The sequence below is a fragment of the Xenorhabdus sp. TS4 genome (assembly GCF_014467265.1).
Taxonomy (GTDB): domain Bacteria; phylum Pseudomonadota; class Gammaproteobacteria; order Enterobacterales; family Enterobacteriaceae; genus Xenorhabdus; species Xenorhabdus ehlersii.
In genome coordinates this window covers 56,443-114,113 of sequence record NZ_NKHQ01000014.1, presented here as the reverse complement: position 1 = coordinate 114,113, position 57,671 = coordinate 56,443, and the positions used below count along the sequence as shown (strand labels likewise).

The following is a 57,671-nucleotide window of genomic DNA, read 5'->3' as shown; positions in this document are numbered from 1 at the left end:
TTGTACTAACGTAGCGAAAAACGGGGGAAATATGAAACTTATTACCATCATCATAAAACCATTTAAGCTGGAGGAAGTGCGGGAAGCGCTTGCTGATATAGGTATACAAGGTATGACTATAACAGAAGTAAAGGGATTTGGACGTCAAAAAGGTCATTCCGAACTTTATCGAGGTGCTGAATACAACGTTAATTTTTTGCCCAAAGTTAAGATTGATATTGCTACCAATGATGAACGAGTTGAAGAAATTATCCATGTTGTTCAGCAGACTGCTTTCACCGGAAAAATGGGGGATGGAAAAATCTTTCTCTTTGAATTGCAGCATGCCGTCCGGATCAGGACGGGTGAAACGAATGATGCAGCACTGTAAATGAGGGGCAAAAATGAAGAATAAATTTTTATCCATAGTGTGTATTGCGGCCAGTTTTCCTTCGCTTGCTATTGCTGCGGAAAGTAATCTCAATAAAGCAGACACGGTATTTATGTTAATAAATACGATACTTGTACTTTTTATGACAATACCTGGCATTGCCCTATTTTATGGGGGATTACTACGCAGCAAAAATGTGTTGTCACTAATGTCACAGGTGATTGTCAGTTTTTCATTGGTTTGTGTGCTTTGGATTATTTATGGATACAGCATGACCTTTGAGATAGGCAACTCTTTTTGGGGTGGTTTTGGTCAGGTTATGTTAAAAAATATATCCATAACTGATCTCACTGGTAATTTTTATCAGTTAATTCATGTCGTTTTTCAAGGTGCATTTGCATGTATTACTGTTGCTTTGGTGGTGGGCGCGTTATGTGAAAGAATTCGTTTTTCTGCATTGCTGATTTTTAGTGTGTTATGGCTGACAGTATCTTATATCCCTATGGCGCATATGGTATGGGGTGGCGGCTGGCTTGCTCAGGATGGAGCTTTGGATTTTGCTGGCGGGACTGTTGTTCATATTAATGCGGCAGCAGCAGGCTTGGTTGGTGCTTACTTACTTGGGAAGCGCTCAGGCTTTGGGCGGGAAGCATTTAAACCTCATAACCTACCAATGACTTTTATTGGAACAGCGATCCTTTATATTGGATGGTTTGGCTTTAATGTGGGATCTGCTGGTGAAGTAAATGCTATTTCGGCGCTGGCTCTAGTGAATACGGTGGCAGCAACGGCGGGAGCAGTGTTGTCATGGGTTTTCTGTGAGTGGCTATTTCGCCAGAAACCTTCGCTTTTAGGAGCATGTTCCGGGTGTATTTCGGGTTTAGTGGTTATTACGCCAGCTGCTGCAACAGTTGGTATCGGTGGTGCATTGGTGATGGGGTTGATTGCAGGTATTGCTGGCTTATGGGGGGTAGTCATACTGAAGAAATGGTTACGTGTTGATGATGTTTGTGATGTATTTGGGGTACATGGAGTATGCGGCATTATTGGTTGTTTGTTGACCAGTATTTTTACTGCATCCGCTTTAGGTGGAACAGGGTTTGCTGAAGGAATGACAATGCTAAGACAGCTCGGTATTCAGGCTATTAGTATATTGGTATGTATAGTTTGGTCATCAATAGCGGCTTATATTTCATTTAAGATCGCTGATAAGTTGGTTGGGCTACGTATTAATCTTGAGTCAGAAAGAGAAGGACTTGATATTACTTCACATGGTGAAAGCGCTTATAACTGAGCACTTTTATTTATTTGCAAATAGGTATGCCGTAGTAACAGAAAAGTTGATTACGGCATACGGTTATTATTGATTTAATTCATCATAGCTTACGAATTACTCCCTCCTGAACCGCAGAAGCGATAAGCACGCCTGCACGGTTATAGATATGCCCCCGGACGAAACCACGCGCTCCTGATGCTGATGGGCTTTCGATTGAATAAAGTAACCAATCATCCATATTGAAAGGACGGTGATACCACATTGAGTGATCAATCGTGGCTATTTGCATATTTTCCGCCATAAATTTTACGCCATGGGGCTGTAGTGCCGTAGGCAGAAAATTGAAATCTGATGCATAACCCAGCAAACAATGATGAATGAATGGATCTTCTGGCATTTTTCCGTTGCTACGGAACCAAACATAACGTACAGGGACTTGGGATGAATGATTAGGTATATTTTGAAGAGGAACGAATTTCATCTCCAAGGGTGGTGTGGCAAAAACTGTTTTTAATTTTGTCGGGAGTGAGTTAGCCATTTTTTTTACAATTTCTTCTTGGGAATCTAACTCTTCGGGAGAAGGGACTAGAGGCATAGTATTTTGATGTTCAAAACTTTCTTCATGTCCTTGAAAGGACGCTGTCATGTAGAAGATAGGATGACCATTTTGTATTGCGCTGACGCGGCGGGCACTGAAACTTTTTCCATCACGCAATACTTCAATATCATAAACAATGGGTTTATGGCTATCACCTGGACGTAGAAAATAGCTATGAAAGGAGTGGATCATTCTATCATCCGCGACGGTTTGTTTTGCTGCATATAGCGCTTGGCCTATTACTTGCCCACCGAAAACTTGAGGAAATCCTAAGTCTTCACTTTGTCCTCGGTAAATTCCTTTTTCTATTTTTTCTAAATGTATCAAGTTAATTAAGTTTTGTAATGCTTGACTCATAACATGCCTTTACTTTTAGAGCATTTGAAAAGCATAAATGAAAGATATGGATAATAAACTTTTATTTATTTGAAAATAAATGGATTAAGTTGTAAATGAAATTATCCTTGAGTTTTTATTTTAGATGTGAATTATCACTGTTAATTTCATCAATGCTTATCAAATAATGCGAATGTATTGTTTTGTAGTTTTATCTTTTGATTTGTATGATTGTTTTTATTTTAAATGCTAAGGGTAGGGAAATTGTTATTTAACTTAGGTTGAAGTTGTGAAATTATGTGGTTTTTATATGACATGGCAATGATTCATTAGTGTTATTAAATATATCTATTGTTGCACCTGTTTACTGTTCGTCTACTGTGAGTTATAGCTTGAAAAAAATGCTAAAGGTATTCTGTTAAGTAAAATTATTAAATTTTTGATGTTTTTTACAACGTTATGAGTAATAAATCAGCATTCAAATGAAGTTGCCTTGCTATTTCATAATGTTTGGAAGATAATGACCACCGCTTCGAAATTTGAAGCTAACATCAATGGGGGCTCTGTTGGTTCTCCCGCAACGCTAACTTGTTAACTTGGTCAGGTCTGGAAAGAAGCAGCCATAGCAAGGGGTGTGTGTGCCGGGATGTAGCTGGTAGAGCCCTCACCAATTCCAAACTTATCATAAGATTATACTGTCAGCCGATAATAGCTACCGGCTCAAGTCACTTTCTATCTGAACATTACAGCTTAGCGGACAAATTTCCAAACAGATGATGGGATTTTATCATAGAGTTTATTCATGGTAAGTTCAGCCAAACGGTGATCAGCCGCGGAGTAGAACAATTCAAGTTCATCTTCCGAAAGCTCGTATTTATTTTTTTCAATTACACGTTCCAGTGTTTCAATAGAAGTGCATTTTCTTAAACGCATCAGATAGTCAGTTTTAGTCATAATCGCCTTATCTTATTTGGTATAAAAAAATAGTTAGGAATATATTTATCAGATTTTACTTAGAGAAGCGTTCAAATCATGTAACAGAACGTTAGTTAAGTGTTCGTTTGTTTTTTGCCATTTTGTAAGTTCAAAAAAGCTTATCTTATCACTTCCAAATAAATTATATGTTTCATCTAGATAGTCATCAATTAAGGTGCTCAGAGTGTGGTTGTCTGAGTATTTAATTTTAAAGCTCCAAACAAAAGCTGCAATGTGTTCAATCAATTCGTTTAGTTTTAAACTTTTCTCGGAGGTTAGGTCGTGAATCCAATGATTATCAGTGCGATTCAGGACGGAAAAAGCCTCATGAATTAAATTCTCGCATAAGTATTTTAATTCAGCAATATCATGTCTTCTTGGTGAATATTCATCCATAATCACCTCCGTAAACGATGTACAGCTTATTTGAACTAAGGCTTATACATGCTAATTATTATAGTCATTCTTTTAGAATAGAGCCTATCAAAACATGATTATTATTTATTAATGTTAATGCTCTATTTTACCTATCTGCCAACTAGTTTTTTTAACAATAGCTCATTTACGTTTAGTTATGACAAAAACACTAAATTCTGGCAAAGCCCCGTTTCTGGCAAGCACTAACAGTCTACTATGAAGGATAGTCATATCCACATATGCTGTGAAATATATTAAATTATACTAATACAGTAGATGCTGTAGCAATAGCACAGCAATCATTATAGGCGATTGTATTGAGACTTTCAAAATCAATATGGCGTCATTATTACATATGTCACCATCGAGATGGAACACTTTTTACCATTAAAGGTGTAATCAAGAGAAAAACAAGGAGAGTTACCAACTTATCTTCTATTTATTATAAAAAACAGAAGATGTTGTCTTTTAAACCTACTTTTTCATTCATAAGTATTTATTTTAATTAGACTATGAATGAATTTTAACGCAGATATTGTCATCCTGTAATTTGCTGTTCGAAGGAGTTTTTGCCCGTTAAAAAGGCCACATAAGTGGCCTTTTTAACATAGCTGAATTTAGTGAGAGGTTGAAATGTGTTCAAGCTCCTCATTTTTTTTCGTAAACCGCCGCTTAATGACAACGAAAAATACAGGGACGAAATAAATTGCTAACGATGTAGCTGCGATCATTCCACCCAATACTCCCGTTCCTACGGCATTTTGTGCACCTGAACCTGCGCCATTGCTCAATACCAGAGGCATAACGCCAAGCATAAAGGCTAAAGAAGTCATTAGGATTGGGCGTAAGCGCATTCTGGCTGCTTCAAGAGTTGCTTCTATTAATCCCTTGCCTTCTTTTTCTATCAAATCCTTGGCGAACTCGACGATAAGGATGGCGTTTTTCGCAGACAACCCGATGGTAGTCAGTAAGCCAACCTTAAAGTAAACGTCGTTATCCAGCCCACGTATTGATGTTGCCAGTAATGCACCGATAACCCCCAGAGGGACGACTAACATGACCGAGAACGGAACAGACCAGCTTTCATATAATGCTGCCAGGCAAAGGAATACGACAATCAATGACAGCGCATACAGAGCAGGAGCCTGATTACCGGATAGACGTTCTTGATAAGACATTCCGGTCCAGTCATAGCCAATTCCTGGCGGTAATTGTGATGCCAGTTGCTCCATAAGAGCCATTGCGTCACCAGTACTTTGGCCAGGCGCTGCTTCTCCCACAATTTCCATGGAAGGAAGACCGTTGTAGCGTTCCAGACGTGGTGAACCATAAATCCAAGGTTCTTTCGATGCATCTATGAACGCAGAAAACGGCACCATTTCTCCATGATAGTTACGAACATACAACTGGCTGATATCGCTTGGTAACATGCGGTAAGGAGCATCAGCTTGAATATAGACTTTTTTGACTCGACCGCGGTCGATAAAATCATTGACGTAAACACCGCCAAACATCGTGCTCAGGGTTGAGTTGATATTTGTCGTGGATACAGCCAAGGCTTCTGCTTTTTCCTTATCGATATAAACGCGATATTGTTGTGTGTCATTTTGCCCATTGGGGCGGACACTCGTCAGAATATCTGGGTGTTGTGCAACCATACCAAGCAATTGGTTACGTGCTTCTGTCAGTGCTGCATGCCCCAGATTTCCTTTATCAATCAACTGGAAGTCAAATCCGCTGGCAGAACCCAACTCTACAATTGAAGGAATATTGAACGCAAAGATAAGTCCTTCCTTGATTTGAGCAAAATTCGCATTTGCTCGAGCAACAATGGCCGGAACCTTATCTTTCGAATCCTTGCGCAGTTCCCAATCTTTTAAGCTAATAAATGCCAGACCTGTATTTTGCCCTTGACCACTAAAACCAAAGCCATTAACTGTAAATACAGATTTAACAACGTCTTTCTCTTTGGTATAGAAGTAGTCATTGATCTCATTCAGTACTTTTTGTGTCTGTTCCTGAGTTGAGCCAGGTGGTAATTGGACCATTGCTAGTAAAACCCCCTGATCTTCTTCTGGCAAGAAGGAGGATGGCAGACTTTTAAATATCCAAGCCATGCCAGCGATCAACATGACATAGATCACCAAATAACGCCCTGTACCACGTAACATCCGGCCGATACTATCAGTATAATGATGTGTGCTCTTTTCAAACAGATGGTTAAACCAACCAAAGAATCCGGTGTGAGTTCCATGGTCACCTTTGGCAACAGGCTTAAGCATCGTTGCACACAATGCCGGAGTCAGGATTAATGCCACCAGCACAGACAATATCATTGCTGAAACGATCGTGATTGAAAATTGGCGGTAAATCGCTCCTGTTGAACCTCCGAAGAATGCCATTGGTACAAATACAGCGGACAGCACCAGCGCGATACCGACCAGAGCGCCTTGAATCTGCCCCATTGATTTTTTGGTGGCTTCTTTCGGTGATAGCCCCTCTTCCTGCATGATTCGTTCGACGTTTTCCACTACCACAATGGCATCATCCACGAGCAGGCCTATGGCAAGTACCATAGCGAACATGGTCAATGTATTGATGGAATAGCCAAACGCAGCAAGAATGGCAAATGTACCAAGTAGTACAACCGGAACCGCAATCGTTGGGATAAAGGTAGCTCGGAAGTTTTGCAGGAACAGGTACATGACGATAAACACTAACAGAATGGCTTCTGCCAATGTTTTCACCACTTCGAAAATAGAAATTTTAACGAATGGCGTGGTGTCATACGGATAGACAATAGTCAACCCATGTGGGAAGAAAGGTTGCATTTCAGCCAGTGCTTCTTTAACGGCTTTGGAAGTATTTAAGGCGTTAGCATCAGTTGCCAGTTTGATACCAATTCCTGCTGCCGGTTTGCCATTGAAGCGACCAATGATACTGTAATTTTCCGCGCCTAATTGAATGGTAGCGACATCATGCAAACGAATTTGTGAACCGTCGGGGTTCATGCGCAGCAAAATATTGCCAAATTCTTCTGCCGAATTCAGGCGAGTTTGTGCGATGATCGAAGCATTCAAACGCTGACCTGGAACCGGTGGTGTCCCTCCTAATTGTCCGGCAGCAACCTGATTATTCTGAGCCCTGATTGCACTAATAACATCCTGAGTGGTGATCTTATAGTTGAGCAGTTTGTCAGGATTGAGCCAAATACGCATGGCATACTGCGTGCCAAAGAGCTGTGTTTCACCCACGCCAGCAACACGGCTCAATGCATCTTTGACACTACTTCCGATATAGTCAGCGATGTCATCTTGAGTCATGGAACCATCTTGAGAGATGAAACCAGCCACCATCAAAAATGAACTGGTGGTTTTATCAACACTAACACCTTGTTGCTGAACTTCTTGAGGTAATAGTGGCATGACAAGTTGCAGTTTATTTTGAACCTGAACTTGCGCGATGTCTGGATCTGTGTCTGCTTCAAAGGTCAGCATGATATTCATGCTTCCCGCAGAATCGCTGTGGGAAGACATATACACTAGGTTATCGATACCATTCATATTCTGTTCAATAACCTGTGTTACAGTATTTTGTACTGTTGTCGCGTCAGCTCCTGGGTAACTTGCTGAAATGGAAATAGTAGGTGGCGCAATAGCAGGATATTGCTCCACGGGTAATTTCATGATTGCCAACAAGCCAGATAGCATAGTGATAATCGCTATTACCCATGCAAAAATTGGCCGTTCGATAAAAAACTTAGGCATGAATCACCGACTCCTTATTGAGGCTTTTTTGCAGACTCAGCTTGATTAGCCGTAGGATTAGCATTCAAATCTGTTTCCGTTGGCTTGACCGTTATTCCCGGCGCTATTTTCTGCAACCCTGTGACGATTACTCTATCTCCAGCTTTCAGACCTTCTGTCACCAACCACTTGTTACCAATTGCCTGAGTAGCGTTGATATTGCGTAATTCTACTTTGTTATCTTTATCTACAATCAGTGTGGTTGCTTGACCGCGAGGTGTTCTGGTAACAGCTTGCTGAGGAACCAAAATCGCATTTTTGCGCACACCTTCTTCTAACTTGGTGCGAACAAACATACCTGGCAGTAATTCTTCATTCGGGTTTGGAAATACAGCACGCATAGTGATAGAGCTTGTTGTTTCGTCAACCGTCACGTCAGAAAATTCAAGGTAACCTTCTTGACTGTATTCTTGCCCAGTGTCAGTTATTAGGCGGATTTTGGTTTTTTTGTTCTCTTTCTGAACGGTTCCTTTTGCAATTTCATTTTTGAGTCGCAGATAGTCGTCACTTGATTGAGTGATATCAACATAGATAGGATCTAATTGCTGAACAATCGTTAGGGCTGTTGGCTGACCCGCAGAAACCAGCGCTCCTTCTGTGACGGTGGATTTACCCGCCCGCCCAGAAATAGGGGAGGTTACCTTGGTGTATGCCAGGTTGATTCTGGCATTTTCCAACGCAGCCTGAGAGGACTGGACATCTGCTTTTGCCTGAGCATATTCTGAATTTGCTTTATCAAATTCCTGCTTACTCACGTATTGTGTGCCTAGCAAGGATTGATAACGTTCAACGGTTAAGTGGGAAACATTCTCATTGGCTTGCGCTCTGGCTAAGCTTGCTTTGGCTTTACTGTATTCTGCTTGATAAGTTGCGGGATCTATTTGGTATAACGACTCACCAGCAACCACATCACTTCCTTCTTTATAGTTACGTTTTAGTATGATGCCGCCGACTTGAGGACGAACCTCGGCAACACGATAAGCCGATGTACGGCCTGGTAATTCTGTGATGACCGTTAGAGGTTCTGCCTTCAGCGTTACGATACCAACTTCAGGAACATGCTGGCCAGCAGCCCCTTGCTGTGTATTTTTATTGTCATTACATCCTGAAAGAATGAAACTGCCTGAAATTACCAGTAATGTGGCCAGAGGCAAAACTCCCCTGTTCTTTCGCATAAGTAAACCTCAATTTTTCAATGTTGATTCGCTAATCTAACAAGTGAAATCATTACTTCGTTGGTTAATGGGTGCTATAGTACAAACATACATGAATGTATGTAAATCAGCCTCCGTCAAAAACAAAGTTTATGGCACTAAAATGGCACGAAAAACTAAACAGCAAGCAAATCAAACTCGTCAGCAAATCATAGATGCTGCGATAAAGACCTTTTCTGAGCGTGGAGTTTCTGCTACCTCGCTATCCGATATCGCAACTGCCGCTGGTGTAACGCGCGGAGCAATTTACTGGCACTTTAAAAATAAAACAGATCTACTTTCTGTTGTTTGTAGAATGCCAGAGCATAAAATAGACGAACTAGAGAAAGAGTATCAATCAAAATATCCTGATAATCCACTTATTGCGTTGAGATATTTATTAATTTCCATGTTAAAAATGATGATTGATGATTCTCAGGTTCGGCAATTAATGGAAATTTTTTTCCATAAATGTGAATTCGTTGGAGAAATGTCTCCATTAGTAGAGGATATTAGGGAAATGTGTATTTCCGATTACAAGAAAATTGAAAAAATGTTATTTGCTTGTATTCAATCTGGAGAGCTACCCTATAATCTTGATTTCAAACGTTCTGCCATCATGTTGAGAGCATTGATGACTGGGATATTTGAGAATTGGTCATTCTCACCGGACAGTTTTAATATTCAAGAGCAATCTGCTTATTTGGTGGATAGTTTCATTGATACACTTAAATACAGCCACCATTTGCGGAACATTGAAGAAAACGAATCTTGAAGGAAGCCCGCAGCGAACTGAAATTGTTCTTGATGTCTAAGCTACAGTTGCTGGTTTGGCCGGGCAAACGTCTAAAGAAGACTATAATTTAAAACAAATGCTGGAAATTTTGACGGCACAAGGTGTCGAAGTTAAATTGTGCAAAACCTGCACTGATGCCAGGAGAATGAGTGAACTGGCATTGGTTGATAGCGTGGCAAATGATGAGTAGATGAGTTCATGGTTTCAGTTAACCGATATTTGGGTGTTTTACCCAATAAGGGGAGTTTGTGTAACAAATTCTCTGCGATACGTTTCTCCACAATACTGTTTTTTCTCCTGTCACCTTTCTTTTTTTCGGTCAATGCGGCTGCCGGCAGCGATGTTCCAACCCGTAATAATATTCAAAATCAGCTTAAGATTCTGACGGAACGTAAGGAGCACACAGTTGAAGAAAAGGTATCGATAGCTGATTTGGAAAAGGCGCTCTCTTTCTTTGACAAAATAGATCAACTGAAACTGGATTTCGATCTACTTAGGAAAAATGTGCAAAATGTGCCACAAAAATCACATCAGGTTACGACTGAACTAGAGAATTTGAAAAATAACGATCAGCAGGATGCATATAAACAAACTCTGGAAACACAGTCTTTAAAGCAGCTCGAATCGAAACTGAATAGTACATGGTATAACTTGCAGCGGGCACAGGAAAATCTTGCCAGCTACAATAGTCAGTTGATTGGGCTGCAAACTCAACCAGAACGCGTGCAGAATGTGCTATTCCGTAACATGCAGAGATTGCAGCAAATTCGCAACCAACTCAATAATGTATTGACTGAGCAGTCAGAATCGAGTTTTACCCAGATAGAGTTATTGCAGGTAGAACAACTTTTTCTGACTCAGCAAAATGAGTATCAAAGAGAATCTCTACAGGCGAATACTCAGTTACAAGCACTTTTACAGCGGCAACGGGATTACACGATTCTCCAAATTGAGCAGTTGGAACGTCATGTTCAGTTTATTCAAAATGTGATGAGTGGAAAGCGCTTGGTTCTTTCTGAAGAAACCGCGAAAGAAGCGCAAACTAAGGATGGTAAAAATTTACATATTCAAGATAACTCATTAGTTCAGGCAGAGATTGAACATAATCGTGAATTGAGTAAACGGTTAATTGCAGCAACACGTGATAATAACCAACTGGCGCAGAAAAGTATTCGCGTTAAGAACTTTCTGGAGCGGACCATCCAATCAGAGCGTAATCTTAAAGAGCAAATTAAGGTGTTACGTGGCAGCTTATTGTTATCACGCATTCTGTTTCAGGAACAGTTGAAAATACCACAGGATGTGTTGACAAAAGATTTACCAACGAAAATAGCAGACTTGCGCCTGGAGCAATTTGAAATTACTCAGGAGCGAGATCGACTCTGTCAAGGGAATGACTATTTCAGTAATTTATTGAGTAATAATCGTAATCAAATTAAAAATGTATCCAATGAAATGGTGGATGAAATCCATAATGCTATCAAGCAGATCCTGGAAGTTCATTGTGAGCTTTTAGAGCAGCTCAATAATCAGTTGGGAAATCAAATTACTTATGCCATTAACTTGCAAATGGATCAGCAGCAGTTGTTGGATGTCTCTGAATCACTGGAACAAACCCTTGTCCAGCAAATCTTTTGGGTTAACAGTAACAAGCCAATGAACGTGGCGTGGTTGAAATCCTTGCCTGAACTAATTCAAGAAGAACTGAGTCATTTGGATATTAGTTTAACGTTTAATGGACTGATTACGGGGCTGAAAAACTCTATCCATTTCGTTATTCCTCTTGTGTTAGTCGGCCTGTTTTTACGCTGGCAAACCAAAGGCATTAACGAACAGTTGAAAAAAATAGCGGGCGAAGTGGGGCAGTTTCGCCGTGACAGTCAACTACATACCCCATTGGCACTGATACTGACATTAATAAAAACATTGCCACTCGCTTTTATCGTGTTGGCGATAGGTTATTGGTATTCGAAATCAGGTGATGATTTTGGGGATTTGATTTGGGGATTCTCCCGTCAGTTGGCGCTTTTTTGGATTATGTATAGTTGCAGTTACCAGATCCTGGTGAAAGGTGGGATTGGAGAACAGCATTTTTCTCTGGACAGTGCTGTTTGTCACTTATTCCGTAAAAATCTTGTTCGCCTGTCGATGACACTATTACCCATTTTGTTCTGGATAACATTGGGGGCTAAATATCCTTTACGGCTGTCTGATGATGTTATTGGACAATGTACAGTATTGATCTGCCTGTTCTTTGTTTTTCTATTTGTTTTTCCATTCTGCCGTTATGTATGGCGTGAAAAAAGCTCACATATGATCCGTACCATCGTAGTGACGGTATTAACTTTTGCTCCGTTGGTTCTGATGGTGTTGATGATATCGGGTTATTTCTATACAACTTTACGTCTGGCAGAACGTTGGCTCTATAGTTTGTATTTACTGTTTCTCTGGCATATCAGTTATCAAGTCTGTTTGCGGGGATTGGGAATTGCGGCGCGCAGCATTGCCTATCGACGTGCTGTCGCTCGTCGTCAGTCCCTCACGAAAGAAGGGGCAGAAGGCGAAGTGACGGAAGAACCGCCAATGGCTTTAGATCGCATTAATCAGCAATCATTGCGTTTAACTACTATGGTGCTGTTTTTGATCTTTTTAGGTGCATTTTATTGGATTTGGTCTGATCTGGTGACGGTATTTTCTTATCTTGATGGGATCAACTTGTGGCAATACAGCACTACAACAGAACTGGGCAATGTCCTGAATCACGTGACTTTGAAAGATTTGGTACTTTCAGTAGCAATGTTGGTTATTTCTTGGGTCATGATGAGAAACTTGCCAGGTTTGCTGGAAGTGTTGGTGTTATCCCGCTTGCAGTTGCAACAAGGTTCGTCGTATGCCATTAAAACGACACTGACTTACCTAATCATTGGCATTGGCGGAATTACAGCATTAGGAACATTGGGTGTTTCGTGGAATAAATTACAATGGTTAGCGGCGGCACTTTCGGTCGGTTTAGGTTTTGGTTTACAGGAAATTTTCGCTAACTTTGTTTCGGGTTTGATTATTTTGTTCGAACGTCCCGTCCGGATTGGCGATACAGTAACGATAGGAACTTATTCCGGTTCTGTCAGTAAAATCCGTATTCGTGCGACGACAATTACAGATTTTGACCGCAAAGAAGTGATTATCCCTAACCGGGCATTTGTGACGGAGCGTCTGATAAACTGGACACTTTCCGATACCATTACGCGGATTATTATTAAGGTTGGCGTCGCATACGGCTCTGATCTTGATAAGGTCAAAGAGGTTTTGTTAAAAGCGGCAAGCGAAAACGCCCGTGTAATGAGTGAGCCAGGGCCGCAAGTCTACTTTATGAATTTTGGCGCCAGTACACTGGATCATGAATTGCGGCTTTATGTCCGAGAATTGGGGGATCGTAGCCGTACTGTAGACGAAGTTAACCGCAGTATTGATAAATTATGTCGGGAAAACGACATCAATATTGCATTTAATCAGCTGGAAGTTTACTTACACAATGGGCAGGGTGATAGTTTGCAAGAAGTACAGAAGCCATTGAATGATGGGAGCCAATAACCAGATAAATGAGGAGTAAGCATTCGTTGGGTTTATTCCTCAGATTGCCGGGGCTGCTTTTTCAATTTCCCCTGAAAATCGTGTTTAACGATTTCTAGTGCTGCCAGCGCGATAGCAGGAGAAATTTCGTTACATTCAAGCAGATAAATAAGATCTACTGCGAGTTGTACTTCAGGTGGTGCTTGTTCCAGAGCCATAGCTACTTCTTCCTTTGTGATTAATCTGAATGCTCTTGCTTTTCTATCGATTTCTCGATTCGCATTAATGCTTGACGGCAGCGGGTGAGTCTGCCAGCCAAGGCTGCAATTTCTTTTTGCAGTTTGTGCTTATTGGCAAGTGTAGTTTGCTTATTTAACTGTAATTCCCTGTCATCAATCATTGCCATTAAACGACGTTCATAATCTTGATGTTCTGCCAGACGTTGATAAAGATCCTGTTTTTGTGATCGACGCTCAAATTTATCTTCCTGTTTTCGTAGATCTTTGGTCAATATCTCGCGTTTAAGTGCCTCGATTTGTGTTACCAAACGCTCGGCAAGGAACTTCACTTGTTCAATCCGATAATCGCTTACACAGGCTTTCAATTGTTCCAGATTTTGTCTGATCTCTTGCAGGTATCCACCGAGTTTATTGCTGCGGTGGTGAAATAACACTTGATCAAAACGGGCAGTGGAAAAAGGGGGATCAGGCAGTAAAGCGAGCTCTTTTTCCAGAGTACTGACTTGTTTTTCAAGTGCACTTAATAAATTTTGTATGCCCATTAGCATCTCATTATCATTAATAATCTGTCTGTTAAAGCCCTTTCATTGGCTTGGCAGTTGCTTTTTTTCGGTAGTTTGAATAAATTTTACCGTTTTCTTTTTAAACCTGGCTGGCATCAATTATGACCGCTAACGCACAACAACTGCAATTAATTAAAGATAGTATCGAAACAATTCCTGATTATCCAAAGGTGGGAATACTTTTTCGTGACATTACCACATTGCTCGATAATCCAGCCGCCTACCAAGCTACGATAGATTTATTGGTAGCTCGTTATCAGAATAAAGGCATCACGAAAATTGTTGGTACTGAAGCACGTGGTTTCTTATTCGGAGCGCCTGTTGCACTGCAACTGGGGGTTGGTTTCGTTCCTGTTCGTAAAAAAGGTAAATTACCGCGTGAAACGCTGAGCGAAACTTACGATCTGGAATATGGTACAGATACATTGGAAATCCATAAAAGCAGCATCAAGGAAGGGGATAAAGTTCTGGTTATTGATGATCTGCTTGCAACGGGGGGCACCATTGATGCGACGGTTCGTCTGATTCGTCGTCTGGGTGGTCAAGTTTCCGAAGCAGCATTCGTTATTGGATTGCCAGATTTAGGTGGTGTTGAACGTTTGAAAAAACAAGGCGTTGACAGCTACACTATCGTTGAGTTCCCCGGTCACTGATTATTCTGTTTTTTGCATTATTGATACATCAGCCTCGCCGTTAGTGGTGAGGCTGTGCTAGCATGTTAGACAGTCATGTTCAATTTCCTCGGTATTCATGAGCTATCAGGTACTTGCCCGTAAGTGGCGCCCACAAATATTTTCTGATGTGATTGGTCAGCAACATGTGCTGACTGCATTGGCGAATGGTCTCGAACACCAACGCCTTCATCACGCTTATCTTTTTTCCGGCACTCGTGGCGTGGGAAAGACCACTATTGCACGTCTGTTGGCAAAAGGACTGAATTGCGAAGCGGGTATAACCAAGACTCCGTGTGGTCAGTGTACCAATTGTCTTGAAATTGAGCAGGGGCGGTTTGTGGATCTGATTGAGATCGACGCTGCTTCCCGAACAAAAGTAGAAGATACCCGCGAGTTGTTGGACAACGTCCAGTATGCGCCTGCCAGAGGTCGTTTCAAAGTTTACCTTATTGATGAAGTTCACATGCTTTCTCGCCATAGTTTCAATGCATTGTTGAAGACATTGGAAGAGCCACCAGAACATGTGAAATTCCTTTTGGCAACAACAGATCCACAGAAACTGCCAGTAACTATTCTTTCACGCTGTTTGCAATTCCATTTGAAAACACTTGATGTGGATCAAATGAGTAGCCAATTGGAGCATGTCCTTAATGCAGAGCAAATAGAAAGCGATGCTCGTGCCCGTCAGCTACTTGCCCGTGCAGCAGATGGCAGTATGCGTGATGCCTTGAGTTTAACGGATCAAGCCATTGCTCTTGGTGGAGGGAAGCTGACATCGGATATCGTCAGCCAGATGTTGGGAACGCTGGATGATGACCAACCATTAGCGATGATTGAATCGTTGGTGCGTGCAGATGGTCAACAAATGATGGCATTGGTGGAACAAGTGGCAACTCGTGGTGTAGATTGGGAAAATCTGCTGGTTGAAACATTGTCGCTGTTGCATCGGATTGCCATGCTCCAGCTATTGCCTCAGCAACCTGAAAGTGAGCCTTCTTCAACAGAAGGGCGCTTGCGTTTGCTGGCAAGGGCAATTTCCCCGACCGATTTGCAGCTTTATTATCAAGCGTTACTGGTGGGACGCAAGGAACTTCCTTATGCACCAGAACGACGGATGGGGGTGGAGATGGCGTTATTGCGCGCCTTGGCTTTTCATCCCAAAACAGTCATTGAGGAAATATTACCACCTGCTGCTGTGGAAAACCCTGTAGCGCCAATTGGGGTAGCACCATCTTCGGCCCAGTTATCTTCAAATCAATTTACTTCAAATAAAGAAGAAAATGAGTGTCGTGGGCAGACAATACCGCAATCAATGGGCAGTGAGTCTTCCGTTGCAAACAGTCCAACAGCGAAACTACTGCAAGCGAGAAGTTCGCTGACTCGTCAAGGAAATACGCCACCAAAAAAGCCTGAGCCGGCAGAGTCTGCGAAGGCGAAGCCGGCAAGTTCGGCGCTGGAGCGACTGGTAGCGGTGGCAGAACAACGGTCTCAATCTCATATCCCTAAAACACGGGAGCCTAAGCCGGTTAATTCGGTAAAAAAAGAAGCTTATCGCTGGCGGGCAACAAATACTGGAGAAGAGAAACAGCGCCCGACTGCGACACCAAAAACGATCAAAGCGGCGCTGGAACACGAGAAAACAGCAGAATTGGTAGAAAAGCTGGCCATTGAATCGAAACAAAGGGACCCATGGGCTGCGGAAATTGATAAACTGCATATTCCAAAATTGGTTCAGCAGGTAGCACTGAATGCATTTAAAGAACAGATTGATGAAAATCGTCTTTGTCTGCATTTACGTTCAAAGCAGCGCCATCTTAATTCAGCATCGGCTCAGAAAGTGTTGACCGAAGCATTAAGTGCATTGCATGGAAAACCTATTGAACTCAATATCATTGAAGATGATAATCCTGCGGTAAAAACGCCTCTGGAGTGGCGACAAGCCATTTATGAAGAAAAATTGGCACAAGCGCGTCAATCCATTATTTCGGATAAAACGATTCAAACACTTCAGCAACTATTCGATGCAGAATTGGATGAAGAAAGTATCCGGCCTGTTTAACTGCCGTAGTGTATTTTATGCTGTGGCTATAGCGAAGAGAGAGAATTATGTTTGGTAAAGGTGGTTTGGGCAATTTGATGAAACAGGCCCAGCAGATGCAAGAAAAAATGCAGAAAATGCAGGAAGAAATTGCAAATCTGGAAGTTACAGGCGAATCTGGCGCGGGCTTGGTAAAAATCACTATTAATGGTGCACATAACTGCCGTCGGGTTGAAATCGATCCAAGTTTAATGGACGATGACAAAGATATGCTGGAAGATCTGATCGCAGCGGCATTCAATGATGCAGCTCGCCGTATTGAAGAAACCCAGAAAGAAAAAATGGCCAGTGTTTCCAGCGGAATGCAATTACCACCTGGGTTTAAGATGCCATTCTAATGCAAACCAGTCCTCTTCTTGAATCTCTGATGGAAGCCCTGCGCTGTTTGCCCGGCGTAGGCCCAAGATCTGCACAACGGATGGCATTTCATCTATTGCAGAGAGATCGCAGTGGTGGGATGCGATTGGCACAGGCACTGACACGAGCGATGTCTGAAATTGGTCACTGTGAGGATTGCCGGACATTCACGGAACAGGAACAGTGCACAATTTGTGCTAATCCCCGTCGTCAGCAGAATGGTCAGATTTGTGTAGTGGAAAGCCCTGCAGATATTCATGCCATCGAACAAACGGGTCAGTTTGCGGGACGTTATTTTGTCCTGATGGGGCATTTATCGCCACTGGATGGTATCGGGCCAATGGATATTGGTTTAGATCGTTTAGAAGAACGCTTATCTTCTGAAACCTTGTCAGAAATTATTCTGGCAACTAATCCAACTGTCGAAGGAGAGGCAACGGCAAACTATATTGCAGAAATGTGCTCTCAATATGGTGTGACAGCCAGTCGAATTGCTCACGGTGTCCCTGTGGGTGGCGAGCTTGAAATGGTGGATGGCACAACACTGTCTCATTCGCTGGCTGGCCGTCAAAAAATCACGAACTTGTGATTTTGTTCCCAATTAGTAGGTGATTTTATGGATGGTGTTGCTGATTATGCCGCCATCCATAGCTGATTTACCCGATTATCAAACTAATTTTACATTCTTCTTGTTATCTTAGCTTGAAACTCTCCGTATCTATCCCCATTTGATGATCATCATCCGATTGTACATATCTGAACTGGATTTAGATTGAGGTAATAAATGAGCATGAAAGATCAGGAAACCCGTGGATTTCAGTCTGAAGTCAAACAACTGTTGCAGTTGATGATCCATTCTCTCTATTCCAATAAAGAAATTTTTCTCCGTGAACTGATTTCAAACGCATCTGATGCGGCTGACAAATTGCGCTTCCGTGCATTATCTGCCCCTGAGCTGTATGAAAATGATGGTGAATTGCGTGTTCGTCTGTCTCTTGATAAAGAACAGAAAACTATCACCATCAGCGATAATGGTATCGGTATGTCCCGTGATGAAGTGATCGATAATCTGGGAACGATTGCAAAATCTGGTACTAAAGCATTTCTTGAATCCATTGGTTCCGATCAAGCAAAAGACAGCCAATTGATTGGTCAATTCGGTGTAGGCTTCTACTCTGCCTTTATCGTCGCTGATAAAGTCACCGTACGTACTCGTGCAGCAGGAACTTCCGCTGAACAAGGTGTGTTCTGGGAATCAACGGGAGAAGGTGACTACACGGTTGCTGATATTGAAAAAGCAGGTCGTGGTACAGAAATTACCCTGCATCTGCGAGATGGGGAAAGCGAATTCCTTAATGACTGGCGTCTGCGTTCTATCATTGGCAAATATTCTGATCATATTGCCTTGCCAGTTGAAATTGAAACCCAAACTAAAAACGAAGAAGACGACTCAGTTACCGTTACATGGGAAAAAATCAACAAAGCCCAAGCCTTGTGGACTCGTAATAAAGCTGAAATCAGTGATGAAGAGTACCAAGAGTTTTATAAGCACATCTCCCATGACTTTACTGACTCTTTGATTTGGAGTCATAACCGCGTTGAAGGTAAGCAGGAATACACCAGCCTGCTATATATCCCTTCCCAGGCACCGTGGGATATGTGGAACCGCGAACATAAACATGGCCTGAAACTATACGTACAGCGTGTATTCATCATGGATGAAGCTGAACAGTTCATGCCAAATTACCTGCGTTTTGTCCGTGGTCTGATCGATTCCAACGACCTGCCATTGAACGTTTCCCGTGAAATTTTGCAAGATAGTTCAATCACACGTAATCTGCGCAGCGCGCTGACTAAACGTGTATTGCAAATGTTGGATAAACTGGCAAAAGACGACGCAGAAAAATATCAGACCTTCTGGCAGCAGTTCGGCCTGGTGATGAAAGAAGGTCCAGCCGAAGATGGCGCAAACAAAGAAGCTATTGCTAAGTTACTGCGCTTTGCTACGACTCATAATGATAGCTCCGCTCAAACTGTTTCTCTGGAAGATTACGTTGGCCGCATGGCAGAGGGGCAGGAGAGGATTTATTACATTACTGCGGATAGTTATGCTGCGGCGAAGAATAGCCCACACTTAGAGCTGTTCCGTAAGAAAGGCATTGAGGTTCTGTTACTGTCTGACCGCATTGATGAATGGATGATGAGCCACCTGACTGAATTCGATGGTAAGTCATTCCAGTCTGTCAGCAAGGCTGATGAATCCCTCGATAAACTGGCGGATGAAAACAAGGCTGAGCAAGAAGAAGCAGACAAAAAACTGGAGCCATTTGTTGAGCGCGTGAAAACTCTGCTGGGTGAACGCGTGAAAGAAGTGAAGCTAACTCATCGTCTGACAGATACTCCCGCTATCGTAACCACTGATGCCAATGCGATGAGCACCCAAATGGCGAAGCTATTTGCAGCAGCGGGTCAGACTGCGCCAGAAGTTAGTTATAACTTTGAACTGAATCCGGAACATCTTCTGGTTAAGAAAGCGGCTGATATTGATGATGATGCTCAATTTGCTGATTGGATAGAATTGCTGTTGGATCAAGCACTATTTGCTGAACGTGGCACATTGGATGATCCAAACCAGTTTATTCGTCGGATGAATCAATTATTATTAGCTGAAAAAGCTTAAACTTATTGAGATAATGACAAAAACCACGCCTCAACGAAAAATGAGGCGTGGTTTATTTTTTAGTTAATGCGGAAACGTTTACCTGTTTTCTTGAGCCATCCCCTATTCAAATGGTATGGTGGTACGTTTTCTTTAAAAAATATGAAAAGCAAATAGCAAGGGGATTTACGCAATGCGTATTATTCTACTGGGCGCGCCAGGCGCCGGTAAGGGGACTCAGGCACAATTTATCATGGAGAAATATGGGGTTCCCCAAATTTCTACAGGTGACATGCTACGTGCTGCGGTAAAAGCTGGCACCGAATTGGGTTTGCAAGCAAAAGAGCTAATGGATAATGGCAAGCTGGTAACTGATGAGCTGGTCATTGCATTGGTTAAAGAGCGCATCAAACAAGATGACTGTCATAGTGGCTTCTTGTTGGATGGGTTCCCACGCACTATTCCTCAGGCCGATGCCATGAAAGCAGCTGGTATCAAGGTTGATTATGTGCTGGAATTTGATGTTCCTGATGAAATCATCGTTGAACGTATTATTGGTCGTCGTGTGCATGCGCCGTCCGGTCGTGTTTACCACATCAAATTCAATCCACCAAAAGTGGAGAATAAAGATGATGTTACAGGTGAAGAGCTGACTACCCGTAAAGATGATCAGGAAGATACTGTCCGTAAACGTCTGGTTGAGTATCACGCACAAACAGCACCTCTGGTTTCTTACTATCAGCAAGAAGCACAGGCCGGTAACACAAAATACTTCAAACTTGATGGTACTCGTCAAGTAGCGGAAGTTAGCACAGAGCTGGCTAATATTCTGGGCGAATGATTTCGTGTTCTCTTGAGTTGTTATAACAGGCGGCCTTCATACCGCCTGACTTTTTTGTAGTTCACGCTAACCTAGAGAAATTTACTCCATGAAATGTTACATGTAACTATCATTCATGTTTTATACTAGATTGTCAGTCATGTTAATGGAGCTCTGAGGAATGAGTAGCAAGAAGTATGGTGTCCTATTAGTGAACCTTGGTACACCTGATGCGCCAACACCAGCAGCAATAAGATGTTATCTGGCAAAGTTTCTGAGTGATAGAAGGGTAGTTGATATTCCCCCATTTATTTGGAAACCTATTCTGAATGGTTTTATTCTTCCTTTCCGTGCTTCTCGAATTGCTAAGCTTTACCAAGAAATTTGGATGGAAGAAGGTTCCCCTTTATTAGTGTATAGTCGTCGTCAGCAGAAATTGCTGGATGAAAAGTTGGCGGATATCCCTGTTGCTTTGGGAATGACTTACGGCTCCCCTTCTTTATCTCAGGCCGTAGAGAGTTTGTTACAACAGGGCATTGAGGCTCTCATTATACTGCCACTTTATCCTCAATATTCCAGTACAACTTCGGCAGCAGTTTTTGACAGGATCAGTAAAATATTGCAGGAGTATCGGACAATTCCTACCCTGCATTTTGTTCGCAGTTATGCCACACATCCTGCCTATATTGCGGCATTAAAGGAAACCATTGAGCAGAGTTTTGAAAAACATGGTCAGCCTGATCGGTTAATTATTTCCTATCATGGTATTCCTGAACGTCTGGCAAAGATGGGTGATATTTATCCGCAAGATTGTCAGGCGACAACTGAACTGTTGAGTCAGGCACTGGATTATCCCGCAGATAAAATTATGATGACATATCAGTCGCGTTTTGGTTGCTTACCGTGGTTATCTCCTTATACAGATAAAACCATGGCATCATTACCCAGCCAAGGTGTGGAACATGTTCAAGTGATGTGTCCAGGGTTTGCGTCAGATTGTTTGGAAACGTTGGAAGAGATTAAGCAACAGAATAAAGTTATCTTTTTAGAGGCTGGTGGGAAAAAGTTTGAATATATCTCTGCACTTAATGATAATAAAGCCCACATTTCTCTGCTTGAACAATTGGTAAATAATGTCATGAAATAACATGCAATTGCTAGTTATGAGACATTATCACACATGATGAATAGCCGACATTGATTGTCGATCGTCGTATGATTTTAAGGATATGGTTTTTTAACCAATGAATACGATAAGCGAGAGAAAGGGCTTGCATATCAATGAAAAGCAAAATTATTTGGATTGGACATATAGATAATGAGTAATAAACCTATTAAACACCCTGATTTTTACCAAGAACATGCAAACTATTATCCTCCAGCGCGGGAGGATGAAATTGATTTGTTTGAACTATTCTCTATATTCTTCCAATCAAAATATTTGATCATTGCAGTATCTTTTGTCTTTGCAATTATTGGTTTCGGTATCGCGTCATTTTTACCACAAAAATGGACCAGTACAGCGGCTGTAGTGAAACCAGGGCTGGAGGAGTTTCAGCCATTGAAAAATACATTAACGGATTTACATGTTCTGAGCATAGATCCCAAAGTCACAGAAGGGTCACTGTATAAGCGGTTTATTGAAAATTATAACTCACGTGTATTACGTGAAGAATATTTGGTTAATACCGATTACTTCAAGACTTTGCTTGCTAAGAATCAAGAGAGTTCTGAGCAGGAAAAAAGAAAACTAATCGAGAGAATTGTCAATAACAACATTGTCATATCTTTACCTAAGAAAGAGAAAGATGATGGAGTTGTCGATGAAGCCAGACTCTCTTTCAGTGCTGATAATGCAGAAGATGCTTACAATCTATTAAGTGGCTATATCAAATTCGTTTCTTCGGTGGTTCGCGATCAAGTGAAAGAGGAGCTGAGTGATATGGTTCATGAGAAACTGGAATACTCGCAAAAGCTTTATGATCTCGATTTAGAGCGTATCGGTAATATGCGTAGTGTAGATATTGAGCGATTGAAGTATGCGATTTCTCTTGCAGATTCTGCCGGGATTAAAAAGCCAGTATCGAATGGCGGGTCTATGATCAAGGATGACCCAGATTATTCGATTGCGTTGGGTTCTGATGCACTGCAACGTAAGTTACAGATTACTGAAGAAATTACTGATCCAACTAAGATTGATGCAGACCTGCGTAACCGTCAGTTGTATATCAAAAATTTGGAAAAAGTGAATGTGAACACCGTTGATTTTGTGCCATTCAAGTATATGCAGGAACCTTATGAGCCAACTTCAAAAGATTCACCTAAGCGTTTGCTGATTTTGATTGGAGCTGGCTTTATCGGATTTATTTTATCCATCATGTATGTTCTGTTTCGCCACATGGTGCGTAGTCGCCAGAAACAAGAGGCTTAATATTCTTTATAACTCGAATATGTTATAGATAATGCTCTGATACTAACGTATTGACAGCCAATGTTGAAATAACATTGGCTGTCTTCATTTTTGTCGCTGTATTTTTTGTTTCTCTTCGGTATTGTGACACACTGTATTATGCTAACATGCTGCATATTTTAGCTCTACCGCAACAATTAATTATGAAATTCCCTGGTAAACGTAAATCTAAACACTATTTTCCTGTCAGTTTAAGAGATCCTCTGCTCCAACCCATCAAAGAGATGATGGATACCGAAAATAATCAAGCCTATATTGTTGGTATTGACCAGACATTGGTTGATATTGAAGCCAAAGTTGATGAGGATTTTATCCAGCGTTATAACCTAAGCCAGGGACATTCGTTAGTTATTGAAGATGATGTAGCTGAGGCTCTTTACAAGGAGCTGACAGAGAAGAATCTTATCAGCCATGAATTTGCGGGTGGCACTATCGGCAATACTTTGCACAACTATTCTGTGCTGGCTGACGATAAATCCGTCCTGCTTGGTGCGATGTGTAATAACATCCAAATAGGAAGTTATGCGTATTGTTATCTTTGCAATACCTCCAGTCGTATGGATTTAAATCACCTTCAGGGGGTTGATGGCCCAATTGGCCGCTGTTTTACCTTAGTAACGGAAAACGGTGAAAGAACATTTGCTATCAGTCCGGGGTTAATGAATCAGCTTCGCCCAGAAAGCATTCCTGAACATATTATTGCGGAAGCGTCAGCTTTGGTGATTACTGCTTATTTAGTGCGTTGTAAACCGGGTGAGCCAATGCCGGAAGCAACAATGAAAGCCATTGAATATGCGAAGAAGCATAATGTGCCTGTTGTATTGACGTTAGGAACAAAATACGTCATTGCTGATGATCCGCAATGGTGGCGTGATTTTTTGGCTGAAAATGTTTCTGTTGTTGCAATGAATGAAGATGAAGCTTGTGAATTGACAGGTTTCAGCGATCCTTTATTAGCGGCTGACATGGCACTAAATTGGGTGGATTTGGTGTTATGTACTGCTGGACCTGCTGGATTATATATGGCGGGTTACACTGAGGAGGAGCACAAGCGCCAAACATTGCATCCTTTGCTACCGGGTGCGATTGCAGAATTTAACCGTTATGAATTCAGCCGGGCGATGCGTAAAGTGGATTGCCAAAATCCAATGCGGGTTTATTCCCATATTGAACCTTATATGGGAGGGCCTGAAAAAATCATGAATACTAATGGTGCTGGGGATGGCGCGTTATCTGCATTGCTGCATGATATTACTGCCAACAGTTATCATCGCATGAATGTACCTAACTCCAGCAAACATGCGCGCTCTTATTTAACCTATTCTTCTTTGGCTCAGGTATGTAAGTACGCTAATAGAGTGAGTTATCAGGTATTGAGTCAGCATTCTCCGCGTCTAACCCGAGGGTTGCCGGAGAAAGAAGATAGTCTGGAAGAGTCTTACTGGGAACGTTGATTCTGCTAGCCTGAGATATTGTCTTAATTGTTTTTATGGGAATATCCCCACGTTATGGGGGATATTCCTTGGCTCGTCAGTTATGTTGGAGATGAAGTCGCTGGTGAATGTAATGATGGTGGCTCTATTGGGCAACCCTCTTCATATTCAGGTAATGCATCAGCCATTGCCCGTGCTATTTCATGTTCACCAATGATAATGTGATTAGTGCCACGTTCCGTAATGTAAGTGACTTCATCATCATAATGGGCTCGAACAATAATATTGATATCTGGCCTGATTTCTCTGGCATTTGCAACAATCTCACCCGCTTCATAACCATTAGGGATTGTCAGGAATAAAATACAAGCGCAATCGAGCCTTGCTAGAGCCATGATTTCTTTATTGGCGGCGTTCCCCATTACGGCACTGATACCCATTTCGCCTAACTCTTCAAATCGGGCACGTGTATCTTCAATGATCACAACTGGAAAATTTTTTTCTTGTAAACGCTGACAAAGCTGATGCCCTACTCGGCCATAACCCACCACAATAGCATGACCACAAATATCGACAGGGATCTGGGTTTCTTCTTCCAGTGTTTCTTCGAGTAATTGTTCTTCAATGGTTTCTGTTTTTTCCAAATAGCGATCCAGTAAGCTGAATAGAACAGGATTTAACATGATTGAAATGATGGCGCCAGCCAGTACAAGGTTACGGGCTTCCCCATCCAGGAATCCCAGCGTGACACCAAGCCCAGCGAGAATAAAGGCAAATTCACCAATTTGGGCGAGACTGGCTGAAATGGTTAGGGCTGTACGTCGTGAGTGCCCAAACATCCTGACTAGTAGCAAAGCAGCTAATGACTTACCAATGATAATAATGGCAAGGGTTCCTAAAATCGCCAGAGGCTGTTGGAGTAAGACCATAGGGTCAAACAACATGCCAACGGAAACAAAGAAAAGAACCGCGAAAGCATCCCTTAGCGGTAAAGTATCTTGCGCTGCCCGATGACTCAATTCTGACTCATTCAGTACCATACCAGCGAAGAAGGCACCGAGAGCAAATGAAGCATCAAACAGTGTCACCGCCCCATAAGCAACACCTAATGCAATGGCAAGTACAGCCAGCGTAAACAGTTCACGGGAACCTGTCCCAGCAGTTTTCGCCAGTAACCAAGGAATGACACGCCGTCCGACGAAAATCATCAACAAAATAAAGGCAACAACTTTTCCAACTGTGATAGATATCTTTAACAACAATTGCCCAATATTTGCGTTTTGACTGTCCATAATTCCTGCTGCCGCAGGAAGTAATACTAACGTCAGTACCATAGCCAGATCTTCAACAATTAACCAACCAATGGCAATTTGTCCTCTCTGACTATCAACGAGCTGTCGTTCTTCTAATGCCCTGAGCAATACTACCGTGCTGGCGGTAGACAGGCAAAGACCAAATACAATACCGTTGAGTAACCCCCAGCCGAGCAGCATTGATAATCCGGCCCCTAATAAGGTTGCAACTGCAATTTGGGCGATAGCACCAGGAATGGCAATTGATTTGACGGCTAACAAATCTTTAAGTGAAAAATGTAGACCGACACCAAACATCAGTAAGATCACGCCAATTTCTGAAAGTTCTGGAGCTAAAGATGTATCGGCAACAAAACCAGGAGTGAAGGGACCCGCTAGTACACCTGCTACGAGGTATCCTACCAGAGGTGAGATTCTCAGGCGCTGCGCAAGCATGCCAAGCAGATAGGCAAGAACAAAACCGCCAACAATGGTCGTGATAAGAGGTGTCGAGTGCTCCATCAAGGCTCCTTCTGGGTAGCGAGTATATAAATTGTGTAGTTAGGTGAGGTAATAATATATTTTATAAATAGTTAAAGATTACAAAAAAATATATTGAGTGGTAAAAACGAGAGTGATCTACATAAATACTATTTTAATGTAATTTTATGTAGATATTGCCATTATTTACGCTAGTTTACAAAGAAAAATAGTCTAATAATTATGGTGTTTATCCAGGATTTTCCTTGTCTTTTTTAAGCGTTCTTTTCTATTTTTGGCAAAAACAACGTAAAAATACCAAGAAGTGGCAGAAAAGAACAAATTTTGTAAACCAATTCTATACTGGTTTTATCTGCGACATAACCAAGTACGGCAGCCCCAATGCCCCCCATACCAAAGGCCAGGCCAAAGAACAAACCTGCGATCATGCCTGTTTTACCGGGAATTAGCTCTTGGGCATAGACTAAAATAGCAGAGAACGCAGAGGCCAATATTATACCAATAATAACCGTTAGTATGCTTGTCCAGAATAAGGAGGCATAAGGTAACAGCAGGGTAAAAGGTGCAACGCCAAGAATTGAACCCCAAATGACATATTTCCGACCTATCTTATCTCCGATCGGCCCTCCAATCAGGGTACCTGCCGCTACGGCAAATAAAAAGATAAATAGGTGGATCTGGGCGTTTTGCACTGACAAGCCAAATTTCTGCATCAGATAAAAGGTATAGTAGCTACTGATACTGGTTAGGTAAAAGTACTTGGAGAAAACCAGTAACAGAAGAATGGCAAAAGAATTTATGATAGTTTTTCTAGGTAGCTTTGGCAGGGAATTGGTATGAGAAGATAGCGGGGTTATAACCCGATGCTGCATCTTATACCACTGGCTGACTTGCAAGAGGATTACGATAGCTAACAATGCTGCCAGAGAAAACCAACCGACGTTTCCTTTGCCGTAAGGCGCAATAAAAATAGCTGCTAACAGTGGACCTAATGAACTTCCTAAATTTCCCCCTACTTGAAATAAAGATTGGGCCAGGCCATGACGTCCACCTGAAGCCATGCGTGCGACTCGTGACGATTCTGGATGAAAAACGGATGACCCCGTACCGACCAATGCGGCGGCTATTAATATAATTGAAAAACTTTCAGCGTAAGCTAATAGAAGCAAACCAGATAAGGTAAATCCCATACCGATAGGTAATGAATAGGGTTGCGGATGTTTATCAGTATACAAACCGATAAGGGGCTGCAATAGGGATGCTGTTACCTGATAGGTTAGAGTTATCATTCCAACCTGAATAAAACTGAGAGTAAATTCAGATTGCAGCAGTGGATAAATAGCCAGAATCAACGATTGAATCATATCATTCAGCATATGGGATAAGCTGATGGCACCAAGAATTGAAAAGACTGTCTGATGTGTTTTTGTTGGTGATGTTGGAAAAGAGGTCGTTTTACTTTTTTCACTCATATTTATTCGCTTATCAATGTCATTATCAATAAAGTTTGCAGGGGTATTTTTTTTAGGTTTGTTGATTTACTGTTTAATTTTTACACCATAATACATCTTAGATAATTAACAAAATTTTTATTTATACCTATATAATTTGACCGCAATCTCAAAAAGGTGAAATCTTTTAAGCAGCGGCTTAAAAGGGATAAACCATTATCATCATATAACTAATAAAATTTTGAAATACATGGAGATACCCCATGAAATTATCGTTTAAAGCGTCAATTTGCGCCCTTGCAGTTTCGCTGTCACTGGCACCGTTAATTGCAAACGCCTGGGAAAAAGATAAAACCTATGACATTACCATCTTGCATACTAACGATCATCATGGTCACTTCTGGCATAACGATTATGGTGAATACGGTTTGGCAGCCCAAAAAACGGTGGTAGATTCCATTCGTCAGGAGGTTGCCAGGAAAGGGGGGAGCGTATTGTTATTGTCAGGTGGTGACATTAACACCGGCGTACCGGAATCAGATATGCAAGATGCTGAGCCAGATTTTAAGGGTATGAATCTGGTGGGATATGATGCGATGGCATTGGGGAACCATGAATTTGATAAGCCCTTAAATGTATTGTTCCAGCAACAAAAATGGGCAAATTTCCCATTTCTCTCTGCCAATATTTACCAAACCAGTACAGGCAAGCGTTTATTTAAGCCATATGCCATTTTTGATGAGCAAGGTGTGAAAGTAGCGGTTCTTGGCCTGACAACCGATGATACAGCGAAAATAGGTAATCCGGCTAATTTTCCGGATGTCGAATTCCGCGTTCCTGCTGAAGAAGCCAAAAAAGTTATTGAAGAGCTGAAAAAGAATGAAAAGCCAGATGTAATTATTGCGGCAACCCATATGGGGCACTATGACGATGGGCATCATGGCACGAATGCGCCAGGAGATGTTGAAATGGCACGCAGTTTGCCTGCGGGTTATTTAAATATGATCGTGGGTGGCCATTCACAAGATCCGGTATGTATGTCTGCGGAGAATAAAAACTATAAACAAGTGGATTATGTTCCGGGCACACCTTGTTCTCCCGATCGCCAAAATGGCACATGGATTGTTCAGGCTCATGAATGGGGGAAATACGTAGGTCGGGCTGATTTTCAATTCCGTAATGGTGAATTCAAGTTGGTTCATTATCAATTGATCCCTATTAATTTAAAGAAAAAGGTGACAAAAGAAGATGGCAGTACGGAACGTGTTTACTATACGCATGAAATTAAACAAAATCCTGAAATGCTTAAGTTGCTGACACCTTATCAGGACAAGGGCAGCCGGATACTTAATGTAAAAATAGGCTCAGTAGATAAAAAATTAGACGGTGATCGCAGTAAGGTACGTTTCGTTCAAACAAATATGGCACATCTTGTATTGGCTGCCCAGATGGAACGAACAAACGCTGATTTTGCAGTGATGAGCGGTGGTGGGATTCGTGACTCAATTGAAGCAGGAGATATCACTTACAAAGATGTCCTGAAAGTTCATCCATTTGCTAACCAACTGGTTTATGTGGACTTCAAAGGTAGCGAAGTTTTGCCATATTTGACGGCTGTTGCAAATATGGAAAAAGATTCAGGTGCCTATGGGCAGTTTTATAAGGTGAGCTTTGTGAAGAATGGTAAGAATATCAGTGATGTAAAAATCGGTGGTAAGCCATTAGATCCAAATAAAACTTATCGAATGGCGACGTTGAACTTTAACGCGATTGGAGGGGATGGTTATCCACGGATTGATAATTTGCCTGGTTATGTTGACACGGGATTTATCGATGCTGAAGTATTAAAAGGATATATTGAAAAACATTCTCCATTAAAAGACTCTGATTATGAACCGAAAGGTGAAATTCGTATAAATAATAACAATTGATCAATAGATTGCTGCTAGTTATCTGTATAAAAAGACCATCTGAAAGACAGATGGTCTTTTGTTTACTATCAATAAGGCGTGTTATGCATAATCTATAATAGGAACGGTTAAGACTGAATAATAATCTAATTATTAAATGGCATAGTAATTAATGAATTGTTTTCTCCTTTGGTTGGTTGTTTTTCAAGTCCATTTTTTCATATAAGGTGATAATTTTTTGAATTGCTTTGGTATTTCAAAAATAGTAATTCTTCCTCCTGTTAACTCTTGATTTTTTTCAATGGTGACATTGATATGAAATAAAATATCTTTAAGTTTTATTGGGTTTTTACGTAATAAAAAGTTTTTGGCTATTTGACCAATTAAATAAACTTTTAGAGAATTTTCATTTTTACTAATACCGTTAGATTTTTTTATCTTTGTCTTTGAAATGGCAAAATTGCTTGTTGATATCTCCTTAAATGTTAAAGAAAAATAAGCCAGTAAAAATCCTTCTTTATCTACAATCAAATAGGTTCTTGTTGCGTTTTCTTGTTCAAATCTAATTGATTTTAAATGTAAAAATGATTCTACGTCATGGTTAGATGGACAGGAGAATGAGAGCAAATATTCTTTTGTTCTGTCACTACCAAAGGCTGCAAGAATTTCACTTAGGGTGAGAATTTTCGTTTTAATATCTCTATTGCCTCCTTTTGCTGTGCTTCAAAGTCTATTTTTTCAAAATCATCTTTTGGTTGTTTCCTATTAGCCCTTCTCAGCATTTTAATTGCTTTGGGAACAGTAATAACAATTTGTCGAAAAAATGACGAGGGGGCCATTTCATTCCTCTTCTATTTAAATAACCTAAGTTAATTGAAATAGTAATTAGTGATTTTTGCGCCGTGAGGGAAGTATATCGGCATCATTGTTTATCACAAGGCCCTGTTTTAAAGAAAACAGAGCCAGCTCGAAAAAATTAAGCGGGAATTACAATTTATTTTCAAATTTTAGCAATATCAGAAAATGAACAATTAAGTAATTGGCATAAATCTATGGGGGACAATTCAATATCTAAACCACGTTTACCACCAGAAATAAATAGGGTTGGCAAGGTTTGCGCCTGACTGTCAATCACGGTAGGTAGACGTTTTTTCTGTCCCAACGGGCTAATGCCACCCACTAAATAACCCGTTACCTTTTGTGCCAGTTGAGGATCGGCCATATCTGCTTTCTTGGCCTTGAAAACTTTAGCCACTTTTTTCAAATCGAGTTGCCCAGAGACAGGCGTAACAGCGACAGCAAGATTTTTAGGATCACTATTCAATGAAACCAACAATGTCTTAAAAACCTGATTAGCATCTAAACCGAGTTTTTTCACCACTTCATCACCAAAATTATGTTCATTGACATCGTGGTCATAAGAATGAAGTTTGAAATTAATTTTTTGTTTTTCCAGCAAGACAATAGCGGGAGTCATATTTTTTCCTATAACGATCAATTTATAACTGCTTATCTGTAATAGTTAGCTTTCAGTATGAAACAGGTGAAGTTGCTATGCTTGTATTTTTGCCAGCATCTGCCGTAAGTTATTCTTGCCGTGAAGGTGTAAGGCGCCTACTGCAACCAAATATTTTCCTGCCGGTAAGCGATGTAATTGCTCACTCCATTGACGGTTGCGTTCAGACATTAGGGTTTGATAAATCTCTTCGCAGAATGTCATTGGTATTACCTGATTTTGTTTCTCAGGTTTGTAATTCATCCACCAGCTAATCATAGTCTGTAAAGCACGGGCATTGGTATGCCAATGAGTGATGGTATCTTCCAATAGTGAGATCCCACCGTTTGGCAAATTGGTGAGAAGGCTAACTTGTGCATCAGTTCCTTCCAGCTCGATAATGGGTTTATTGATAGCTTTTGCACTGTTCAGTAATTGGCAATCGATACCATATTGAGGTTGTAACCCCAAATATTGGGCTTGGGCTGCCTGTAATATCAATGCAACTTGCCACGACGGCAATGAATCCAGCAACGTGACTGGATGTTGAATTTCTCGGCAATAGTGTTGTAAACAGGCAAAATGTTCGGGAGATAAACGTTGTGATAGTTCGGGCTGTTCAGGAAACGTTTCCTTGAAAGGGGAATTGACCTGAGTGATATCTGCCTCGACAATCAGCGCATCCACTTGCTCTAGTTGTTCCAACAATACCTCAGAAAGTGGATACATGTTTTTAGTACCCATATGAATGCTGCCAACAATATGTAATTGTTTGTTTTTATTTAAATTGATGTCAAAAGCAGGATAAGGGTAATACTGTTGGGAATTGAACCCTAATATATTACTGAAATATGACATTAATTTTCCCATATTGCATACTCCAATAGCTGGCATTGGGTGGTATGCTAACCTGTTAATGGCTAACAAGAAAGAGAGAAAAGTGCGGGATGAAAAGCTAAACATATTCCGTTTAGCTTTTCATGGGGGGAAAATAAAATTTCCTGGATGTTAGGTCAGGACTTAGGCTTGAAGCGCAATAAGCGATTGGCGTTACTGACAACAGTAATAGAAGACAATGCCATGGCTGCACCTGCAACGACAGGGTTTAATAAAGTGCCTGTGAAAGGGTATAAAATGCCGGCTGCAATTGGAATGCCTAAAGTATTATAGACAAATGCACCAAATAGGTTTTGTTTCATATTACGCAATGTACCGCGGGATAATTCAACTGCATCAGCAACCCCGTGCAGGCTATGGCGCATCAGGGTAATTGTTGCGGTTTCTATGGCGATATCACTACCGCCTCCCATTGCAATGCCAACATCCGCTTGTGCCAATGCAGGAGCATCATTTATGCCATCACCGACCATCGCCACTTTCCTGCCTTCTGATTGAAGTGACCGAATGGCCGCTGCTTTGCCATCAGGTAAAACACCAGCAATTACCTGGTCAATACCCGCTTCCTGGGCGATAGCATTCGCTGTGGTGGGATTATCTCCGGTTAACATAACTAAACGATAGCCTTGGTGATGTAAGCGTTGCAGGGTTGAAACGGTATCCTGGCGCAAGGGATCACGAATGGAAAACAAGGCAGCGATTTTCCCATTGGCTGACAGAATAACGGGGGTAATGCCTTTTTCTGCCTGTGCCACAATAAATGGCTTTAACTCTGCGGTTGCAATCTGATGCTGCTCAAGTAATTTTTGGTTACCCAATAACAGAATAATATCGCCGACTTCCCCTTTAACACCCAATCCCGCCAAGGTACGGAATGCTTGTACTTCAGGTAATTTGTGTCCCTCAACCTTAAGTAAAATAGCTTTTGCCAAAGGGTGATTAGAGCCATTTTCTAATGCACCGGCCCACAGCAATACTTGCTCTTCGGTGAAACCATTAAAGGTGTGGATCTCTGTGACTTGTGGCATACCTTCAGTTAAGGTACCTGTTTTGTCAAAGACAATCGTATCCAGTTGACTGGCATGTTGCAGAGCATCAGCATCACGCACCAATACACCTAATTCGGCTGCCCGTCCTACCCCTGAGATGATGGACATGGGGGTTGCCAATCCAAGCGCGCAAGGACAGGCGATAATCAAGACTGTTGTTATGATGACCAGTGCGTACATAATTTGTGGGGCAGGGCCGACAACATACCAAATCATGCCAGCAATCAGGGCGATAGCAACAACAATAGGTACGAATATTGATGATATTTTATCCGCCAATTGGCCGATTTCAGGTTTACTGCTTTGTGCCTGACGCACTAATTTGATAATGCGTGCCAGGGTTGTTTGGCTGCCAACCGCATTGGCTTTAAACAGTACCGTACCATCCTGAACTACAGTGCCGGCATGGACGGTATCGCCAGTTGTTTTTTGCTGAGGAATGGGTTCACCTGTCAGCATGGCTTCATCCAGCCAAACTGTACCCTGAGTAATTTCACCATCAACCGGAACACGATCTCCTGTTGTCAGGCGCAGTACCATATTAGGCATCACATCGGCCAGTGGCACTGTTTTTTCACCTTCAGAGGTAACTATCCGCGCTGTTGGCGGGGTGAGATCCAATAATCGCTCAAGGGCCTTGGAAGAACGTTGACGGGCACGTTGTTCCAAGGCATGGCCGAGATTGATCAAACCAATGATCATGGCACTGGCTTCATAATAAAGATGGCGCGCTTGGGGTGGAAAAATTTCTGGCCATAAATTGACGCTCATTGAATAGAGCCAAGCTACGCCAGTACCCAGAGCGACAAGGGTATCCATTGTTGCACTGCCATTTTTTAGGCTTTGCCACGCATTGCGATAAAAATGCCCACCTGCAAATACCATGACACCCAGTGTTATCAAACCAATAGTTAGCCAAATGGCGTGGTTTGCCGGTGTAAGTATCATATTGTCGCCTATCATTCCCCACACCATGACAGGCACCCCAACCACTAACGCAAGGGCTGATTGCCAGCGAAAGCGGCGCATATTAGCTTGTGCTACTTGTTGCTGGCGTTCACGGCGTTCTGTTTCATCCTGAATGATTTCCGCACCATAACCGGCCTTGATGGCTGCTTCAACTAAAGCGTTTGGTGATGCGTGGCCTGTGACCAATGCGCTTCTTTCCGCGAGATTGACTCTGGCATGTTCCACGCCATCAACGGATTGCAGGGCTTTTTGTACCTTGCTGACACAGCTTGCACAGCTCATGCCATCCAGCAGGAGCTGAATACTGTCATTATCACTCGCATCATTTTTGTTGTTGTGCTCAACAGAAACTGTTTCTACCGGAGTCGAAGATATTGCCGCTGCCAAAGACTCCGGAGTCTGTGGAACATATATTGCCAGCGGCTCAGTTTTTGGGCAATCGGCTTCCGTGGCTAATTCAGCGTGATATCCGGCTTGTTCGACAGCATGAATTAAAGCACTGTTCTCTGCTTTACCATAGATTTTTGCTGTTTGGGTATCAACTTCTGTGGCGATAACACCTTCTACTGTTTCCAATGCCTTTTGTGTCTTATTTGCACATTTCATGCAGTTTAAACCTGACAGGCGCAATACAACATCGGGCAGGGTGGCAACAGTGGCTTGATAATCTTCGGTAACAATGGCGGCAATCAATTCATCAGATGAAACATTACTGATAACTTTGGCATAATTGAGGTTCACATCCGTCAGCTCAACGCCGGGTATTCTTTCCAGAGCTTTTTTAACCCTGCCGACACAATGCATACAAGTTAGGCCTTGAAGTGCGAGAATGGTGGTTGTGGACATAACAATATCTCCTGATACAGAGTGATATACTTATCATTAAGGCTAAACCTTCCTGCAAGGGGAAGGTCAAGGGGAAATAATGAATATCAGTGAAATTGCCCGTAAGACCGGTTTAACCAGTAAAGCAATTCGGTTTTATGAAGAAAAAGATCTCATTACTGCGCCGGAGCGGGGAGATAATGGCTATCGTTATTACCAGAAAAGGCACATTGACGAACTGATGCTTTTGCGTCAGGCGAAAGAAGTTGGATTTACATTGGAGGAATGTCGCGAATTGCTGCGATTATTTCGCAATCCTCACCGTCACAGTGCCGATGTAAAAATGGCGACCCTGCAAAAAGTGGCGGAAATAGAAAAAATGATGCTGGAATTGCAAAAGATAAAGGAAAAATTACTGGTATTGGTGGCTGAATGCCCGGGAGATGATGGGGCTGATTGTCCCATCATTGAGCATTTATCTGGCTGCTGTAAGCATCACGGTTGATGGGGAATAGGTCTCACCTTTAATGTGATTCCGTCAACGGCGATAACTTCAACTTCGGTATTGGCTGGAAGCTCTTGGTTACAATAAACGCGCCAACTGCCATCGGCCAGTTTGATTCGGCTAAAACCGTTTTCAGTATCCGTGATTAAACGGGCACGCATTCCAATTAACTGGTGGTTTTTCTGATTGAGCGTCTTATCACTAGCCTGACGTGGGCGATGGCGTAGCCAGCTACGCCATGCAATAACAGAAAGCAAGGTCAAGACAGCAAACAGCGTGCCTTGTAGTTCCCAGCCCATATTAGGGAAAATCCATGTGATCAGGGCAACAACGACAGCTGCACTTCCTGTCCACAACAGATATCCTCCCGTTCCCAGCAATTCTGCAATCAGAAGCAGGCCACCAAAACAGAGCCAGAACCAGGCTGGCTGAGTGGCGATCTGTTCAATCATAACAATTTATCCTGTATGGCTATTTATCCTGTTTGCTCTTCTTGCTTTCGGTAATTAATTCGGCAATACCACCAATGGCGCCCATCAAATTGCTGGCTTCCAGCGGCATCATAATAACTTTGCTGTTATTTGAGGCACCAATATTGGTGAGGGCATCGGTATATTTTTGGGCAATAAAGTAGTTAATTGCCTGCATATCGCCATTAGCAATAGCGTCAGAAACCATTTTGGTTGCACGCGCTTCTGCTTCGGCGGCACGTTCACGGGCTTCCGCCTGAAGGAAGGCTGATTGGCGCTCACCTTCTGCTTTCAGGATTTGCGACTGTTTTTCTCCTTCCGCTTTCAAAATGGCTGCCTGCCGAATACCTTCTGCCTCAAGAATATCTGCACGTTTGGTACGCTCTGCTTTCATCTGGGCGTTCATTGCGGAGATCAACTCTTTAGGTGGACGCACATCGCGGATCTCAATACGCGTGATTTTGACACCCCATGGGTTAGTGGCTTCATCGACGATTGCCAGCAACCGGCTGTTGATGGAATCGCGTTGGGACAGCATTTCATCCAGTTCCATTGAACCCAACACAGTACGGAAGTTGGTCATGGTCAGGTTGATGATGGACAGCTCCAGATTGCTGACTTCATAGGCAGCACGTACGGGATCGACAACCTGAATAAAGCAGACAGCATCAATGGTGACATTGGCATTATCGCGAGAAATGATTTCCTGCGATGGTATATCCAGAACCTGTTCCATCATATTGATTTTACGACCGATACGATCAACAAATGGCATGATAATGTGCAGGCCTGGTGTTAATGTACGGGTATAACGTCCAAAACGCTCAACAGTCCATTGATAACCCTGTGGAATGGTCTTAACACAAGTAAAGACGATAGCAATCGCAATAACGATTAAAATCGGTACAGCACCAAAAGAGAGTAAATCCATAACAATTCCCTTACTTAGCTAATTATGGAATATATAAGTTTTCTTTACTTAATAGAGTAAAGAGTATACATGACGACGGTATTTAGATGCCAGAGCATCTCCAGTGCCTAGTGCAGAGAGAATCTCCATCATCGTCTTTTTCACTGCACCCTCGGCAGCAGAAAGATCCTTTTTCAGAAAACTAAATAATAATTCCAAGGCTTCTTCATTACGGCCAACTTCGTGTAATTTCGCAGCCAGTTGTACGGCTAATTCTGCATTCTCTGCTTGAGTTGCCAACTCTTGTTGCAGTTGTCGAATCTCAGGTGAATCAGCCGCCTCTTTCTGGGACTTAAGGCATTCAAGCAATTCATGATAGCGTTCATCTTGTGCTTCTAATGGAATGGTATCCACTATTTTTTGGGCCTCTTCAAGATGATTGAGTGAAAGGTTCACTTGGGCTAGCAATAGGGTAATCTCTGTATCTTGCGGGTTTTCTTGATGGATTTCTTTCAATAAAGGTAATGCCTCCTGATCCTTACCTTCTACAAGTAGCTCGTTAACTTGCTCTAATGGTGATTTTTCCATTTGAGGAAGGAGAGTGGCAAAAATTTTTCTGATAGCCTCATCGGTCTGGATACCTTCAAAACCCTGAACAGGACGAGCTTCTTTTACAAACAGTACGGTAGGCAAGCTACGTACACCAAATTGTGCAGCAATATGGTAAAGTTGGTCACAATTGACTTTGGCCAGAGCAAATTGCCCTGCATATTCATGGGCTATTTTATCAAGCGTGGTTTCTAATTCATGGCAATGTAGGTCCTGTGGAGACCAGAAGTAGAATACGACAAGCTGGTTGAGAGAGTGCTGTACAACTTCGGCAATATTCGATTCATCAATATTAATGATATGGGCAGTATTGTTGTTTGTATTTACGGTTGGTTCCATGGGATTTTTCTCTGAGTCGTTGTAAGGTGATTACATGAATAAATAAGACTTGTTTGTCCGTTTTTCAATGTCTATTTACTTTGCCAGCGCAAGATTCTATCGAGCCATCGCTCAGGGAGTAGACGGCGCATCATTTTTACTCCATGAGTCAATAAGGTAACGGAATAGCGTAATTTCGGGTTAGGGCTTTCCAGTGCATGAATGAGTTTAGAAACGACATCCTCAGGCATCAACGTAAAACGACGAGCAAGGCCTGGATTCTCAACCGGACGATCCTGCTGTGTTTGATTGACATTCTTCGTAAAACGGGTATGGATTGGACCAGGTTCTATCAGGCTGACTTTAATGTCTGTTTTTGCCAATTCTCCACGTAAGGCATCCGACCATGCTTCAAGGGCATATTTACTGGCAGCATACGCCCCACGACCTGGTGTCGAGATCAATCCCATAACAGAGCTGGTTTGGACAATCCGCCCTGCGCCATAAGCGCGTATAGCTGGCAGTAGCAGGCATGTCAGTTGATGGGTGCCAAAGAAATTGGTGGAAAACTGTTTTTCCATCTGTTCGCGGGAGATACTTTCTAATGGACCGTAGACACCAAATCCCCCATTATTGAATAGCCCGAACAAACGGCCGTCGGTTAATTTGATGACTTTCCTGGCGGCGCACTCTACGCTTTCTTTATCATCTAAATCCAATTCGATGGGTTCGAACCCCAATTCATGCATATGTGCCAAATCAGAGGGTTTGCGGCAAGCTGCGAGTACGCGGTAACCACGTTGGTGGAGCGTTTTAGCCGCGACTAACCCGATCCCGCTAGAACACCCAGTAATAAAAATAGCTTTTTGCATAACTTTACCTGTTCACCTGCATCAATTTATGGAAATAAATGATTTACTATTAAGAAATATTTTTACTTAAGGAGAGTTGATATATACCGACAATTTGTTGGACATCCAATCAGCGATAAAGGGTTGTGCGGCTTGATTGGGGTGCAACCCATCATCTTGCATCCATTCTGGTTTGATAGCAACGTGCTCCATGAAAAATGGCAGCAGAGGAATTTGGTTGTGTTCAGCAAGCTCAGGATAAATTTTGGCAAAGGATTCGGTATATCGCTTTCCATAATTAGGTGAAATTCGGATTTGCATTAACAACGGTTGTGCGCCGGCTTGTTTAATCAAAGTAATGCCCTGTTGCAAATCTTGTTCTATGTTTTGAATGGGAAAACCACGCAGTCCATCATTCGCACCAAGCTCTATCAAAACCCATTTTGGATTGTGCTGTTTCAATAATTCAGGCAAACGTTCAAGCCCTTGTGCGGCAGTATTACCACTAATACTGCCGTTAACAATGACTGTTTTTTTGCCGGTTTGTTGCCACTGTTTTGCCATCAGTGCAGGCCATGATTGCTCAACTGGCAAACGATATCCGGCACTGAGGCTATCACCTAATATTAGCAGGGTATCTGCTGCCGCTGCTCTGGCACTGCATAGCACCAACAATAAAAGGAAAAATACATGGCTGTAGAAAGTATTCTTGAAGTTCATCATCTCACTAAACATGTCGGTCAAGGGGAACAGGTAATTAATATATTGCAAGGTATTGAGTTAGTTGTCGAGCCAGCACAGACAATTGCATTAATTGGTGAATCAGGCTCCGGTAAATCAACGCTTCTGGGTATTATTGCCGGATTGGATGATGGTAGTGGAGGAGAAGTTCATCTATTGGGACAAAATATCAGTCGCATGAATGAAGAGCAGCGCGCGCAGTTAAGGGCAGAAAATGTAGGTTTTGTTTTTCAGTCATTTATGTTGATCCCCACTTTGAATGCATTGGAGAATGTCCAGCTTCCGGCATTATTGCGTGGTGAATCAGAAAACCAAAGCCGTGAACAAGCCATTGATCTACTGGGGCAATTGGGGTTAGGGAAACGCCTGAAACACATGCCAGCCCAGCTTTCAGGGGGAGAACAACAGCGGGTGGCTTTGGCTCGGGCATTCTGTACTCGTCCCAAAATCCTGTTTGCTGATGAACCAACGGGTAATCTTGATCGCCAGACAGGAGATCGCATCGCCGATTTGCTGTTTTCCCTGAATCATGATTACGCCACCACGTTGATTTTAGTCACGCACGATAATCAACTTGCGGCGCGTTGCCAGCGTCGCTTACGCCTGGTAGATGGAAAATTGCGGGAGGAAGCATGATCTGGCGCTGGTTTTGGCGTGAGTGGCGTACACCTTCTCTCCTGATTGTATGGTTATCCCTGACCTTAGCGGTGGCCTGTGTGCTGGCATTAGGGCGTATTAGTGATCGCATTGATCAAAGTGTGCATTATCAAAGCCGTGATTTTTTGGCGGGTGACCTTGTTTTAAGGGCTTCGTATCCCGTTGATGAAACCTGGTTGCAAAGGGCACAAGAGCAGAAGTTAACACTCAGTCGCCAAATCTCATTTTCGACCATGACGTATGCGGGAGACATTCCACAACTGGCTCAGGTGAAAGCCGCAGATGAGCGCTATCCTTTGTATGGAGAACTGGAAACCAATCCGCGTGGGTTAAAGCCAGAAAAAGGTTCTGTATTGGTGGCTCCACGGTTATTGACACTATTGGGCGTTAGGATTGGAGATAATATTGACGTGGGAGATACCACGTTGAAGATTCGTGGGGAATTATTGCAAGAGCCTGACAGCGGTTTCAATCCTTTTCAGATTTCTCCCCGAATTTTAATCAATATTGAGGATGCTCAGGCTACCGGGGCGATTCAACCCGGCAGCCGCTTGACTTACCGTTATATGTTTGGGGGTTCTCCTGCCGCCATCCAATCATTCCAGCAATTCGTTGAACCGCAACTAAAAGCGGATCAACGCTGGCTGACATTGAAACAAGATAATAGTGTCATGGCGCAATCCATTGAGCGTGCCCAGCAATTTTTATTGCTATCAGCTTTGTTAACATTACTACTTGCTGTAGCGGCAATGGCCGTTTCCATGGCGCATTACTGCCGCAGCCGACATAACCTGATTGCTATCCTGAAAACATTAGGTGCAGGGCGCTGGGCCTTGCGTCAATGGATCATTGGACAATGGTTGGTGATATTGCTTGCCGCCATAGTGGTAGGTTCCATTTTGGGGTTGGTTTTTGAATCTGCATTGATTCGAATCCTGGCAGGAATGTTACCTAAGATGTTACCGGCTGCGGGAATGTGGCCGTGGGTATGGGCGATAGCTGCTCTGTTTGGTATTGCCGTGTTGGTAGGTATTCGTCCTTATCGCCAACTCATGGCTACCCAGCCTTCACGGGTATTGAGAAGTGATGTAACGGTATCCATCTGGCCATTGCGTTATTATTTACCCATGGTGGCATTAATCATAACAGGAGGATTGGTCTTACTGGCAGGCACTAAGCCGTTGTTATGGTCACTGTTAGCCGGAGTGCCGATTGTCGCGTTGTTTTTGGCACTATTGGGATGGGGAGGATTATGGCTACTGCGCCGCGTGACGTTCCGCCAGTTAAGCCTGCGTCTGGCGGTCAACCGGTTACTGTGTCGGCCATTTCAGACCATGACCCAATTGGCGGCATTTTCCCTGTCATTCATGTTATTGGCTTTGCTGATTATGGCAAGGGGAGATTTATTGAACCAGTGGCAACAGCAATTACCACCGGATAGCCCTAATTATTTCCTGATTAACATGACCCAACCCCAAACGGCTCAAATTAATGACTTATTGGCTAAATATCAGGTAGAACCTACCGATTTTTATCCCGTAGTGCTGGCACGTTTGACGGAAGTGAACGGACAATCTGCGCTGGAATGGGCGAATGAAAAACACCCTAATAGTACTACCGTGCGTCGCGAACTGAACTTAACTTGGAAAGAAGAACTACCGCCTTTTAATACCCTGGTTGCGGGAACATGGCCGCCAAAATCGAACGAAGTTTCTATGGAACAAGGTGTCGCTGAACGGTTAAACATCAACCTGGGAGACAGGCTCACATTCACCGGAGATACCCGAACGTTTCATGCCATAGTAAGCAGTATTCGCAAGGTGGATTGGGAGAGCATAAATCCGAATTTCATTTTTATTTTCGCCAAAGAGACGTTAGAAAATCAGCCCAGAATGTGGTTAACCAGCTTTCATTATCAAGGGGATGGAAGGCTGTTAACGGAAATTAACCGCCATTTCCCGACCGTTAGTATGCTGGATATTGGTTCGATACTCAAACAAGTACAAGGCATCTTGCAGCAAGTTAGCAAGGCATTAGAAATTATGGTTGTTTTGGTAATGATTTGTGGCGGGTTACTGTTATTGGCACAAATTCAGGTAGGTATGAGCCAGCGACAACTTGAATTGGTGGTATACCGCACATTAGGGGCGAGCAAAAAGCTTTTGCGGCGTACATTATGGAGTGAATTTGCCCTGCTTGGTTTTATGGCGGGTTTGGCAGCGGCATTTGGTGCAGAAATCGCACTTTGGTTGTTACAGACTCAGGTCTTTGACTTTCCGTGGCAGCCACAATGGCAGATGTGGTTTCTGCTTCCCATCATCAGTAGCTTACTGCTTTCACTATGTGGTGGCTGGTTGGGAGTCAGGTTATTACGAAAGCAAGGGCAATATCGGCGCTTGCCTGAGTAATCTCTACATCTTTGATAAACCTCGTTGGTTTAAGCGAGGTTTATCAGCGATCTATTTGACCAGATATTATCAGGCAAATTCTTCTTTTAACTTGGGCAGTATCCGATCGCCAAAAATCTTTAACCCTGTTATGTAATCGGGGAAAATCAACATAACGCCATCCAACTCACAAGTACGCATTAAACCTGTTAGTTGCTTGTAGCAGGTATCTGGCGTACCGATGGCAGTATGAGTCATAAAGGCGTTTTGGGAGCCTTCTACCATCGCATTGCTTTTTCCATCCGTATTGACGCCAAAACTATGCATCATATTTTTGACAGCTTCCACATCCAAGCCCTGGCGATAGAACTGTGCGAGGGTTTCAGCATAGGCATCTGTTTCAGCGTAAATGACAGTACACATGCAGAATGTTTTAGTTGACGCACACTGAAACGTAGCCCTTGTTCGGATTGGCAGGCACAAACGAGATTTGTTCAAATTCGTCTCGGAATGAACCGGAAACAATATTCAGCCTCGCACGTCCCTGACTAATGTGATCCAGCGTGGCGATCATTTTGGTCGTAACCGCCGGATTATGCAGCCCGGCATGAACAGTTGCGATTAATTTTGCGCGGTGGGTCACTTCGGCAATCCCCGCCAAACCCGCACCATTTTCCCATGGACATAATGAAATCAAGGCCAATCTGGTCGGCCAAAATAGCAGCCTCTCGGTTCTGTTTATAAGACGCATCCAGTGGTGGTATGTTTTTGGAGATGATCCACCCACCTTTGGCGATGGGCAGAAATACATCGAACGCTTTCTTTGACATCACTATTTCCTTGTTTGTACGTTATTTCAGTTCATTTTTACCTTATTCAGTAGATTGGGTGTTTTCTCATTTTATGAGCAGGTGGTTTCATCATTAATGTTACGACAAGAACAACAAATACAGGAATGGCAATAATCAGGAATGCAGAGGTAAAACTGCCTGAATAATCTTTGATGGCACCCGCAAAAAAAGGCGCCAGACAAGCCAAGGTAGATATCAGGTTCATGATAGAAAACAGTTCCAAATAAGGCTTGCGGCCAAAATAGTTAGCCAGCAATACACTGGATGCAAGGAAGGTCATGCCATATCCCATTCCGACACACAGCGTGAACGCAATCAAGAACGGCCATGACGAGGCGATACTCAGTGCAATCAAGCCAAGGATAATAATAAACAGGCTGATAATCAGTAACTTTTTGGGTTCTACCCACTCTCCCACTGCACCGCCGGCTAATCTGGAAAATGCATTGATAAAAGCCATTGTGCTCAGTAATCCAGCGGCGATAGCTTCGCTGAAACCATTTTCGATAATATGAGCAACCGCAAAACTGTTGACGGTAATGCCACACCATAAAAATGCGGTGTAAGTTGCAGCAATCACATAAAACTGCCATGTCCGTAGTGCTTGACGTGCGGTCCAATGTTGCTTGGTACGATAAATGCTGGGAGTATCCTGATTGTTATGTTTCTGGTTTACGGCCTTGGCGTGGGCGATTTCCCGTTTACCTTCCTGAAGAATAATAATCGTCAGGATAACGAAGATGGAGAGGATAATGGCGGAAATCATCCAATGCATTCGCCATGTTCCCCAAATACGGGTCGCCAGAAAGTAGATCCACGGGCCAATTACCCCACCTAGTCCACCTATCGTGAAATAGAAACCAAAAGCAAGGGCCTGTTTCTCATATAGCCGTGAAATCACATAAGTGCCTGGTACTGTTGCCAAAAAAGTAAAACCGATACCAATTAAAGCCGTACCAATAAAGTACGATGAAATAGCGTATGTGTGATAAAGATTGTAGAAACCTGCCAGAAAAATCAGCAGGCCAATAGACAGGGTAAAACGAACGCCAACTTTACGGATAAATACTGTTGGCAGAAAACTGGATAGCCCGCAAGTCAGGCCAAGCAGTGTGAACCCCAAACCTGCATTTGTCCAACTCCAGCCCAGTTCATTAATCATACTCGGCAGGACAACACCCAATGATGTAAAGGTTGTTGCTGTGGATAAAAAATAGACCATGCCTAAAAGTATCAGCAAAAACCACTGATAAGTACGCCCAAATTTGTCGTGTTGAATAGACATTGTGACTCCATCAAGGATGTAAACGATTAAAAGCAGCACTATTTTATGTGTTTATTAGAAAAAGCTGTATCGAATAAACATGCATAAAGAAAATGGCGGGCACAATCTTTATGGGCATATAGAGGGTATGGCAGAAGTAGCAGAGTTTACTGCAACCGGTGAAACTGGATGAAGAAAATAAGACAATTGCTTTAAACCTGATCCCGGAAACATTAAGAATGACCAATCTCAGCAAGATTAAGGTCGGTGATTTCCTCAATGACGAGATAGATCAAACGACAAGAACCATTGTGGACACATTATCCCGAACGCTGTCAAGAATGCGATAATCTCTAACAGGAATGGGAAGTGGTAGTTGATTTTAATCATTACCACTGCCCAGAGTTGGTTATCAAAAATAACCGATCAGCTTAATTTCTCTTGTGCCCACTTAAGGCTGCTTTGATATTCTGTTGGTAATAATGAAGCTAACGTTTGCAATGTCGTTTTCAAGGCTTCTTTATCCGCATGAGTCACATTTAAGTGACCTACCTTACGTGCAGGACGAACTTCTTTTTCATACCAATGTAAACGAACCAGCGGCAAACTTAGCCATGCGGGATTTACCCCCGTGCCGATCAAATTGATCATGACGGATGGTGCAAAGATTTCTGGTTGTGGCATAGGAAGATTCAAGATCGCCCGCAAGTGAAGTTCAAACTGGCTGATGGAAGCGCCGTTTTGCGTCCAGTGACCGCTATTGTGAACCCGCGGAGCCAATTCATTGATCAACAAATTATTGCCAACAATAAAACACTCCATCGCCATAACACCAACATAGTTCAGGTGATCCATGATGGTGGATAACATCTGCTCTGCTTGCTGTTGAAATGGCTTATCGGCACCATTATCAGGCAAAGCAACACTGGTGCGTAAAATACCTTCCTGATGCAAATTATGAGTTAGCGTATAGAATACTGATTCACCTTTGGCATTACGGGCTCCAACCAGCGAGACTTCCCCCGAAAATGGAATGCCCTGTTCTACAATACATTCACCGTAAATTTCAGATGGAAGAGTCGTTTCATCACCCGGCCGGATACGCCATTGACCACGTCCGTCATAGCCCCCAGTCCGTCGCTTAACAATGATAAAATCCCCTAATTCCGCAAATAGTTGTGGCCATTGTTCGGGAGAGGAAAGTAATTTCCATGGCGCAGTTGCCAGGCTCAACGTCTCCATGAGCTGCTTTTGTGGCAAGCGATCCGCCAGTTGCGGAAAAATATCGCGATTGATAAAAGCCTGATGATGAGCCAGTTCGCGGGTTAATGCGGTTTCGGGCCAACGTTCAATTTCTGCGGTGATCACGCTGCTTTGGTAAGGCACTGCCTCCGGTTCAGCATCCAACCCAACAGGATAGACAGCGATCCCCAAAGGTTCACCGGCTTGACGCAGCATTCTGCCTAACTGACCATTTCCCAATACACAAACGGACTTCATGCATCCTCCCGTGGATCTGGGTTATCCAAAACAGCCTGGGTTTGTGCGCTGCGCCAATCTGATAAACGTTGAAACAGTGCACTATCATGCAACGCTAGCACCTGGGCCGCCAGCAATGCGGCATTTGCTGCTCCTGCCTTGCCGATAGCCAGTGTACCAACAGGAATGCCCTTTGGCATTTGGACGATAGAATACAGGCTATCAACACCACTAAGCGCCGCGCTTTGTACAGGCACCCCAAACACAGGCACTAAGGTTTTGGCTGCCAACATCCCCGGTAGATGTGCTGCTCCACCTGCACCAGCGATAATGACATCAAAACCATTTTCTTTCGCCTGTTCTGCAAAACGAAAAAGTTTATCTGGTGTTCGGTGTGCCGAAACAATTTCAACATGAAAAGGAATAGCGAGATCGGTCAGGATATCGGCCGCATGTTGCATTGTTGCCCTGTCGCTTTTAGAACCCATGATAATGGCGATTTTAGCGTGGTTTTGGGGTTCTATTTCTGTTGGAAAAGTCATTGTCGGAGTAATAGCTATTGTGGGATCAGAGCTGGACGTCATAAATCAGATGCTCCTGTATTGGGTATCTACCAGAACAAAGATGAAATTTCAGATGGCGGATCATATCACGCTAATTGCATAAGGAAAACGTTTGCGTCGTTTGATCTGTCGATTTTTACAAAATAAGTAAAGGAGCTTAGAAGGGAAAGGATATCAACTCAATAGCCGTTTCTGTAACTTTGAACATCGAACCTTGGTCATGCCATGCTCCTAATACACCACGATGCACGGTTTTATCGCCAAACTGAATATCGTGTATTGCGGGGCGGTGAGTATGCCCGTGAATTATCCAATCTGCCTGATATTTTTTAAAATGTTCGATAACAGCCTCTTGATTGACATCCATAATAGATGTGGATTTTTGGCTGTTAGCATATTGGCTACCCGCTCGCATTTTAGCGGCAATTTTCAAGCGGATAAATAAAGGGAGAAACAGGAATAGCCGTTGTATCCACGGAGTATGCACTCGCTTACGATATTGCTGATAGTTGATATCATCGGTGCATAGTGTATCGCCATGCAAAATCAAAATACGTTTACCATACAACTCCAGCACTTTTTCCTGTGGTAGCAGAATCAAGCCGCTCTCTCTGGCAAAATGGGAACCGAGCAAGAAATCACGATTGCCATGAATGAAATAACAGGGAATACCTTGTTGTTTCAATCCATTAAGTGCCTGGGCGATTTTAGTATGCAATGGGTTGGGATCATCATCACCAATCCAGTAATCAAAAAAATCACCGAGGATATAAAGACTTTCAGCGTGGATTGCATCCTCACGTAAAAAACGCAGAAAACCGGCAGTAATTGCCGGCTCTTGTTCACTGAGATGCAAGTCTGCAATAAACAGTGTATTCATGTAGCGTTTAACAGCAATTATTCGCCAACAGTAACACGTTCAATGATCACATCTTCATGTGGTACATCTTGGTGCATACCGCTGCGACCAGTGGAAACACCTTTAATTTTATCAATCACGTCCATACCTTCAACAACTTCGGCAAATACGCAGTAACCCCATCCATCTGGACGCTCTGAACGGAAGTTCAGGAAATCGTTATCTACAACGTTAATGAAGAACTGGGCAGTTGCAGAGTGCGGATCATTGGTGCGTGCCATAGCGATAGTGCCACGGCTGTTTTTCAGGCCATTGTTGGCTTCGTTTTTGACAGGAGCCTTAGTTGTTTTCTGCTTCATGCCTGGTTCAAAGCCACCGCCTTGAATCATGAATCCATTGATAACACGGTGAAAAATTGTGTTGTCATAAAAACCTTCCGAGCAGTAACTCAGGAAGTTTTCAACAGTTGCAGGTGCTTTATCAGCGAAGGTTTTGATTACGATATCGCCAAAGTTGGTGTGGAAAGTCACCATAATAAAAATCCTAGTAATAGTTTTGATTGACCCTGTATTTAGGGGATTCGGAACAATCGCTGTTATATCATATCTCAGATTTTGAGTCAGTACTCTGGGACGTATCAATACAACGCGGTTTACGGCACTTGCAAAGCATTGCATATCAAGGTGAAATATCTCATCTGGCTTCTCTATATTCTCGTTTATTTATCTTGCTGATAAAGAAGCCTATAATCAGCCAATTCATTTGATTTTATTACACGTACATTAATTTTTACGGAAACCCACTGATGCTAAAAATTTTCAACACTCTCAGCCGTCAAAAAGAAGAATTTAAGCCGATTCACGAAGGAAAAGTGGGCATGTACGTGTGTGGCATTACCATTTATGACTTGTGTCATATCGGTCATGGCAGAACATTTGTGGCATTTGATGCGATTGCCCGTTACCTGCGTTATCTGGGATATGATCTGACATATGTCCGTAACGTCACAGACGTGGATGATAAAATTATTAAACGCGCCATCGAAAATAACGAAAGTTGTGACGATTTGACCGCACGCATGTTGGCAGAAATGCACAGAGATTTTGATGCATTGAATATTCTGCGTCCTGATTTAGAGCCTCGTGCAACGCAACATATCCCAGAAATCATTGCAATCACGGAAGAGCTGATTAAGCGCGGGCACGCTTATGTTGCTGCTAATGGTGACGTTATGTTCTCCATTGACACCAATTCTAATTATGGCCTGCTTTCCCGCCAGGATTTGGAACAATTGCAGGCTGGCGCCCGTGTTGAAGTGGCAGATGTAAAACGTAACCCGATGGATTTTGTATTATGGAAAATGTCCAAACCGGGTGAGCCGAGTTGGGAATCTCCGTGGGGAGCAGGCCGTCCGGGTTGGCATATTGAATGTTCCGCCATGAACGGTAAGACGCTGGGTCACCACTTTGATATCCACGGTGGCGGTTCTGATTTGATGTTCCCGCACCATGAAAATGAGATTGCTCAATCCACTTGTGCCCATGATGGTCCTTACGTCAATTATTGGATGCATTCCGGCATGGTTATGGTGGATAAAGAGAAGATGTCCAAATCATTGAATAACTTCTTTACCATCCGTGATGTGCTGGCGTATTACGATGCTGAGACCGTGCGTTATTTCTTGCTGTCAGGCCACTATCGCAGCCAGTTGAATTATACGGAAGAGAACCTGAAACAGGCGCGCACTTCCCTTGAACGTCTGTATACCTCCCTGCGTGGTACAGATAAATCTGCCCAACCTGCTGGTGGAGAAGCATTTGAAGCCCGTTTCGTTGAAGCAATGAACGATGATTTCAACACACCGGAAGCGTATTCAGCCTTATTTGATATGGCGCGTGAGCTGAATCGTCTGAAGACAGAAGACATGACCATAGCTAATGGTCTGGCGGCAAGACTACGTAAATTGGCAGGTATTCTTGGCCTTTTGGAACAAGATCCAGAACACTTTTTGCAAGGCGGAGCACAGACTGATGGCGATGTTGCCCGAATCGAAGCATTAATCAAACAGCGTAACGATGCTCGTAAAAACAAAGAATGGGCATTGGCTGATGCGGCGCGTGACCAGTTAAATGACATGGGAATTGAGCTGGAAGATGGCCCACAAGGAACAACATGGCGCCGTAAATAATCGATTTTTGATTTATTGAACACCAGAACCGCCCCTTAGATGGGCGGTTCAGTTTTTAATATCTTTGCACTTTCATAGCAAGATTTTTTAGTTGTAGTGCTTGTTATATAAATGAGCGGAATAAAAACCGACAAATTTATTGATAACGACTTAAGTGCTTAGGATAGAAAGCGTTTCCAGCGTGATACGTGATTTTTCCAGAAACTGCATCCCGTTTCATGGCAACAAAAGAAGAATTACTCAGATGCTCTGGTATTTGATGTGTGCTATCACTGGAAGCAGGATTAAGAAGAGAAATTTTTACTCTACGTTTAGAATTACTTAATTTATAAGACAAACCCAACAACCTTCTTGCAGCTCTATTACTTAACATAATTAACTCCGTTTCAGTTGTACATAAGCTTCCCAGTATAGCGACTTATTAGAAAATTGATATGATTGTTTGTCAATATATTGTCAATTTCACATATCTTGCGAACTAAGATCAGATAACTCTGTAACCAGAAAAATGATATTATGGTGCTTATTTTTATCTGCTTGTACTATGGGACTCTTGGGGATCTTTATATTAGAATCAGTTGTAAATCATGATGGTAAGGATAACTGCCAATAATATTGGCCTTATTATTGACATTATATTGTCTAATATTTATATATCACCTTATTCTGGTTTATATAAATCAGTGATAAAAAATAATAAAATTATATTTATGAAATAAAAGACAATACCTTAATACACAAGGTACTGTCTTTCTGAAAAGTATTAGTGGTAATGTTTACCTACTGATTTATTCTTCAACGCGAACAGATTCGCCATTAAAGGCAACAACTTTCCCGGCAGTAATTTTGCAGCGTTTGCGAGTTTCGAGTTGGCTATCAACTTGTACCAAACCTTCTGCAATCACGGATTTCGCCGTAGCACCACTCTCACACCATCCTTGAAATTTCAGCAAATCACATAACTCGACATAAGGGTGGCCATCTAAATAAAAAATTTCCATCAATAACCTTCAGTTGTATCTACATCATGATATTCCTCGCAAGCTTGCAAGGTATTTTGAATCAATGTTGCAACGGTCATCGGTCCGACACCACCAGGCACAGGGGAGATCCAACTGGCGCGTTCTGACGCCTTATCGAAATCCACATCACCGATGACTTTGCCATTTTCCAGTCGATTAATGCCAACATCAACTACAATTGCACCCGGCTTAATCCATTCACCAGGAATAAAGTTTGGCTTACCAACAGCAACGACCAATAAATCTGCCTGCTCAACATGCTGACGTAAGTTTTTGGTAAAGCGATGCGTTACTGTAGTTGTACAGCCTGCCAACAGCAATTCAAGGCTCATCGGGCGCCCAACGATATTAGAAGCGCCAATAATAACTGCATTTAGCCCATAGGTATTGATATTGCAGCGTTCAAGCAGGGTTACAATTCCACGGGGAGTACAAGGGCGCAGTTTCGGGGCGCGCTGGCACAGACGACCGATATTATAAGGGTGGAAACCATCCACATCCTTATCGGGATGAATGCGTTCCAGTACTTTGACATTATCAATGCCGGCAGGTAAAGGGAGTTGAACTAAAATACCATCGATTTGCGTATCGGTGTTCAGATCATCTATCAGGGAGAGTAATTCAGCTTCGCTGGTAGTATCAGGTAGGTCATAAGAACGGGACATAAACCCGACCTCTTCACAGGCGCGGCGTTTGCTGGCGACATAAATTTGAGAAGCAGGGTTTTCTCCCACTAAAACGACGGCAAGACCTGGCGCTCGTTTTCCGGCGGCAACACGCTGCCTGACTTTTTCTGCAACTTCGTTTCTGATTGTCTGCGCAATCGTTTTCCCATCAATAATTTTTGCTGACATGTATTTAAGATTCCACTATCAAGTATAGGAATAGGGACTATTTTGTCAGAACATGAACCGCCTGTCAGTTTTATTAATAATCATAAAATGAACATATGAGCGAAAAGGGCATTGACTCATTCCATTATGCCCGTATAATCCGGTGCTGCATTAAGGCATTAAGGCATTAAGGCATTAAGGCATTAAGGCATTAAGGCATTAATAATGTTTCTTATTCTATATACCATAATGCGCCCTTAGCTCAGCTGGATAGAGCAACGGCCTTCTAAGCCGTAGGTCACAGGTTCGAATCCTGTAGGGCGTACCATCCATTCATATCGTAACGTCCTCCGAAGTCTACAAAACTCCAGTAAATACGCAGTATTAGCCTTTTTCCGTTCTCCTAAGTCTAGTAAGGTATGTTGAAATCTACAGATCTCTGGGGGCATAATAGGGGGCATTGTTAGGTTCAATCAAAATGGATGCCCCCAAATGAAGTTAACAGCCAGACAGATAGACACCGCAAAGCCCAAAGACAAAACGTACAAACTCTCCGATGGTGGGAGCATGTACTTAGAAATTTTCCCGAATGGTTCCAAATGTTGGCGGTTAAAATATCGCTTTGCAGGTAAAGAGAAGCGATTGGCATTTGGTACTTATCCCACCGTAACGTTGGCAGAGGCCAGAAACAAAAGGGAAGACGCCAAAAAGATATTGGCAAATGGCGATGATCCGGGGCAAGTTAAAAAGCAGGAAAAAAGAGAAAAGGCTCTCATCGTAAATAACAGCTTTGACAAAATCGCCCTTGAGTGGCACGCTTACAAGGCTCCCAACTGGTCAAAGGGTTACGCAGAAGACCTTTTAGAAGGCTTCACAAAAGATATTTTCCCTTATATTGGCAAGCAAGCTATCACCGATATCAAACCTTTAGACATGCTCACCGTTTTGCGCAAAATGGAACAGCGCGGCGTTCTTGATAAGTTGAAAAAAATCAGGCAGGCATGTAACCAAGTTTTCAGATACGCAATTGTCACAGGAAGAGCAGAATATAATCCTGCTGCTGAACTGGCTGGAGCATTAGCAACACCGAAAGCCAAACATTTCCCGCATTTGAATGTTGATGAATTACCCGCGTTCCTACAGGCACTTTCCCTCTATAGCGGAAGTAAGATTACTCAAATCGCGACCAAATTACTTTTACTTACCGGATTAAGAACAATAGAACTGCGAGCCTCTACTTGGGCAGAAATTGATTTCGATAAAGCAATTTGGGAAATCCCACAAGAACACATGAAAATGCGTCGGCCTCATATTGTCCCTCTTTCTGAGCAGGCTCTGGCTTTGCTGAGAGAGTTGGAGGCGATCACAGGCAGATTTAACTTTGCTTTTCATGGCAGGAATGATGCAGGTAAGCCAATGAGTGAGGCCGCCATTAATCAGGTTCTTAAACGTATTGGTTATGGTGGAAAAGCCACAGGTCATGGATTCCGCCACACCATGAGCACTATCTTACATGAACAGGGCTATAACACTGCTTGGATTGAAACACAGCTTGCTCATGTTGATAAAAACAGCATACGAGGAACTTATAATCATGCCCAATATCTGGATGGTCGTCGGGAAATGCTGCAATGGTATGCGGATTATATGGAAGCGCTCGAATTAGGAGAGAATGTGATACATGGAAAATTTAAAAAGCGTGCCTAACCGAATCAATATAAAATAATTATTTTTGTTATTTAATATATAACTATTTATGGTTTTTGTAATCATAAATAGTTATTTTGTGGTCTACAAAACATTGGATTCTTTGTATGAAACAAAGCACTATCCCAGTGTGATGATCTCACATTATAAATTCTGTTTAATCATCCCTGTTCTAACAACGTCCAGAAGCATCAAATATAGACAAGCTAACGGGGAAAATATGTCAACAATTACTATACCTAAAGAAAATCTTATTCGCTTGCCAGAAGTTCAACGTAGAACTGGTTACAGCAAAGCGTGGCTTTATAAACTTATTGGAGAAAATAAATTTCCCAAACAAGTTAAAATTGGTTCTCGCTCAATTGCTTTTATTGAATCAGAAGTTGATAGCTGGATAGCTAAACGCATTGCCGAATCTCGTGGTGAAATGTAATAAAGAAATATTACTGGCTGATAAGCAGAGAAAACATATTCTCTCATCATGAATAAAAAACAGCAAATAAAAAAGATGATAAATAAAAACATGGCTAATAACCGTGATAGTATTTTATATATAAAAAATCAGGTATGCGATATTTTTATTAATTATATTGCTGTTGATTGGATTGAAAAAGAAAAGGATAACACTGCGAATGTTATCCTTAATTTATTCTCTTTTAAAGAAATAGTTAACTACTGGATTTATTATCGATTAATTAGCTATTGCTCAGATGAAGCTTTAGCTTTGCGCTGGCGGCGTTTGATCTCAGCTTTGACAGAGGTAACGATAAACTGTGCTTTGTTTTCGCCTTCTGCAATATATTTTTCCATTTCTTCTACAACTTCATGTGGAAATCTTGCGTTTAATTGTTGTGACTTAGAATTCTTAGAACCTGTTGCCATTGCTGAACTCCTTATATATAGGTGCGATTCAGTATACACAAAAGGAATTATAAAAAAAGGATTGAAGTGCGATTCAATTACAAGTAAAGTGAATCGCACCTTGAGTGATTCAAGGCAGAAAAGACAACGCCCCGAAGTGCTTGGAACCACTATCGAGGCGTCTAACCACAACGTAAAGGAGATTTACGCTATGGCTGACACACAGTCTAACCAAACTCGCCTAAAATATACATTCCTAATTGCATCCGGCACTCAGTGGCTGGTGGATCTTTACCCGTTACGCTTGATTATCGTTCTGGCAAGCAGTGAAAATGAAGCTCGTCTATTGGCTGACATGTCCTCTTTGATCTTCGCATTACGTCAGGGGGCATACCATGAGTCATAAACCTATCTCACTGAAACAGGCGTTATATCGTGCAGGTCTGGGTATTTCACTTTTCACGTTCATTACCAAAAAAGCCAAAGGTGAGTGCGAAATCAATTTAAATAATCTGATTGCATTGGCGCACGGCATTCATCAGGAAGTTCACCGCGCCCTGTTGAAACATGCTCCGCAGCCACCGATGAATAAATTATTAAATTGCATGGTATACAGAAAATCCGATCCGTTAGGTCAGGCTTCATTTCGTGCGGGATTATGTACCTCTTTATATGAGGTCATTCTTGAACAGGCAAGCCAACACTGTTCGGAAGAGTTACACGATTTGCTGTCGCTAGCCTGTGATATTAATCAGGAAGTTTACTATTCGCTCTATGCAGCGGTTAATGGCGAGGACGAGTGATCATGAGTCAGGGAAATAATAATCAGAAAAGCCGCCCGTTAGATATTATCCGAACAGTGAAAAAATCAGCCATCAACCACTGGCAAAGCCTGTTACCTGCTTGTGGCGTTGATGTTCCCGCAAAGGGTAAGCACGGTGCTTGTCCGATATGTGGTGGCACTGATCGTTTCCACTTTATCGACGATAACCATCATGGCGACTGGCATTGTCGCCAGTGTGATGAGCCGAATCACGGTGATGGGTTGGATTTGGTGGCAAGAACCAAAGGGATCACCGTCTTTGCAGCGGCTAAGCTGGTGGCGGATGTGCTGGCAATGCCTTTGCCGGAACCCAAGATCGCCAAAGAACAATCTAGAGCAGCAAAACCTATTGCTGAACGCATCATGGCACTGGTTGCCACCGCTGTTAAGGGCGAATCTCAATATCTGCTGAAAAAGGGGCTGCAATGCCCCAATCAGCGGTTATTAAAAGATGGTTCGTTGCTGCTGGTGACTCAAACGCTGGACGGCACAATCACGGGCGCACAAACCATCAAGCCGAACGGTGAAAAACGCCTTGTTGCAGGTACGCAGAAGAAAGGCAGTTTTATCCCCATATCCAAAATTACCGGAACGCCGGACATTTTCATTATCACCGAAGGTTACGCCACCGCTTTAACGGTCAGGCAGTTACATAAAGGCGTTGTGCTGGCGGCGATTGATGAAAGTAATTTACTCACGGTTGCCGAACAGGTCAGAACCCAGTGGCCAGATGCGAAAATTATTCTTGCTGCTGATAACGATTGGCACGAACCGGAAGAGCGGGACAAAAATGGTAGGTTAAAAAAGAACGTCGGTAAGATAGCGGCAGAAAAGGCCGCTATAGCGATTAATGGATGGGTCACACTACCGCCTACGGCATTGAAATCTGACTGGGACGATTATCGCCAGCGCCACGGCATTGAGGTAGCAAAACAGGCATTCAGCAACGGGTTATATCAGGTGGGAGAGAAAAAACTCATGGAAGCAGAAGCGGTGATTATCCACGAAACGAAGCCCAAAAAAGCCAATAACAATCTGGCACAAATGGCAGCCAGTCAGCGCGGAGCACTATTGGTTGAGCGGTACGGCAAAGTGGCGGTTAACCCTGATAGCGAAATGGTCTACCACTATAACGGTGCAACATGGGAAATCGTATCGGATAATGAGCTGCGCCGCGCAATGGTGGCAATTTTTGACCAGCACGAAACCCCTTACAGCCCGAACGGGATCAATAACGCTATCTATGCCATGAAATTACAAGTGCCGGTTATTGGGGAACAACGGCAGGATTTAATCGGGTTCAGTAATGGTGTGTATGATTTATCGACTCAACAGTTTACCCCGCACCAGCCGGAACACTGGCTAATGAACCATAACAGTATCGAATTCACTCCGCCTGCTATCGGCGAAAACTTGCCGGATCATGCTCCTGACTTCTATCGCTGGTTATCCCATGCGGCGGGAAGCAATGAAAACAAGATGAACCGTATTAAAGCCGCTCTGTTTATGATCCTGGCAAACCGTTATGACTGGCAGCTATTTATTGAAGTGACGGGCGAAGGTGGCAGCGGCAAAAGTATCTTTACGTATATCGCCACTTTATTGGCAGGGGAGCACAATACCGCCAGTGGCAATATGAGAGCACTGGATGAGGCGAGAGGCCGTTATCAGTTTGTCGGGAAAAGCCTGATTACGCTGCCCGATCAGGTTAAATATGTCGGTGAAGGGGCAGGCATCAAGGCCATTACAGGTGGGGACCTGATTGAAGTTGACGGAAAATACGAGAAGCAATTTTCTACCATCATCAAAGCCGTGGTGTTAGCCACCAATAACGAACCCATGAGTTTTACAGAGCGCAATGGCGGCATTGCACGGCGGCGGGTGATATTCTCGTTTAACATTCCTGTCAAAGAGTCAGAAAAAGATCCACACTTACCGGAGAAAATCAGTCGGGAACTGCCCATTATTATCCGCCATTTATTAAACGAATTTGCCGACCAGAACGAGGCTAAAAAGCTGCTACAGGCGCAACGCGATTCTAACGAGGCGTTAACGGTAAAAAGCAATTCCGATCCGTTGTATCGCTTTTGCGGTTATCTGGTCGCTGTCAATGATGCAACTGGGATGAAGATGGGCACTAAGAATATCAGCCCACGGGCACCGAGAATGTATTTATATCATGCTTATCTTTCTTTTATGGAAGCACACGGCTTTGAACGCCCGCTCACACTGACCAAGTTCGGCGAATCTCTCCCCAAAATTATGCTGGAATACAAAAAGGAGTATCAGAAAGTACGAACCAAGAAAGGTTACTCTTATAACGTTGAGTTGTCGGAAGAAGCCGAAGAGTGGTTGCCGTCTGTGCCTGAATGCCGGGATTTTAAATCCCCACTATAAACTTTTTGGTCTTAAGTCTGCATTCCCTGCATAATTTTAAATATCTGTCTGTATTTAAAGGAAAATAATAGATGTATAGTTATTTCTTAGCTATATATCAAATATACATTCTCTTCATTAGTGTAAAAAAAGGGGGTGAACAGAGGGTACAGTGAATGAATATTATATTAATTACCGTAAATCCAGATGTAGCAAGGCTTTCAGAGGATTGCGCACAGGGTGCATAACTGAGAGGATGAAAAAGATTTATAGGGGGTATCTCTGGCAGGCAAATAAAAGCCGGATGAGTCTGGGATAATAAATTTAGTGCATAATTTTTTTATTATGGTATGACTGA

General features: G+C 42.6%; 52 protein-coding genes, 1 tRNA gene, 1 other RNA gene and 1 pseudogene. 26 read left to right on the top strand and 29 right to left on the bottom strand.

Features of this window, described 5'->3' with window-relative positions; translation table 11 throughout:
- Positions 1-31 precede the first annotated feature (31 nt).
- Positions 32-370, top strand: coding sequence for a P-II family nitrogen regulator (glnK, locus tag Xets_RS09165; RefSeq protein WP_047766799.1), 339 nt, complete (start codon positions 32-34; stop codon positions 368-370).
- A gap of 13 nt (positions 371-383) precedes the next feature.
- Complete coding sequence (gene amtB, locus Xets_RS09160; RefSeq protein WP_099132499.1) at positions 384-1,664, top strand: ammonium transporter AmtB; 1,281 nt, start codon at positions 384-386, stop codon at positions 1,662-1,664.
- 82 nt (positions 1,665-1,746) lie between these two features.
- Here the strand turns inward: amtB and tesB are convergent, their stop codons facing one another.
- Entirely contained in the window at positions 1,747-2,601 is an 855-nt protein-coding gene (gene tesB / locus Xets_RS09155; RefSeq protein WP_099132500.1) for an acyl-CoA thioesterase II, read from the bottom strand.
- Positions 2,602-3,144: 543 nt separating this feature from the next.
- On the opposite strand from tesB, the gene ffs reads away from it, so the two are divergent.
- Positions 3,145-3,241, top strand: an RNA gene (ffs, locus tag Xets_RS09150) — signal recognition particle sRNA small type.
- An 89-nt stretch (positions 3,242-3,330) separates the two neighbouring features.
- Here ffs and Xets_RS09145 read toward each other — a convergent pair.
- The 4 genes from Xets_RS09145 to Xets_RS09130 all read right to left on the bottom strand — a co-directional run bounded on the left by Xets_RS09145 (position 3,331) and on the right by Xets_RS09130 (position 8,953).
- A complete protein-coding gene (locus Xets_RS09145; RefSeq protein ID WP_047766794.1) occupies positions 3,331-3,534 on the bottom strand; it encodes an HHA domain-containing protein in 204 nt (67 codons plus the stop codon).
- 48 nt (positions 3,535-3,582) lie between these two features.
- On the bottom strand, positions 3,583-3,951 hold the full coding sequence (gene tomB, locus Xets_RS09140; RefSeq protein WP_099132501.1) for an Hha toxicity modulator TomB: 369 nt from the start codon (positions 3,949-3,951) through the stop codon (positions 3,583-3,585).
- Between the two features lie 638 nt (positions 3,952-4,589).
- The gene (locus Xets_RS09135; protein WP_099132502.1) at positions 4,590-7,739 is read right to left on the bottom strand and encodes an efflux RND transporter permease subunit; all 3,150 of its coding nucleotides are present in this window, start codon (positions 7,737-7,739) and stop codon (positions 4,590-4,592) included.
- 14 nt (positions 7,740-7,753) lie between these two features.
- On the bottom strand, positions 7,754-8,953 hold the full coding sequence (locus tag Xets_RS09130) for an efflux RND transporter periplasmic adaptor subunit (protein ID WP_099132503.1): 1,200 nt from the start codon (positions 8,951-8,953) through the stop codon (positions 7,754-7,756).
- Between the two features lie 142 nt (positions 8,954-9,095).
- On the opposite strand from Xets_RS09130, the gene acrR reads away from it, so the two are divergent.
- The 3 genes and pseudogenes from acrR (at position 9,096) to mscK (ending at position 13,358) form a co-directional block, all read left to right on the top strand.
- Positions 9,096-9,746, top strand: coding sequence for a multidrug efflux transporter transcriptional repressor AcrR (acrR, locus tag Xets_RS09125; protein WP_187651483.1), 651 nt, complete (start codon positions 9,096-9,098; stop codon positions 9,744-9,746).
- A pseudogene (locus Xets_RS09120) lies at positions 9,743-9,957 on the top strand (DsrE family protein); the annotation flags it as partial. The gene acrR and the pseudogene Xets_RS09120, both read left to right, overlap by 4 nt.
- Positions 9,958-9,965: 8 nt before the next feature.
- Complete coding sequence (gene mscK, locus Xets_RS09115) at positions 9,966-13,358, top strand: mechanosensitive channel MscK (protein ID WP_187651481.1); 3,393 nt, start codon at positions 9,966-9,968, stop codon at positions 13,356-13,358.
- A gap of 32 nt (positions 13,359-13,390) precedes the next feature.
- On the opposite strand, the gene rsmS is transcribed toward mscK, so the two are convergent.
- Positions 13,391-13,555 carry a pleiotropic regulatory protein RsmS gene (gene rsmS, locus Xets_RS09110; RefSeq protein WP_099132506.1) on the bottom strand — a complete coding sequence of 55 codons (165 nt, stop codon included), beginning with the start codon at positions 13,553-13,555 and terminating at the stop codon, positions 13,391-13,393.
- A gap of 20 nt (positions 13,556-13,575) precedes the next feature.
- Positions 13,576-14,118, bottom strand: a complete 543-nt coding sequence (priC, locus tag Xets_RS09105) for a primosomal replication protein PriC (RefSeq protein WP_187651480.1) — start codon at positions 14,116-14,118, stop codon at positions 13,576-13,578.
- A 122-nt stretch (positions 14,119-14,240) separates the two neighbouring features.
- On the opposite strand from priC, the gene apt reads away from it, so the two are divergent.
- The 9 genes from apt (at position 14,241) to Xets_RS09060 (ending at position 24,671) form a co-directional block, all read left to right on the top strand.
- Positions 14,241-14,792, top strand: a complete 552-nt coding sequence (gene apt / locus Xets_RS09100; RefSeq protein WP_099132508.1) for an adenine phosphoribosyltransferase — start codon at positions 14,241-14,243, stop codon at positions 14,790-14,792.
- Between the two features lie 97 nt (positions 14,793-14,889).
- Positions 14,890-16,872 carry a DNA polymerase III subunit gamma/tau gene (dnaX, locus tag Xets_RS09095; protein WP_187651479.1) on the top strand — a complete coding sequence of 661 codons (1,983 nt, stop codon included), beginning with the start codon at positions 14,890-14,892 and terminating at the stop codon, positions 16,870-16,872.
- Between the two features lie 47 nt (positions 16,873-16,919).
- The gene (locus tag Xets_RS09090) at positions 16,920-17,249 is read left to right on the top strand and encodes a YbaB/EbfC family nucleoid-associated protein (protein WP_038219125.1); all 330 of its coding nucleotides are present in this window, start codon (positions 16,920-16,922) and stop codon (positions 17,247-17,249) included.
- Positions 17,249-17,857, top strand: coding sequence for a recombination mediator RecR (gene recR / locus Xets_RS09085; RefSeq protein ID WP_187651478.1), 609 nt, complete (start codon positions 17,249-17,251; stop codon positions 17,855-17,857). The genes Xets_RS09090 and recR overlap by 1 nt, the downstream gene beginning before the upstream one ends.
- Positions 17,858-18,058: 201 nt before the next feature.
- The gene (gene htpG, locus Xets_RS09080) at positions 18,059-19,948 is read left to right on the top strand and encodes a molecular chaperone HtpG (protein ID WP_187651497.1); all 1,890 of its coding nucleotides are present in this window, start codon (positions 18,059-18,061) and stop codon (positions 19,946-19,948) included.
- Between the two features lie 172 nt (positions 19,949-20,120).
- Entirely contained in the window at positions 20,121-20,768 is a 648-nt protein-coding gene (gene adk, locus Xets_RS09075; RefSeq protein WP_099132512.1) for an adenylate kinase, read from the top strand.
- A gap of 160 nt (positions 20,769-20,928) precedes the next feature.
- Entirely contained in the window at positions 20,929-21,894 is a 966-nt protein-coding gene (hemH, locus tag Xets_RS09070; protein ID WP_187651477.1) for a ferrochelatase, read from the top strand.
- 171 nt (positions 21,895-22,065) lie between these two features.
- On the top strand, positions 22,066-23,178 hold the full coding sequence (gene wzz(fepE), locus Xets_RS09065) for an LPS O-antigen length regulator Wzz(fepE) (RefSeq protein ID WP_187651476.1): 1,113 nt from the start codon (positions 22,066-22,068) through the stop codon (positions 23,176-23,178).
- A 182-nt stretch (positions 23,179-23,360) separates the two neighbouring features.
- Positions 23,361-24,671 (top strand): inosine/guanosine kinase, encoded by a 1,311-nt coding sequence (locus Xets_RS09060; protein ID WP_187651496.1) that lies wholly within the window; start codon positions 23,361-23,363, stop codon positions 24,669-24,671.
- An 80-nt stretch (positions 24,672-24,751) separates the two neighbouring features.
- On the opposite strand, the gene ybaL is transcribed toward Xets_RS09060, so the two are convergent.
- Positions 24,752-26,464, bottom strand: a complete 1,713-nt coding sequence (ybaL, locus tag Xets_RS09055; RefSeq protein ID WP_099132515.1) for a YbaL family putative K(+) efflux transporter — start codon at positions 26,462-26,464, stop codon at positions 24,752-24,754.
- Positions 26,465-26,697: 233 nt separating this feature from the next.
- Positions 26,698-27,915 carry an MFS transporter gene (locus Xets_RS09050; protein WP_187651475.1) on the bottom strand — a complete coding sequence of 406 codons (1,218 nt, stop codon included), beginning with the start codon at positions 27,913-27,915 and terminating at the stop codon, positions 26,698-26,700.
- A 242-nt stretch (positions 27,916-28,157) separates the two neighbouring features.
- On the opposite strand from Xets_RS09050, the gene ushA reads away from it, so the two are divergent.
- Positions 28,158-29,825 (top strand): bifunctional UDP-sugar hydrolase/5'-nucleotidase UshA, encoded by a 1,668-nt coding sequence (gene ushA, locus Xets_RS09045; protein WP_099132517.1) that lies wholly within the window; start codon positions 28,158-28,160, stop codon positions 29,823-29,825.
- A 183-nt stretch (positions 29,826-30,008) separates the two neighbouring features.
- On the opposite strand, the gene Xets_RS22555 is transcribed toward ushA, so the two are convergent.
- The 4 genes from Xets_RS22555 to copA form a co-directional block, all read right to left on the bottom strand.
- Positions 30,009-30,335: an acetyltransferase gene (locus Xets_RS22555; protein WP_208638550.1), complete on the bottom strand. Its 327-nt coding sequence runs from the start codon at positions 30,333-30,335 to the stop codon at positions 30,009-30,011.
- 469 nt (positions 30,336-30,804) lie between these two features.
- On the bottom strand, positions 30,805-31,281 hold the full coding sequence (ybaK, locus tag Xets_RS09035; RefSeq protein ID WP_099132518.1) for a Cys-tRNA(Pro)/Cys-tRNA(Cys) deacylase YbaK: 477 nt from the start codon (positions 31,279-31,281) through the stop codon (positions 30,805-30,807).
- Positions 31,282-31,356: 75 nt separating this feature from the next.
- Positions 31,357-32,169 (bottom strand): TraB/GumN family protein, encoded by an 813-nt coding sequence (locus Xets_RS09030; RefSeq protein ID WP_099132519.1) that lies wholly within the window; start codon positions 32,167-32,169, stop codon positions 31,357-31,359.
- Positions 32,170-32,312: 143 nt separating this feature from the next.
- A complete protein-coding gene (copA, locus tag Xets_RS09025; RefSeq protein WP_099132520.1) occupies positions 32,313-35,060 on the bottom strand; it encodes a copper-exporting P-type ATPase CopA in 2,748 nt (915 codons plus the stop codon).
- A 79-nt stretch (positions 35,061-35,139) separates the two neighbouring features.
- Here copA and cueR point away from each other — a divergent pair, with 79 nt between their 5' ends.
- Positions 35,140-35,544, top strand: a complete 405-nt coding sequence (gene cueR / locus Xets_RS09020; RefSeq protein ID WP_187651474.1) for a Cu(I)-responsive transcriptional regulator — start codon at positions 35,140-35,142, stop codon at positions 35,542-35,544.
- On the opposite strand, the gene Xets_RS09015 is transcribed toward cueR, so the two are convergent.
- From Xets_RS09015 to tesA, 5 genes are all read right to left on the bottom strand, one after another.
- Positions 35,535-35,996 carry an NfeD family protein gene (locus tag Xets_RS09015; protein WP_099132522.1) on the bottom strand — a complete coding sequence of 154 codons (462 nt, stop codon included), beginning with the start codon at positions 35,994-35,996 and terminating at the stop codon, positions 35,535-35,537. The genes cueR and Xets_RS09015 overlap by 10 nt on opposite strands.
- Positions 35,997-36,015: 19 nt before the next feature.
- Positions 36,016-36,945 carry an SPFH domain-containing protein gene (locus Xets_RS09010; RefSeq protein WP_099132523.1) on the bottom strand — a complete coding sequence of 310 codons (930 nt, stop codon included), beginning with the start codon at positions 36,943-36,945 and terminating at the stop codon, positions 36,016-36,018.
- Positions 36,946-36,993: 48 nt separating this feature from the next.
- Positions 36,994-37,872, bottom strand: a complete 879-nt coding sequence (locus tag Xets_RS09005) for a co-chaperone YbbN (protein WP_099132524.1) — start codon at positions 37,870-37,872, stop codon at positions 36,994-36,996.
- Between the two features lie 71 nt (positions 37,873-37,943).
- Entirely contained in the window at positions 37,944-38,723 is a 780-nt protein-coding gene (locus tag Xets_RS09000) for an SDR family oxidoreductase (protein WP_099132525.1), read from the bottom strand.
- Positions 38,724-38,789: 66 nt separating this feature from the next.
- On the bottom strand, positions 38,790-39,422 hold the full coding sequence (gene tesA, locus Xets_RS08995) for a multifunctional acyl-CoA thioesterase I/protease I/lysophospholipase L1 (protein WP_187651495.1): 633 nt from the start codon (positions 39,420-39,422) through the stop codon (positions 38,790-38,792).
- On the opposite strand from tesA, the gene ybbA reads away from it, so the two are divergent.
- Together ybbA and ybbP are read left to right on the top strand one after the other, a co-directional pair.
- The gene (ybbA, locus tag Xets_RS08990; RefSeq protein ID WP_099132526.1) at positions 39,393-40,079 is read left to right on the top strand and encodes a putative ABC transporter ATP-binding protein YbbA; all 687 of its coding nucleotides are present in this window, start codon (positions 39,393-39,395) and stop codon (positions 40,077-40,079) included. The genes tesA and ybbA overlap by 30 nt on opposite strands.
- The gene (gene ybbP, locus Xets_RS08985; RefSeq protein ID WP_187651473.1) at positions 40,076-42,508 is read left to right on the top strand and encodes a putative ABC transporter permease subunit YbbP; all 2,433 of its coding nucleotides are present in this window, start codon (positions 40,076-40,078) and stop codon (positions 42,506-42,508) included. The genes ybbA and ybbP overlap by 4 nt, the downstream gene beginning before the upstream one ends.
- A 69-nt stretch (positions 42,509-42,577) precedes the next feature.
- Here ybbP and Xets_RS24615 read toward each other — a convergent pair whose 3' ends face one another.
- From Xets_RS24615 to ppiB, 7 genes are all read right to left on the bottom strand, one after another.
- Positions 42,578-42,910, bottom strand: coding sequence for a hypothetical protein (locus Xets_RS24615; protein ID WP_255430584.1), 333 nt, complete (start codon positions 42,908-42,910; stop codon positions 42,578-42,580).
- A 10-nt stretch (positions 42,911-42,920) separates the two neighbouring features.
- Positions 42,921-43,184 carry an LLM class flavin-dependent oxidoreductase gene (locus tag Xets_RS24610; protein ID WP_244208662.1) on the bottom strand — a complete coding sequence of 88 codons (264 nt, stop codon included), beginning with the start codon at positions 43,182-43,184 and terminating at the stop codon, positions 42,921-42,923.
- A 179-nt stretch (positions 43,185-43,363) separates the two neighbouring features.
- On the bottom strand, positions 43,364-44,623 hold the full coding sequence (locus Xets_RS08975) for a CynX/NimT family MFS transporter (protein ID WP_187651472.1): 1,260 nt from the start codon (positions 44,621-44,623) through the stop codon (positions 43,364-43,366).
- A 405-nt stretch (positions 44,624-45,028) separates the two neighbouring features.
- On the bottom strand, positions 45,029-46,102 hold the full coding sequence (gene purK / locus Xets_RS08965) for a 5-(carboxyamino)imidazole ribonucleotide synthase (protein ID WP_187651471.1): 1,074 nt from the start codon (positions 46,100-46,102) through the stop codon (positions 45,029-45,031).
- Positions 46,099-46,623: a 5-(carboxyamino)imidazole ribonucleotide mutase gene (gene purE, locus Xets_RS08960; protein WP_255430585.1), complete on the bottom strand. Its 525-nt coding sequence runs from the start codon at positions 46,621-46,623 to the stop codon at positions 46,099-46,101. Before purE ends, purK begins: the two co-directional genes overlap by 4 nt.
- A gap of 178 nt (positions 46,624-46,801) precedes the next feature.
- Positions 46,802-47,524 carry a UDP-2,3-diacylglucosamine diphosphatase gene (lpxH, locus tag Xets_RS08955; RefSeq protein WP_187651469.1) on the bottom strand — a complete coding sequence of 241 codons (723 nt, stop codon included), beginning with the start codon at positions 47,522-47,524 and terminating at the stop codon, positions 46,802-46,804.
- 17 nt (positions 47,525-47,541) lie between these two features.
- A complete protein-coding gene (ppiB, locus tag Xets_RS08950) occupies positions 47,542-48,036 on the bottom strand; it encodes a peptidylprolyl isomerase B (protein ID WP_099132531.1) in 495 nt (164 codons plus the stop codon).
- Positions 48,037-48,308: 272 nt separating this feature from the next.
- Here ppiB and cysS point away from each other — a divergent pair, with 272 nt between their 5' ends.
- Positions 48,309-49,691, top strand: coding sequence for a cysteine--tRNA ligase (cysS, locus tag Xets_RS08945; RefSeq protein WP_187651468.1), 1,383 nt, complete (start codon positions 48,309-48,311; stop codon positions 49,689-49,691).
- Between the two features lie 136 nt (positions 49,692-49,827).
- On the opposite strand, the gene sra is transcribed toward cysS, so the two are convergent.
- The 3 genes from sra to folD all read right to left on the bottom strand — a co-directional run bounded on the left by sra (position 49,828) and on the right by folD (position 51,567).
- Entirely contained in the window at positions 49,828-50,064 is a 237-nt protein-coding gene (sra, locus tag Xets_RS08940; protein ID WP_099132533.1) for a stationary-phase-induced ribosome-associated protein, read from the bottom strand.
- Between the two features lie 415 nt (positions 50,065-50,479).
- Positions 50,480-50,692 (bottom strand): ribosome-associated protein YbcJ, encoded by a 213-nt coding sequence (gene ybcJ, locus Xets_RS08935; protein ID WP_099132534.1) that lies wholly within the window; start codon positions 50,690-50,692, stop codon positions 50,480-50,482.
- Positions 50,692-51,567, bottom strand: a complete 876-nt coding sequence (gene folD / locus Xets_RS08930) for a bifunctional methylenetetrahydrofolate dehydrogenase/methenyltetrahydrofolate cyclohydrolase FolD (RefSeq protein WP_099132535.1) — start codon at positions 51,565-51,567, stop codon at positions 50,692-50,694. The genes ybcJ and folD overlap by 1 nt, the downstream gene beginning before the upstream one ends.
- Before the next feature lie 230 nt (positions 51,568-51,797).
- Between folD and Xets_RS08925 the strand changes: the two genes are divergently transcribed.
- The 3 genes from Xets_RS08925 to Xets_RS08915 all read left to right on the top strand — a co-directional run bounded on the left by Xets_RS08925 (position 51,798) and on the right by Xets_RS08915 (position 53,686).
- Positions 51,798-51,874: transfer RNA gene (locus Xets_RS08925), tRNA-Arg, on the top strand.
- A gap of 164 nt (positions 51,875-52,038) precedes the next feature.
- The gene (locus Xets_RS08920; protein WP_187651467.1) at positions 52,039-53,253 is read left to right on the top strand and encodes an integrase arm-type DNA-binding domain-containing protein; all 1,215 of its coding nucleotides are present in this window, start codon (positions 52,039-52,041) and stop codon (positions 53,251-53,253) included.
- Positions 53,254-53,473: 220 nt separating this feature from the next.
- A complete protein-coding gene (locus Xets_RS08915) occupies positions 53,474-53,686 on the top strand; it encodes an AlpA family transcriptional regulator (RefSeq protein ID WP_187651466.1) in 213 nt (70 codons plus the stop codon).
- A 266-nt stretch (positions 53,687-53,952) separates the two neighbouring features.
- Here the strand turns inward: Xets_RS08915 and Xets_RS08910 are convergent, their stop codons facing one another.
- Entirely contained in the window at positions 53,953-54,135 is a 183-nt protein-coding gene (locus Xets_RS08910; RefSeq protein WP_187651465.1) for a YlcI/YnfO family protein, read from the bottom strand.
- A gap of 190 nt (positions 54,136-54,325) precedes the next feature.
- On the opposite strand from Xets_RS08910, the gene Xets_RS08905 reads away from it, so the two are divergent.
- The 3 genes from Xets_RS08905 to Xets_RS08895 are packed head-to-tail and all read left to right on the top strand — an operon-like array spanning position 54,326 to position 57,334.
- On the top strand, positions 54,326-54,520 hold the full coding sequence (locus tag Xets_RS08905; protein WP_187651464.1) for a hypothetical protein: 195 nt from the start codon (positions 54,326-54,328) through the stop codon (positions 54,518-54,520).
- Complete coding sequence (locus Xets_RS08900; RefSeq protein ID WP_187651463.1) at positions 54,510-54,917, top strand: hypothetical protein; 408 nt, start codon at positions 54,510-54,512, stop codon at positions 54,915-54,917. The genes Xets_RS08905 and Xets_RS08900 overlap by 11 nt, the downstream gene beginning before the upstream one ends.
- Positions 54,918-54,919: 2 nt before the next feature.
- Complete coding sequence (locus tag Xets_RS08895; RefSeq protein WP_187651462.1) at positions 54,920-57,334, top strand: primase-like DNA-binding domain-containing protein; 2,415 nt, start codon at positions 54,920-54,922, stop codon at positions 57,332-57,334.
- The last annotated feature ends 337 nt before the right edge of the window (positions 57,335-57,671 follow it).

Bases quoted from the DNA above. Each gene is read 5' to 3' on its own strand.
- glnK (WP_047766799.1), top strand. From the start codon at position 32: ATGAAACTTATTACCATCATCATAAAACCATTTAAGCTGGAGGAAGTG.
- amtB (WP_099132499.1), top strand. From the start codon at position 384: ATGAAGAATAAATTTTTATCCATAGTGTGTATTGCGGCCAGTTTTCCT.
- tesB (WP_099132500.1), bottom strand. From the start codon at position 2,601: ATGAGTCAAGCATTACAAAACTTAATTAACTTGATACATTTAGAAAAA.
- Xets_RS09145 (WP_047766794.1), bottom strand. From the start codon at position 3,534: ATGACTAAAACTGACTATCTGATGCGTTTAAGAAAATGCACTTCTATT.
- tomB (WP_099132501.1), bottom strand. From the start codon at position 3,951: ATGGATGAATATTCACCAAGAAGACATGATATTGCTGAATTAAAATAC.
- Xets_RS09135 (WP_099132502.1), bottom strand. From the start codon at position 7,739: ATGCCTAAGTTTTTTATCGAACGGCCAATTTTTGCATGGGTAATAGCG.
- Xets_RS09130 (WP_099132503.1), bottom strand. From the start codon at position 8,953: ATGCGAAAGAACAGGGGAGTTTTGCCTCTGGCCACATTACTGGTAATT.
- acrR (WP_187651483.1), top strand. From the start codon at position 9,096: ATGGCACGAAAAACTAAACAGCAAGCAAATCAAACTCGTCAGCAAATC.
- mscK (WP_187651481.1), top strand. From the start codon at position 9,966: ATGGTTTCAGTTAACCGATATTTGGGTGTTTTACCCAATAAGGGGAGT.
- rsmS (WP_099132506.1), bottom strand. From the start codon at position 13,555: ATGGCTCTGGAACAAGCACCACCTGAAGTACAACTCGCAGTAGATCTT.
- priC (WP_187651480.1), bottom strand. From the start codon at position 14,118: ATGGGCATACAAAATTTATTAAGTGCACTTGAAAAACAAGTCAGTACT.
- apt (WP_099132508.1), top strand. From the start codon at position 14,241: ATGACCGCTAACGCACAACAACTGCAATTAATTAAAGATAGTATCGAA.
- dnaX (WP_187651479.1), top strand. From the start codon at position 14,890: ATGAGCTATCAGGTACTTGCCCGTAAGTGGCGCCCACAAATATTTTCT.
- Xets_RS09090 (WP_038219125.1), top strand. From the start codon at position 16,920: ATGTTTGGTAAAGGTGGTTTGGGCAATTTGATGAAACAGGCCCAGCAG.
- recR (WP_187651478.1), top strand. From the start codon at position 17,249: ATGCAAACCAGTCCTCTTCTTGAATCTCTGATGGAAGCCCTGCGCTGT.
- htpG (WP_187651497.1), top strand. From the start codon at position 18,059: ATGAAAGATCAGGAAACCCGTGGATTTCAGTCTGAAGTCAAACAACTG.
- adk (WP_099132512.1), top strand. From the start codon at position 20,121: ATGCGTATTATTCTACTGGGCGCGCCAGGCGCCGGTAAGGGGACTCAG.
- hemH (WP_187651477.1), top strand. From the start codon at position 20,929: ATGAGTAGCAAGAAGTATGGTGTCCTATTAGTGAACCTTGGTACACCT.
- Xets_RS09060 (WP_187651496.1), top strand. From the start codon at position 23,361: ATGAAATTCCCTGGTAAACGTAAATCTAAACACTATTTTCCTGTCAGT.
- ybaL (WP_099132515.1), bottom strand. From the start codon at position 26,464: ATGGAGCACTCGACACCTCTTATCACGACCATTGTTGGCGGTTTTGTT.
- Xets_RS09050 (WP_187651475.1), bottom strand. From the start codon at position 27,915: ATGAGTGAAAAAAGTAAAACGACCTCTTTTCCAACATCACCAACAAAA.
- ushA (WP_099132517.1), top strand. From the start codon at position 28,158: ATGAAATTATCGTTTAAAGCGTCAATTTGCGCCCTTGCAGTTTCGCTG.
- ybaK (WP_099132518.1), bottom strand. From the start codon at position 31,281: ATGACTCCCGCTATTGTCTTGCTGGAAAAACAAAAAATTAATTTCAAA.
- Xets_RS09030 (WP_099132519.1), bottom strand. From the start codon at position 32,169: ATGGGAAAATTAATGTCATATTTCAGTAATATATTAGGGTTCAATTCC.
- copA (WP_099132520.1), bottom strand. From the start codon at position 35,060: ATGTCCACAACCACCATTCTCGCACTTCAAGGCCTAACTTGTATGCAT.
- cueR (WP_187651474.1), top strand. From the start codon at position 35,140: ATGAATATCAGTGAAATTGCCCGTAAGACCGGTTTAACCAGTAAAGCA.
- Xets_RS09015 (WP_099132522.1), bottom strand. From the start codon at position 35,996: ATGATTGAACAGATCGCCACTCAGCCAGCCTGGTTCTGGCTCTGTTTT.
- Xets_RS09010 (WP_099132523.1), bottom strand. From the start codon at position 36,945: ATGGATTTACTCTCTTTTGGTGCTGTACCGATTTTAATCGTTATTGCG.
- Xets_RS09005 (WP_099132524.1), bottom strand. From the start codon at position 37,872: ATGGAACCAACCGTAAATACAAACAACAATACTGCCCATATCATTAAT.
- Xets_RS09000 (WP_099132525.1), bottom strand. From the start codon at position 38,723: ATGCAAAAAGCTATTTTTATTACTGGGTGTTCTAGCGGGATCGGGTTA.
- ybbA (WP_099132526.1), top strand. From the start codon at position 39,393: ATGGCTGTAGAAAGTATTCTTGAAGTTCATCATCTCACTAAACATGTC.
- tesA (WP_187651495.1), bottom strand. From the start codon at position 39,422: ATGAACTTCAAGAATACTTTCTACAGCCATGTATTTTTCCTTTTATTG.
- ybbP (WP_187651473.1), top strand. From the start codon at position 40,076: ATGATCTGGCGCTGGTTTTGGCGTGAGTGGCGTACACCTTCTCTCCTG.
- Xets_RS24615 (WP_255430584.1), bottom strand. From the start codon at position 42,910: ATGTGTACTGTCATTTACGCTGAAACAGATGCCTATGCTGAAACCCTC.
- Xets_RS08975 (WP_187651472.1), bottom strand. From the start codon at position 44,623: ATGTCTATTCAACACGACAAATTTGGGCGTACTTATCAGTGGTTTTTG.
- purK (WP_187651471.1), bottom strand. From the start codon at position 46,102: ATGAAGTCCGTTTGTGTATTGGGAAATGGTCAGTTAGGCAGAATGCTG.
- purE (WP_255430585.1), bottom strand. From the start codon at position 46,623: ATGACTTTTCCAACAGAAATAGAACCCCAAAACCACGCTAAAATCGCC.
- lpxH (WP_187651469.1), bottom strand. From the start codon at position 47,524: ATGAATACACTGTTTATTGCAGACTTGCATCTCAGTGAACAAGAGCCG.
- ppiB (WP_099132531.1), bottom strand. From the start codon at position 48,036: ATGGTGACTTTCCACACCAACTTTGGCGATATCGTAATCAAAACCTTC.
- cysS (WP_187651468.1), top strand. From the start codon at position 48,309: ATGCTAAAAATTTTCAACACTCTCAGCCGTCAAAAAGAAGAATTTAAG.
- sra (WP_099132533.1), bottom strand. From the start codon at position 50,064: ATGTTAAGTAATAGAGCTGCAAGAAGGTTGTTGGGTTTGTCTTATAAA.
- ybcJ (WP_099132534.1), bottom strand. From the start codon at position 50,692: ATGGAAATTTTTTATTTAGATGGCCACCCTTATGTCGAGTTATGTGAT.
- folD (WP_099132535.1), bottom strand. From the start codon at position 51,567: ATGTCAGCAAAAATTATTGATGGGAAAACGATTGCGCAGACAATCAGA.
- Xets_RS08920 (WP_187651467.1), top strand. From the start codon at position 52,039: ATGAAGTTAACAGCCAGACAGATAGACACCGCAAAGCCCAAAGACAAA.
- Xets_RS08915 (WP_187651466.1), top strand. From the start codon at position 53,474: ATGTCAACAATTACTATACCTAAAGAAAATCTTATTCGCTTGCCAGAA.
- Xets_RS08910 (WP_187651465.1), bottom strand. From the start codon at position 54,135: ATGGCAACAGGTTCTAAGAATTCTAAGTCACAACAATTAAACGCAAGA.
- Xets_RS08905 (WP_187651464.1), top strand. From the start codon at position 54,326: ATGGCTGACACACAGTCTAACCAAACTCGCCTAAAATATACATTCCTA.
- Xets_RS08900 (WP_187651463.1), top strand. From the start codon at position 54,510: ATGAGTCATAAACCTATCTCACTGAAACAGGCGTTATATCGTGCAGGT.
- Xets_RS08895 (WP_187651462.1), top strand. From the start codon at position 54,920: ATGAGTCAGGGAAATAATAATCAGAAAAGCCGCCCGTTAGATATTATC.